A 56791-nucleotide genomic window follows, 5' to 3' on the forward strand; every position below is an offset into this window, starting at 1 on the left:
TGACTCACGGCCCGACTAGAAATCCCGCACCGATCATGCCACCAAGGTCGATTACCAGCCCTCATGAATCACCGGGGCTAGGACCGGGCCGCAGTGGCGAGCCGTCGGACGGCGTCGAGGACCAGGTCGGGCGCCTGCAGGTGGATCAGGTGGTCCGCGGCCGCGACCGTCCTGGTGATGGCCGGCCCGGTGATCGTGCTGCGGATGAGCGCGCCCCACAGCGCCTCGGCCAGCTCCGCCTGATCCGGGTTGAGCCCACCTCGGGTGGTCATCTGGTCGATCACGACGGCCGGGTCGTGGGCCAGCACGATGACGGGCACCGCCGGGAGCGGACCGAGCCCGTCGAGCTCCTGCTGGGGCTTCCCGGTCTCCAGCTCGTCGTACTCCGCGAGCGCCGTGCTGTACGACGCCGCGCGGCTCATGTGTCGCCAGATCGCGTCGCGCGCCGCGCGCGGGTGGTCCCGGCACAGCGCGAGCGGGGGCTGCCGGGCGAGCGCCGGCTTGAGCAGCGGCATCAGGTGCAGGCGGGCGGCCGAGTGCGCCCGGCCCAGCTGGACCGCGAGGTCGCAGCCGCTGCGCCGGAACACGTCGGGCGGCAGGTCGCTGCGCAGCGAGCGGTTGTCGGGATGGGCCGGGTCGAGCAGGACGAGCCCGCGTACGCGGTCGGCGGCGAGCCGGGCGAGCGCGTTGGCGTAGAGCCCGCCCTGCGAGTGGCCGACCAGCACGACGGGTCCGTCCGGGGCGGTCGCGTCGAGGGCCTCCAGTGCTTCCTGCGCGATCGTGGCGAGGGTCCTGGGGGAGGTGGTCGGCTCGCTCTCGCCGCAGCCCGGGCGGTCCCAGACGACGGTGCGGAATTGCTCTGCCAGCTGGTCCTGCAGCGGCCACCACTCGGCACCGGGCAGTCCCAGGCCGGGCACGACGAACACCGTGACCGGCCCACTGCCGGCTGTGCGGCACGTGGTCGTGGTGCCGTCCGCATGGGCGATGCGCAACATCCTGCCTCCGACCGATTGCGGCGCCCCCGGACGTGCGCCGATGCGGCTGACGGTAGGGCGACGGACTTTCACGGCTGTTTCAGCGGGCTCTCACGCGACGCATGAAGATAAGATCGCATATCAGAAATACATGTCCAACGCCGGCTTGATTCACATCGAGCTCAAATGAACAGTGAGTAGTAATGCCGGGTGATCAGCACATGACCCCGGTATCGACGGCTTCCGCTGGCATGCACGTGCGATCCAGGTTGCTCGGCGTGGACGCGGCCAGGTTCGTGGCGTTGATCGGCATGTTCGCGGTGCACATCATGCCGCTGGAGACGCGCGACGGGCAGCCGACGCTCACCGAGCTGGTGGCGGGAGGCCGCTCAGCGGCGCTGTTCGGCGTGCTGGCCGGTGTCGGCGTGGCGCTCTCGACCGGCGGCACGCGGCGCCCCGACGCCGGTCGGGCGCACCTCGCGGCAGCTGCCGGTCTTGCCGTGCGCGGCCTGCTGATCGGCCTGCTCGGGGTGCTCCTGGTTGCGATGGGCACCCCGGTGCTCGTGATCCTCCCGTTCTACGGGGTGCTGTTCGTGCTGGCAGGGGCGCTGGTACGGCTGACACCACGGGTGCTCGCGGCCGCTGCCGTTGTGGCCTGCCTGCTCACCCCGGTGATCAGTTTCCTGCTGCGGCCCGGACCGCTGCCGGACGGACCGCTCGAACCCACGATCTCGATGGTCACCGCGCCGGGCGAGCTCCTGTCGATCCTGTTCCTCACCGGCACCTATCCGGTCCTGACGTGGATCACGTTCCTGCTCGCCGGGATGGCGATCGGCCGGTGCGACCTGCGGCCGCGCTCGGCGGCGATCAGGCTGCTAGTGGGCGGCGTGGTGCTCGCGGTGGTGGGGAAGGTCAGCTCGCTCGTGCTGCTGGCGGCGGGCGGGGCCGCGGCGATCGGCGAGGACCGGCTCGGGCAGCTCCCGCTCGGTGTCACCCCGACCGACACGTGGTGGTGGCTGGCCGTCGACAGCTCGCACTCGGGCACCCCGTTCTTCCTGGCCGGCTCGATCGGGACGTCGATGGCGGTGCTGGGGGCGATGCTGCTGCTGGCGCGGTGGTCGGAGCGGCTCGCCCGGGTGCCGGCGGTGGTGGGGTCGATGCCGCTCACGATGTACACGCTTCAGCTGCTCGTGCTCGACGCGGCCGACCCCGCGCCCGGGTTCCGCTGGCTGCTCGTGTTCGTCGTCGGCGCGGTGGTGCTCGGCGTCGGGTTGCGGTTGACCGGGCAGCAAGGGCCGCTGGAGGCGGTGGTGAGCGGGGCGAGCAGGGCGGCCTGTCGCGCCGTCGCGGGGACGGCGAGACCGCGCCACCGAATCGGGTCCCACCTGAAAGGCCTGTAAGGATCGCCCCGGGCGCACCCTCTTCCCGGTAGCCGACCCGAGGGGGGTTTCGTGCCGGATGCCGATTCCGAGCGGTTCACGCGGTTGTACCGCGATCACTACGACAGGGTGCACGCCTACGCGCTGCGCCGGGCGCCCAGCGACGTCGCCCGGGAGGCCGTCGACGAGACGTTCCTGATCGCGTGGCGCAAGCTCCCCGACCTGCCGCCGAACGCGCTGCCGTGGCTGCTGGTCGTCGCCCGCAACGCGATCATCGGCCGCACCGAGAGCGGCCGGCGGGGCGACGTGCTGGTGCAGGAGCTGCAACGGATCAGGTCGATCGCCGTGAGCGCCGACGTCTCCGAGGCCGTCGTCGAACGTGCGGTTGTGCTGGAGGCACTCGCAACGCTCTCCGAATCCGACCGCGACGCCTTGATGCTCACGGTCTGGGACGGGCTGTCCGCGTCGGATGCCGGCCGCGTTGTCGGCTGCTCCACCACGGCCTTCGCCGTCCGCCTGCACCGTGCCCGCCGGCGGCTGCGCGACGCGCTCGCCCGGATCGACGCGGCCGACCCGACCGGTCCGCTGCCCGCAGTTGAGGAGGTTCGATGAGCACCAGGTCCGCCGTCGACCGGATGGCCGCGCAACAGTTCCCCGAGGATGACAGGGCGAGGTACGCCGTCCCGGTCGATGAGCGTGAGTACATGCTCACGACGCTGCTCGCCGAACCACGCCCCGACAGCCGTCCGGTACGCGCTCGGCGCACGCCAGTGCTGCTGGCCGTCGCCGCCACGGTCGTGGTCGCGCTCGGGGCCGTCGTCGGCGTGCGGGTGCTCCCGGTGGTCGCGACCCCGCCGGGATGCGGCACGACGCAGGCGCCTGACGCCGCGACGCTCCTGCGGGCGCTGGCCGACTGCGCGCAGGCCCAACCCGTCCCGGAGGGTGCTTACGACTACGTGCGCTACCGCGTCATGGGGGGCGGTTTCGTCAGAGGTGGTCCGTTGGAGGGCTTCGACACCAGGGAGTCGGAGAGGTGGATCGCCGCCGACGGATCGGGGAGTTGGCGGCTGAACGGTTCGGACGGCAGCGCGCAGCTGGTGCCCCTGGAGCCGACCGATCGCGGCTGGGGTGAGTGGCCGGCCGATCTCGGTGAGCTCGAGGCTCTCATCCGGGCGGACGAAGAAGCAGACATGAAGTACGTCCGAGGCGACTGGATGTCGGCCATCAGCCTGAATGCCAACCGGATAGCGACCCCGCAGGTGCAGGCGTCGCTGCTGCGCCTGCTCGCCACCGAAGACGGCCTCACGATCGAGGGCCCGGTGACAGATCGCGCCGGCCGGCCCGGTGTTGCCGTCAGTGGGATCTCGGAAGGCTGGAACCCCTATGTGAAGACACGGGACGTCCTCATCATCGACCCGGCCACCGGCATGACCCTGGGCAACGACACGTTCATCATCGAAGCCGAGCCCGGGGCACTGACCACGCCTCTCCCCGCGCTCTGGAGCTACGCGCTGGTGCTCGATACGGGGCGGGTGAACTCGATGACCGAGCGGCCGAACCGGTGACGCTCAGAGCCGCATGGGGTCCTTCGACAGCTCGTCGACCAGCAGCGCCACCAGCGCGGCGTGCTGGACGTCGGCGGACGACCCGACCTCCTCCTCGGAGCCGTCGAGCGCCTGCGCCGCGAGCCCGGCCTTGCTGTCGATCAGTTCCGCGATCCGGGCGTCGATGGTCTGCGCGGCGATGATGCGCCACGCGGTGACGGGCTCGGTCTGGCCGATGCGGTGGCTGCGGTCGATGGCCTGGGTCTGCTCGGCGGCGGTCCAGGAGAGCTCCGCGAGCACGATGTTGGAGGCGACCTGGAGGTTGATCCCGACGCCGGCGGCGGTCAGCGAGCAGACCGCGATGGAGACGCCCGGGTCGTTGACGAAGGCGTCGATGTTGCGCTGGCGCACCGTGGAGGTCTGCTCGCCGCGGATCGACGAGAACCGGACGCCTTGCGCGGTGAGGGTCTCCTCGGCGGCGTCCATCACGTCGATGTGCTTGGCGAAGAAGACGACCTTGCCGGCGCTGCGCGCGAGCTGTGCCGCGTAGTCGGCGGCGAGGGCGGCCTTCGCCTGGCCGATGCGGCGCATCATGCCGAAGACGTTCTCCCCGGCCGACGACGTGGTCGCGTCCTTCTGCTCCCACCTGGCGACCTGGTTGACGAGATCGTGGTCGATGCCCTCGACCACGTCGTGCGACCGACGCGCGGCGATCGCGCTCTCGTACCGCGACACCAACCGGCGGGCGAGCGCCCGCTCGGCAGCCCGGATGGACCGGCCGGCCGGCCCGTCGAGCTCGACGGGCAGGTCGGCGACGCGCCGCGCGGGGATGTCGGCAGCGACGTCGACCTTGCGGCGGCGCACGATGCCGAGGTCGACGACGCAGCTGCGGGCGGCGGCGTAGAAGCCGGGGTCGGCGGGTGTCATGCCGGTCTCGTCGAGCGCGTGCATCAGCTCTGCCAGCGGCTTCTTCTCGTCGATCCAGCCGAGGAACTGCCAGATGGCGAGGAAGTCCTCGATGTCGTTGATCAGCGGGGTGCCGGTGAGGGCCATCAGCAGCGGGCGGACGATGCGCGAGCGGATGCGTTCGGACAGCTCCAGCACGTGCTGCGAACGCTGGGAGCTCTTGTTCTTGATGAAATGCGCCTCGTCGAGCACCATGCCGCGGAAGCCGAAGTCGCCCAGCCACCCCAGGTGGCGGTCGAGCACCTCGTAGTTGACGATCACGATGTCGGCGAAGCCGTCGATCGACTCGCCGTTGCCGTGGATCACGGTGGCGGTGCGGCGAGGGGTCCACAGCTTGGCCTCGCGCGCCCAGTTCGTCTTGACGACGTTCGGCACGACGACGAGCAGTGGGTAGGCGTTCGCCGCTCCTGCCGCGAGCAGCGCCTGGGCCGTCTTGCCCAAGCCCGGCTCGTCGGCGAGCAGGAACGTCCGGTGGCCGGCCGCGGCGGCCGCGACCACCTGCGCCTGGTGCGGCATCAGCTCCAGGTTCAGCCCTTGCGGCAGGCGCTGGGCCGACGACCGGGCGGGCAGCTCCATGCAGGCCGACGCACCGGCGCCGGCGCGTTCGAACGAGCGCAGCAGCGGGCCGAGCAGCTCCCACGTGGCCAGCCGGGTCGTGCGGGGTGCGCTGGGCCGGGCGGCCGAGAAGTCGGGGGCGAGGAACGGGTTCGCCAGCTTCCGCGAGACGACCGACTGCGGCACGACCCGGTTCTTGGTCTCCGCCGCCGGCTCCTGCGGCGCTGGAGCCTCCTCGACGACCGGCTCCAGGCCGGCGTCGCGCATCATCTCGCGCTTGAGCGAGGTCGCCTCGGGGGAGACCACGGCGTCCTCTTCGAGGAGCGAGAGCAGCGCGGCGTCGCGGACGGCGGTCTTCGCCAGGATCGTCGCGACCCCGTCGATCCGCTTGAGGCGCTCGGCGCGCTGCGGCTCGCTCATGCTTTCGTTCGCCAGCACGCGGGCGCGTTCCTCGCGCAGCATCAGGGCGATCGCCTGGAACTTCGTGCGTGTCGTCGACGTGACCCGGCCGTTGCGGAGGGCACCCTCGACCTCCCGGACGGCATGCGCGAGCACCGCGACGATGTCGTCGCGGCTGCGGTCGCGGCCTTGTCGGTTCCGCGGAGCGTTCCGGCGAGCCCTGGTCTGGGGCTGGCCTCGTCGAGCCACGAACTCCTCCTCCATGGGTCGGGCCCGCTGCATGTCGAGCAGCGCCGCGGTCGTGGATGGTCGTCGCGGGAGTGGGCCGAGGTGGCTCGTTCCGAACACGTTTCGGACCCACGGATCTCTATGCTCTCGATGCCGTGGGCCGGACGGCTCGACACATTCTACGGCGCAACCGGCGGTCCGGGCAGCGCGCACAAGGGGTCGTGTCGAGCGTGATCATAGTACGTCGGCTGCCCGGGGTGCACCGCCGGTCCGGGTATGGCGTCAGTGCCTGACGGCTGCGCCCGGCCGCGCGCCGCGGGCGCTGAGGAACTTGATGGGGCCGATCAGCGTGCGGTAGATCGGCCGCACCAGCCGGCCGCGGACCAGGCCGTGGCGTTCCTCTTCCCAGACCCGACCCCTCGGGTGCGACCGCAGCAGCGGGGGTTCGGTCACCGCGGGCGCTTCGGTGAGGACCGTGATGCGGGCCAGGTGCTTCACGCTGAAGTGGCCGTACTGCCGCGGGCTGACCAGCCGGACCGGTGCCCCGTGGTCGCCGTCGAGCGGGCGGCCGTCGAGGTGCTGGGCGATGAGGACGTCGTCCTCCAGCGCGTCCTCGATCGTCATCACCGACTGCCAGCCGTCGAGCCCGCGGCAGCCGATGTGCGTGACGGTCGTCCCCGGCGCCAGCGCAGGCACCAAGACCTCGCGGTGGAACTCCGCGAACGGCACACCCTCCCAGCGCAGGCCGGTGGCCGACCAGCCGGCTACGCAGTGGAAGTCGGCCGCGATCTCGCGGCGCGGGAGCGTCGACAGCGCGCCGATCGGCAGGTCGGACGCCTCCGCCACCGCTCCGCGCAGCTCGATCACCGGGTCGGCCGGGACGGCGGGGGCGGGGCGGGACAGGTGTGCGCCGAAGCGGGGGAAGCCCGCGACCCGGCGCTGTCCTGGCGGGAGTCCCCCGTCGTTCATCATTCGTGGTGACATGGCATCGCTCCTCAGGGTTATACGCTGGCGTACAACCTGAGGGTAGGGCCGGTTATACGATGCCGTACAACGAGTTGGGACGTGAGGTGGGTCACCCGTGGGCGCGTTGCGGACACCGCAGGAGACCTGGGTCGAGGAAGGGCTGCGCGCGCTGGCGCGCGGTGGCGTCGACGCCGTGCGCGTCGAGGCACTGGCCAGGACGCTCGGCGTGACGAAAGGCGGCTTCTACGGGTACTTCACCGACCGCGGAGCGCTGCTGACGGCAATGCTGGACTCCTGGGAGCGGTCGAGCGTCGACGACGTGCTCGACCGGATCGAGCGTTCGGACGGCGACGTGCTCGACAAGGCCCGGCTGGCCGGTCAGCTCACGTTCTCCGACGACGGCCTGCTCGCCGTCGACCTCGCGGTCCGCGACTGGGCCCGCCGCGACCCGGCCGTCGCCGATCGGCTGCGGAGCGTGGACAACCGGCGCATGCAGCTGCTCCGCGACGCCATCGGCACGTTCTGCTCCGACCCCGACGAGGTCGAGGCCCGCAGCCTGCTCGCGTTCTGCGTCGCCATCGGGCGGCACCTGCTCGCCGCCGACCACCCCGGCCGCACCCGCGACCAGGTGACGGCGAGGGCGAGCGCGCTCCTGCTCGACCGCTCGTCGGGCGGGAAACGGGGGTGAGGCACGATCAGCTGCTGTGACCCACGACGTCAACGTTCTCGGCAACGACGAGCTGGCCGCCGCCCACAACCTGTTCTTCGGTTCGCTGCACTTCGCGCCGTCGGACGAGGCCGGCCTGGCCCGCGGCACCGCCGCTTACGAACCGGGCCGGGTGCTCGGCATCAACGACGGCGGCGTGCTCGCCGCCACGGCGATGTCGTTCGCGACATCCACGGTGGTGCCCGGCGGCGCGGTGGTTCCCACGGCCGGGGTGAGCCGGGTCGGGGTGCGCGCGGACAAGACGCGGCGGGGCTTCCTGTCGGCGATGATGCGCGCCCAGCTCGACGACGTCGCTGCTCGGGGCGAGGCGTTCGCGTCGCTGCGGGCGTCCGAGGCACGGATCTACGGGCGGTTCGGGTACGGCGTCGCGACCCGCGGCCGGGACCTGCGCGTGCGCAGCAGCGGCCGCGGCTGGCGACCGACGGCACCGGCGGGCGGCACAGTCCGGCTGCTCGAGCGCGATGACGTCATCGCGACGGTCGCGGAGCTGCACGAGCGGATCGCGCTGCAGCGGGCCGGCCAGATCACCCGGCGCGGCGAGTGGTGGGACAAGCGGTTCGCCCGCAGGATCGCCGACCACGGGCACCTCATCGCAGCCGTGCACACGGGCCCCGACGGCGACGACGGGTACGTGCTGGCGAGCGTCGCGGAAGGCCACGAGAACTTCACCGAGCGCACCGTCAACGTCGACGAGCTGAACGCGGCCGACGTCGCCGCGACCGCCGGGCTGTGGCGGTTCGTGCTCGGCCTCGACCTGATCGGCACGGCGACGGCGTCGCTGCGCCCGCTGGACGAGCCGCTGGAGCTGATGCTCGCGGACCCGCGCGACTGCGCCGTCACCGAGATCGGCGACGAGACCTGGCTGCGGATCGTCGACGTCCCCACCGCGCTCGCCGCGCGTTCCTACGGCCCCGGCACCGACCCGGTGCTGATCGCCGTGCACGACCCGATGCTGGAGAAGAACGCCGGCGTCTACCGGATCACCGGCGACTCCGCCGAACGCGTCGGCCCGCTGGGCGGGCCGATCACACCCGAGCTGGAGTGCGACGTCGCGGCGCTCGCGATGGCCTACCTGGGCGACCGGTTGCCGTCGCAGCTCGTGGCGACGGGCTGGTGGAGCGCGCCCGACCTGGCCGCGGTGGCCCGGGCCGACGCGCTCTTCGCCACCGGCGTCGTGCCGTGGTGCGGCACGTTCTTCTGAGCGCAACCGGGTGATTCCGACGTGGTCGTCAGGACACCCGGTGGCCGGCGCGGCGGAGCACGTCGACGGCTTCCGCGAGCCGGCCGGCGGGCACGAGCACGAGGTCGCCGTCGTAGCTCGCGACGGTCCAGACCGGGAGCTCGGCGGCGGCCAGCGGTGCGACGATGGCGCTGAGCATGCCCGTCGCCTCCGGGTCGTGCGCGTCGTCGCCGTTCCACAGCGCTGCCCAGCCGTCCTCGGCCGTGTCGTTGCGCCGCATGACCGCGCCGCCGTCCGGGCCGAGCACGAGCGCGAGCAGGTCGGCTCCGAGGTCGACCTCGCGGATGTCGGACACCCGTTCGAGGGCGAAGCGGCCCTCGAGCAGGCGGAGGTTCTGCGTTCGAGCTGCCGGGACCGAGCTGCCGCCGTGGTGAGACATCGACACGTCCTCCAATTGCGTCATGGTGTTCAGGCCTCACCCTCGCTACGAACGGGCCCCGCATCGTTCGACTCGCCGCCTCGATCACGCTGCCGTGGCCCGAGGAGGACGGCGGCGGCGAGGATCGCGGCCAGGTAGAACGCGCCGGCGCCGAGCATGCCGGTGGTGTAGCCGCTGGTGAGGGCCTCCCGGACGGCGGTTCCGGCCGGTTGTGCTGCCGTGACGGCGACGGCGACGCCGGCGAGCACCGCCAGGCCCACGGCCCCGCCGACCTGCTGGTTGGTGTTGACGAGCCCGGAGGCGATGCCGGAGTCCTGCGGGGCAACGCCCTGCACGCCGCTGATCGTCGCGGCGACGAACCCGATGCCCAGGCCGATGCCGCCGACCAGCTGCGCCGGGAGCAGCACGAGCCACGGGTTCTGGTCGGGCGTGAGGAGGGCGAACCAGCCCATCGCCACCGCGCCGACGGCCATGCCGGTCGAGAGGGTGGTCCGGGCCGAGACACTGGCCATGAGCCGCGGACCGACCACCCCGGACCCGATGCCGATGCCGATCGCGAACGGCAGGTAGGCCAGCCCCGTGAGCATCGGCGGGAAGCCTTCGACCGCCTGCATGTAGAGGGTGAGGAAGTAGAACGTTGCGAGCTGGCCGGCGCCCATCAGCAGCATGACGAGGTTGGCGCCGAGCCGGCCGCGGTCGGCCAGCACGCCGGGCGGGATCATCGGGTTGCGGCTGCGGCGCTGGACGGCGACGAACCCGACGGCCAGCACGATCCCCGCGGCGCCGAGGGCGAGAGTCAGCCCGTCGAGGCCGGCAGACCCGGCCCGGTTGGTCGCGTATACGAGCGCGGCGAGGGCGAGCGTCGCAGTGAGCGCGCCGATGAGGTCGATCCCGCCGCGGTGGCGGGTGCCCGGAACCACCGCGACGCTGCCGGCGAGCAGCAGGACGCAGAACGGGACGTTGACGAACATGATCGAGCGCCAGCCGAGGAACTCGGTCAGCGCGCCGCCGAGCAGCAGACCGGCCACCGCACCCAGGCCGCCCATCGCGCCGTAGACGCCCAGCGCCTTGTTGCGCTGCGGGCCGGCCGGGAACGTGTCGGCCAGCAGTGACAGCGCGGCCGGCGCGATGATCGCCGCACCCACGCCTTGCAGCACACGCGCGACGATCAGCATCGTGCCGTCCTGCGCGAGGCCGCCCAGCAGCGACGCGAGCAGGAACACCACCAGCCCGATCCGCAACAGCCGGCGGCGGCCGAACAGGTCACCGGCGCGGCCACCGGCGAGCAGCAGCCCGCCGAACGCCAGCGCGTAGGCGGTGAGAACCCAGTCCAGATCGGACTCGGCGATGCCGAGCCCCGCGCCGATGACGGGCAGACCGACGGTCACGATGGTGCCGTCCATGACCATCACCAGCTGCGCGGTGGCGATCACGAGCAGGGCCAGCCCGCCGGTGCTCTTCTCCGTGTACATCGAGCCTCCTCAGGCTGCGGCGGTGTGGACGGCGGCTGCGAGCCGGTCGTGGTCGGGATAGGACCAGGTGGGGGAGAAGCGGCGGCGGGTGTAGCCGAAGGCGATGCCGCTGAGCGGGTCGGCAAACGCCTCGGAGCCCGCGGAACCGTTGTGGCCGATGGAACGGGCGCTCAGGAAGGGGTAGCGCAGTCCCTTGGCCTGGAACCCCAGCGCGTACTGGCCGGCCTCGCCCGCGACGAGGTCGCGGCCGGTGGAGTGGAGCATGGCGAACTCGTCGAGGGTGTTGCGATCGAGCAGCGGCGCTCTGCCGTCGAGGCCGAAGATCGCGGCCTGGTAAAGCCCGGCCAGCCCGCGGGCGCTGCCCACGCCGCCGGCGGACGCCTGCCCGAGTGCGCGCACCCGACGGGTGTTCGCGAACGCCACCTGGTCGAGCGGCGGCGTCGAGTTGAGGCCGTACCCGATCCCGGCGATGCTCTGCGGCCCCGGGGCGGTCGCCCAGAACGCCGCAAGCTGCTCCGCGGACGCCTCCCCGGGCAGCGTCTCCCGGTACCGGTCGTCCAGCGCCTCCGGCAGCCCGAGGTACAGGTCGAGGTCGTACGGCGCGCGGATCCGCTCCTCGTACGTGGCCTGCAGCGAACGTCCGGTGGCCCTGCGGACCACCTCACCCACGATCGCGAACGACACGTAGCCGCCGTATCCGTACGCGGTGCCCGGTCTCCAGTACGGGCGTTGCCCGGCCAGCCGCTGCGCGATCACCCGGTCGTCGGCGAGCTCCTCTGCGGAGAGCCCTCCATCGACGCCGATCACGCCGCTGCGGTGGGTGAGCACGTCGCGCAGCGTGATCCGGCTCTTGCCGGCGGCGGCGAACTCCGGCCAGTGTTCGGCGACGGGCTGGTCCAGCTGCAGCGCGCCGTCCTGCACGAGCAGTGCGACCGTCAGCGTCGAGGCGCCCTTGGTCGAGGAGTAGATGCCGGTCAGGGTGTCACCGGCGACGCCGTCCCCGGTCCAGAGGTCGACGACCCGACGGCCGCGCACGTGGACGGCCAATTGCGCGCCGGCCGGCTCGGCCGCGGCGGCGAACTCCGCGCGCACCGCCTCGAACCCGTCGGCGACGGTCCCGTGGACCTCGATGGTGCTCATGGTTCGTACTGCTCCGATCATCGTGGAAGCGATTGGTCGGAGGCATGACGCGCGGGACCGGTGGAAGTGTGACCGCTGCCCGGCGTCACGTTTGCGGCCCGCCTTTCGTCATGGGCTCGACGTCGACACGAAGGACGACCCATGAACGACTTCCTCACCCGGCGATTCGAGGAGCACCGCGGGCACCTGCGAGCGGTGGCCTACCGGATGCTCGGCTCCCTGTCCGAGACCGACGACGCCATCCAGGAAGCCTGGCTGCGGCTCGCGCGCACCGAGGCCGACGGGGCGGCCGCCGACATCGACAACCTCGGTGGCTGGCTGACCACCGTCGTCGGCCGGGTCTGCCTCGACATGCTGCGCGCCCGCCGGCTGCGCCGCGAGGAGCCGCTGGAGACGCGGATGCCGGATCCGGTCGTCGCCGACCACACCACCGATCCCGAGCAGCAGGCGCTGGTCGCCGACGCGGTGGGGCTGGCGCTGCTGGTCGTGCTGGAGTCGTTGAGCCCGGCCGAACGACTGGCGTTCGTCCTGCACGACATGTTCGGCATGACGTTCGATCAGATCGCCCCGATCATGGACCGCACGCCCGTCGCGGCCAGGAAGCTCGGCAGCCGGGCCCGGCAGCGGGTCCAGGGCGCCGCGCCGGCCCCGGACCCCGACCCGGTCGCCCAGCGACGTGTCGTCGACGCGTTCCTGGCCGCTGCCCGCGGCGGCGACCTCGACGCCCTGATAGCGGTGCTCGACCCCGACGTGACCCTCCGGGTCGACGGCGGCCGAACCCTCCCGGGCGGCGTCCGCGTACTGCGCGGCATCGAGGCCGTGGCCGGGCAGCTGGCGACGTTCCAGGAGCGGGCCACCGCCACGTCGGCCCGCCCGGCTGTGGTGAACGGGGTGGCCGGGCTGGTCAACACCGTCGACGGGGAACGGGTGTCGATCATGAGCTTCGTCGTGGCCGGTGGCCTGATCGTGGAGATCGACATCCTCTCCGACCCCGACCGGCTGGGACGCTGAACCGTGGCGACGAGTCGGGGTTGGTGGGTGAGTCGACGCTTTCGGCACGGTGAGTCGACGCTTTCGGCACGGTGAGTCGACACCTCAAGCACGGCGAGTCCCACGTTTCGGCGGGCGAGTCCCGCGTTTCGGGGGGCGAGTCCCGCGTTTCGGCGGGTGAGTCGCGCGGTTGGGTGGGTGGTCGTGGGTTCTCGACGTGGTTCGTCGAGTGGGTTCGTGGCGGATGGGCTCGCGGCGGTGGTCCGGTTGGGCTTGGTGGTCGCGCGTTTTTAAGGGCGCCCTCGCCGGGCGGGCAAGTCTCCGGGATGGGTTGGGTCGTGCCATCCCGTCGACCTCCTTGGGGATACCACACGGCCGCCCGTGGGCGGAGCTTCGTCGGTTGTGTTGCGGTTTTGTTGAGGGCCGCCCACGGGCGGCCGTGTGGTGGGGTTTCTCCAGGTCGACGGGATGGCACTCTCAGCCCCACCTGTGGGTGGCGGGCACGCCTTTGGCGGGACCTCGCAGACCTTGTGGTGTCCGCGCAGAGGTTGTGCGGTCTGCGACGTCACACCTGGGTCTGCGCGGTCGGAAACGGCATTGCTTGGGGGTGTACATAAGTACACTCTTCGCACCTCAGCCCTTCATTCGCTGGCCGATGATCTTTACCTCGCCTAAAATGGAGTCATGTCCCCGGGTCTCGACGCCACACTCGACGGAATCGCCGAGTTACAAGTCGAGGCCGCCGCGGGAACGTTCCCCGATAGGTTTCTTGCGTCCCGGGATATGGAGCGGGCAGTTCGTGGGATCGAGCTTGCACGCGTTCAGTTCATCGCCGATTTCCTGCGGGAGGGTGGGTTCGGGTCGCTCGGGCACAAGTCGCCGATCAACGCGATTGCGGACTCCTGGAACATCGACCCGAGTGACGCCCGGCAGTACGTGAACGCGGCGAAGAACCTGTGCCCACAAGTGAGCTTGACCGGCACCGTGCTGGAGCCCCGGATGCCGGTCTGCGCTGCAGCGTTCGCGGCCGCGACGATCGGCCTCGGGCACGTCGATGTGATCCGGAAGGTGCTCGAGTCCGACGAGGCGTCCCGGCTGTCCGACGCGGACTGCGCCTACGTCGAGGACCGAGCCGTCACGTACGCCCTCCACAACCGACCGGGAGAAGTGCACAAGTTCGGGATGGAGCTGGTACGACGGATGGACCAGGACGGACCCGAACCCGAGGACGGGCCGGAGTCCGAGGTCAACGAACTGTCCATCACCCGTCACCCGGACCGGGCGGGCGGGGTGATCAAGGGGCGGTTCGACAACGCGGTCCTGTTCGCCACCATCGCCACTCTGATCGACGCGAAGTCGAAGCCGACGACCGCGGATGACCAGCGCGGCAGCAAGCAGCGCCAGGCCGAGGCGTTGGCAGACGTCTGCGGGTATGTGCTGGACCACGGCGACGTCCCCCAGTCCGGTGGGCACCGGCCGCACCTCAACGTGCACATCCCCCTCGCCGAGCTGGAAACCCGGGTCCGCACTGCGATCCTCGACTTCGGCGGCCACATCACCACCAAAGACCTCCGCCAGCTCGCCTGCAACGCCGCCGTCATCCCGATCGTCATGAACAGCGACAGTCAACCACTCGACATCGGCCGCCTCAGCCGGGTGATTCCTGACGGAATGCGACGAGCCGTCGCAGCCCGTGACCGAGGATGCGCACGATGTGGCCGACTGGCGAGTTGGTGCGACATCCACCACATCATCGAATGGCAGAACGGCGGACCAACCGAAATCAACAATCTCGTGATGCTGTGCAAAATGCATCACCGGGAGATCCATGCCACCGAATGGTTCGTGCGAATAGTTGATGGTTTACCGGAGTTCGTCCCGCCCAGATGGGTGGATCCCGATCAAGTCCCGCGACGAGGACCGCATCAATCGGTGCTGTATTTCGAGCGCGCGACAGGCTCCGCGGGCTGAGAGTCAGGCCGTCTCCCCGAGCGCCGCCGCGGCCCGGGTGAGCGCTGTCAGCAGGGCGGCCGTCGCGGGCGGGTCGGGCGGTTCGCCGTAGGTGGCGGCGTAGATCCGGCGGGGTGGGACCGGGAGCCGGGTGGTGGTGATCGCGGGGTTCCGGTGGGCACGAAGCGCAAGCTCTGGGATCGTCGTGACGCCCATGCCGGCGGCGACGATGCACTGCATGACGACCATGTCGTCGGTCGTGTAGGCGAGGTTCGGGGTGAAGCCGGCGTCGCGGCACATCTCGACGAGATGGCTGCGGCACCGCTCGCAGCCGCCGATCCACGGAGAATCCGCGTGCTCGGCGAGCGTGGTGCCGCCGCCGGTGGTGAGCAGGTAGAGCGGGTCGTCCAGCAGGTGGACGAGCCGGACGCCGGTGTCCTCGGGGTCGGTGTCGTCGTACCGGAAGATCACGGCGACGTCCGTGCGGCCGGCGCGCAGCAGGTCGAGCGCAACCTCGGGGTGGGTGTCGGTCAAGCCCAGCTCGATCCCCGGGTGCTGCTCGGCGAGCAGCTCGGCGGCCTGCGGGACCAGCGAGCTCATGACGGACCCGAACCCGGCCAGCCGCACCCGTCCGGCGCGCAGGCCGACGAGCGTCGAGAGCTCCGCCGCGGCCGAGTCGACCCGGCCGATGATCTCGGAGGCCCGGTCGGCGAGCAGGTGGCCGGCCTCGGTGAGCCGGATCCCGCGCCCGACCCGCTGCACCAACTTGGCGCCGGTCTCCGCCTCCAGGCGGGCGAGGTGGTGGCTGATCGCGGGCTGGGTGTAGGTCAGCTCCTTCGCGGCCGCGGTGACCGAGGTGTGCCGCCGGACGGCCTCGATGACGCGGAGCTGGACGAGAGTCACCATGCATCAATTCTAGTCATGGGTGAGCACGAATACTGACATTGGACCTATGGGTAGCCGCGGAGCCATCCTCGACGGGCAGCCACCAGAGGTGCTCGACCGGAGGGAACGACGATGACGACATTCGCGATCGCGGCACTGGTCCTGATCATGTTGCCGGGCCCCGATCAGGCGCTGATCACCGCCAACTCCTTGGCGGGCGGTCGCAGCGGCGGCGTGCTGACGATGATCGGCGGCGTGCTCGGGCTGGGCGTGCACGCCTTGGCCGCCGCGCTGGGACTCTCGGCGCTGCTGCTCGCCTCGGCGACGGCGTTCACCGCGTTGAAGATCGTCGGAACGGTCTACCTGCTGTGGCTCAGCATCCAGCTGCTGCGCTCGGCCATGCGGTCCCGCCGCTCCTCGGAAGTGGCCGACGTCGTCGCGGCGCCGCGTCGTGGCTCGACGTACCTGCGGCAGGGGTTCCTGTCCAACGCGCTGAACCCGAAGGTCGCGCTGTTCTTCGTGACGTTCCTGCCCCAGTTCCTCTCCGTGGACAGCGCGTCCTTCCAGGCGGAGTCGCTGACCCTCTCCGGCGTCTTCGCGCTGCTCTACCTGGCTTGGTTCGGCCTCTACATCACCGTCGTCGCGCGGCTCGGACGGTGGCTGCGGCGGCCGAGCGTCAAGGCACGCATCGAACAGGTCACCGGGCTGCTGCTGGCCACCGTCGCCGTCCGGCTCGCCACGGAGAGCCGCTGACCGGGGCTGCCCCGTCCCGTGCGCTACCCCCGGCTGAACTCCTGCGTCCCGATGACGGTGAGCAGCTCCAGCTTGTGCGCGGTGTCGCTGCGCGGGTCGGGGGTGAGCACGAGCAGCGCCTGCGACTGGTCCTCCGTGAACAGCACCTGGCAGTCCACCTCCAGCTCGCCCAGCTCGGGGTGCAGCAGGATCTTGTGGTCGGCGAACCGCTTTGCCACTTCGTGGCGCTCCCACAGCTCCGCGAACTCGGGGCTGCGCTCGCTCAGCGCCCTGACCAGCTCGCCCGCTCGGGAGCGACGGCCGAGGGAGGCGTAGGCGACGCGGAGGTTGGCGACCTGCGCCCTGCTCTGCCGGTCGTGGTCGTTCTCGGGGTAGCGCCGCCGCTCGGCGGGGTCGGTGAACCACCGGTAGATCTCGCTGCGCGCGAGGCCGGTGTGCCGGCGGTGGTCACCGAACAAAGCCCTGGCCAGGTCGTTCTGGACGAGGGTCTCGCCGAGGCCGGAGAGGATCAGGGCCGGGGTGTCGTCCAGCCGGTCGAGCACCCGCAGCAGCGCGGGCGCGATGTGCGCTTCCGTCGAGATCGCCTGGGGCGGGTTCCGTCCGGCCGCGACGAACAGGTAGTCGCGCTCGCTCGCGGTCAACCGCAGCGCCCTGGCCAGCGCGGCCAGCATCTGCTCGCTGGGCTGCGGCGCCCGTTGCTGCTCCAGGCGGGCGTAGTAGTCAGTTGACATCACCGCGAGCGCGGCGACCTCCTCGCGACGCAGCCCCACCGTCCGACGGCGCGGCCCCGGGTTGAGCCCGACGTCCTCCGGGCGCAGCGCCTCGCGGTGCGTGCGGAGGAATGCTGCGATCGCTGCTCGGTCCACCCGGTCAGTATCGGACCGGACCACCGCGGGAGACAGGGAGCGCTTGTCCCCCGATATGCGCTCTCTGCCGCGCCGCCGCCCGACTGCCCACGATCGATGTCATGCAGATCAGCGGAAACACCATCTTCATCCCCGGCTCCACCAGCGGCATCGGGCTGGCGCTCGGCCTCGCGCTGCACGAGCGCGGCAACACCGTGATCCTCGGCGGCCGGCGCAAGGAGCTCCTCGACGAGGTCGCCGCCGCCCACCCCGGCATCGACACCGTCCAGATCGACACCGCGGACCCGAGCAGCATCCAGACGGCCGTCGCACAGGTCCTCGACCGCCACCCCGACCTGAACGTCCTGATCGCGATGGCCGGGATCATGCGCGCCGAGGACTGGCACCAGCCGGCGACGTTCCTCGCCTCGACCGAGGACACCATCGTCACCAACGTGCTCGGCCCGATCAGGCTGTTCGGCGCGCTGATCGAGCACCTGCGCACCCGGCCCGACGCCGCGATCGTGACGGTCTCCTCCGGCCTCGCCTTCACCCCGCTGTCGGTGACCCCGAGCTACAACGCGTCGAAGGCCGCGATCCACATGCTCACCGAGACGCTGCGGCTGCAGCTCGCCGACACCACCGTGGCGCTGCACGAGCTCGTCCCGCCGTCGGTGCGGACGCCGCTGATGCCCGGGCACGAGACCAACGAGCACGCGATGCCGCTCGACGAGTTCATCACCGAGGTCATGAGCCTGATCGAGGCCGACCCCGACGCCCACGAGTTCCTGGTCGACCGGGTGAAGCTGCTGCGCTACTCCGAGGTCCGCGGCGACTACGACCAGACCGTCGCGCTGCTCAACCACACCGACCCGCACGCGCGCAACGCGTGAGCCGGGGTCAGTCGGACTCGTTGCGCAGCACGACGGTGCGCAGCGGGTCGGCGGAGCCCTTGATCCGCTCCAGCAGCACCGTCGCCGCGGTGGCGCCGATGAGCCGGGTCGGCATCGGGATCACGTCGACCCCGCTCGGTCCGAGCGGCATGTAGGGCAGGTCGCCGTAGGCGGCCATGCCGAACGACGGCGGCGCCAACCCGCGGGAGCGCAGCTCGGCCAGCGCGCCGACAGCCATCAGGTTGTTGGCGACGAACACGGCGTCGGGCGGCTCGGCGGCGTCGAGCAGCCTGGCCATCGCCGCACGCCCGCCGTCGACGCGGTAGTCGGCGTGTTCGAGGTAGGCGTCGGGGTCGGCGGTGGGGGAGAAGCGGCGGAACTCCTGGCGCCACCCGGCGCTGCGCAGCTCGGCGGTGTCGGCGTCGCGCGGCCCCGTGATGCACGCGACGCGGCTCGCACCGCGTTCGTAGAGGCGCGCGGTGGCGCTCCGTCCACCGGCCACGTTGTCGACGACGACGGCGTCGACCGGGTGGCTGTGCAGCGCGCGGTCGACGGTGACGATTGCGGTGCGGCGGTCCGCGAGCCGGCTCAGGTCGCAGCGGTCGCTGGTCGGCACGAGGATCACCCCGGCCATCCGCTCGGAGACCGCGACGTCGAGGTAGCTGCCCTCCCGGACCGGGTCGTCGTCGCTGTTGCAGAGCACGAGCGAGTAGCCGGCGGCCCGGGTGACGTCCTCGACGCCGCGGGCGAGCGAGGTGAAGAACGGGTTCTCGATGTCGACGACGATGAGCGCGATGACCGTGGAGGTCTGCAGGCGCAGCGCGCGGGCGGTGCGGTTGGGCGTGTAGCCCATCTCCTCGGCGGCGGCGAGCACCACCCGGACCTTGTCCTGGGACACGCCCGAACCCGCGAACACCCGGGAGACGGTGGCTGCCGAGACGCCCGCGCGGGCCGCTACGTCGTGGATCGTTGCCATGGCGCTTGTCACGATACGTGCTCGGTCGCGTCGTGAAACCGATTTCGCTAGCGGAAGCCCGCTGTTTTGATCGACTCGACGATCTGCCGCTGGAAGAACACGAAGATCGCCAGCATGGGCAGCGCGGCGACGGTGGAGGCCGCGAGCACGTAGTTCCAGTTGCCGGCGTACTGCTGCTGGAAGCCGGCGATCCCGACCTGGACGGTGCGCAGCGTCGGGCTGGACGTGATCGTGAGCGGCCAGAGGAAGGCGTTCCAGTTGGCCAGGAAGAAGAACACCGAGAGCGCCGAGAGGATCGGCCGCGAGAGCGGCAGCACGACGTTCCAGTACACCCGCCAGTAGCTGGCGCCGTCGAGCAGCGCGGCCTCCTCCAGCTCGCGGGGCAGCGCGATGTAGAACTGGCGCAGCAGGAAGATCCCGAACGCGTTGAAGATCGCCGGGATGATCAGTCCGCCGTAACTGTCGACGAGCCCGAGCGTGCGGACCACGACGAACGTCGGCACCATCACCACGGGCAGGCTCACCAGCATCGTCGAGAAGATGATCATAAAGAGCGCCTCGCGGCCGCGGAACCGCAGCCGGGCGAGCGCGTAGGCGGCCATCGAGTGGAACCACAGCGCTACGACCGTGATCACGGCCGAGACGACGAAGCTGTTGAGCAGGTACCGGGCGAACGGCACCTCGGTGAAGACGTAGAAGAAGTTGTCCGTCGTCGGCGCCGTGGGCAGCAGCTCGGGCGCGACCACGTCGGTCTCGGTCTTGAACGCGCCCAGGATCATGACGGCCAGCGGGGCGATCGTGAGCAGGGCGAGCACCAGCCCGACCGCCATCAGGCCGGCGGTGCGGCCGGTGAATCGGGTGCGCGCCCGGGTGTCAGTCGTCGACATTGCTGAACCGCCCACCCCTCGTGACGGCGAACATCAGGCCCGACCACAACAGCAGGAGCACCAGCAGCGTCGACCCGACCGCAGCCGCGTACCCGTACTCGCCGAACAGGAACGCCTGCTCGTAGATGAAGTAGACGATCAGCGTCGTCGAGCTGGCCGGGCCGCCCTTGGTGAGCGCGTAGACCAGGTCGAGCCCGCCCGTCGCGACCGCGATGGAGCTGGTCAGGAGCACGAAGAAGCTGGTGGGGGCGAGCAGCGGGATGGTGATCGTCCGGAACTGCTGCCACGGGCCCGCGCCGTCGACCCGCGCGGCGTCGTAGAACTCGCTGGGGATGTCCTGTAGGCCGGCCAGGAAGATGATCATGTAGTAGCCCATCTGGAACCAGATGGTGATCACGACGACGGCGGCGAGCGCGGTGTTCGGCGAGCCCAGTACCGAGATGCCACCGAGGCCGACCGCCTCGAGCGCCCGTGAGATCACCCCGACCTTGTCGATCAGCAGGAACTGCCACACGAGACCGACGACCACGAGGCTGATCACGTACGGCACGAAGAGCGCGCTGCGGACGAACCCGACACCGGGGAAGCGCTGCTTGACCAGCAGCGCGAGCGCCAGGCTCACGACGAACATCACCGGGACCACGACGACGACGTAGATCGCCGTGATCCGCAGGCTCAACCAGAACTGCGGGTCGCCGACCATGCGGAGGTAGTTGTCGACGCCGATGAAGCTCAGGTGCCCGAATCCGTCGAGGGAGAAGAAGCCCAGCACGATCGCGAGCACCATCGGGAGGGCCACGAACACCAGCAGGCCGAGGGAGTCGGGCAGCAGGAACAGGAACGCGGCTCGGCGTTCGCGCCGCCGCATCGGCGACTCGACCGCGCGGCCCGCGGTCCGGGCCAGCCGTGGGGTGCGTGTCACCGGCGGATCGGTGGTCGTCACAGCAGTGCCGCCCCCTCGTAGGTGCGCAGGAAGCTCTCGATGGTCGATTGGGCCGACTGGGCCTGCGCGAGCGGATCACCGCCGGCGAGCTGGACCGACTGGATCGTGTTTGAGAGCGCCTTGTAGAGCACCGGTGGGTAGCGCGGCTCGCCGCGGGTCGACGGGAGCTGGGCGCGGACCGCGGAGCGGGCGGGGTCGGTGAACGAGGGCAACTGCTCCATCGCGGCCGAGACCGACGCGCGGGCCGGCATGTTCGACTTCGCGCGGCCGTTCCAGTCGGCGCAGCGGTCGATGCACTCGCGGCTCATGCTGCCGACCGACTCGACGACGAACCGCGCGGCCGCCTCCGGGTTGCGTCCCCGGTTGTTGACCGCCCAGGCCCAGCCGCCGCCGACGGTGGTGGGCTGCCCGCCGGGCGGCGTCGGCAACGGGATGATGCCGTAGCGGTGCTCGGGGGCCTGCAGCGCGAACTCCTGGATCGACCACGGGCCGCGCTGCCACATCGCGGCCAGCCCCTGCTTGAAACCGGAGACGATCTCACCGGAAGCCGGCGGCGTGCGGGACGCGACGCCCCGCGTGATGCTCTCGGCGAACAGTTCGAGCGCCGCCAGCATCGAGGGGGACGTGAGGGTTGCGCGCTGGGTCCGCAGGTCGATCACGTCGCCGCCGCCCTGCCAGACCCACGGGTAGAAGGTGAAGTTCTGGTAGTAGCCGGGCGACGTCTCCAGCACGAGCCCGCTCCGCCTGGCGGTGGTGAGCCGCTCGGCGACGTCGAGCATCTGCTCCCACGTGCGCGGCAGGTCGCCCTCGGCCAGCCCGCTCTCCTCGAACGCCGCGATGTCGTAGTAGATGCTGAGCGGCTCGACCTCCATCGGCAGCGCGAAGATCCCGTCGCCGACGACGCGCGTGCCGATGGCCTCCGGGAGGAAGTCGGCGACGGCGTCGGGGGTCATGAACGGCTTGAGGTCGAGCATGACCCCGCCGTTGAAGTAGCGGAGGAACTCGCCGGGGGAGAGCAGGAAGATGTCCGGCCCGTTCTCCGCCGCGAACGACGTCGCGATCCGCGGGTTCATCGGGTTCACGTAGTCGGGCACGAAGATCGGCTCGACCTGCTCGGGGTGGTTGGCGTTCCAGCTGGCGATGGCCTTGTCGAACCACTCGGCCTGCACGATGAGCTGCGGGTCGGCGCCCTGGTCCTGTGGTGTGTAGAAGTTCATGAACTGCATCGGTCCCGCGGCGCCGGACCGGGCGCACCCCACGACGCCCAGTGCGGCGCCCGCCCCCACCGCCGCGAGCCCGGCGAGCAGCCCACGACGGCTGAATGCGGTCTGTGACGCCATCCTCATCGACCCCCGAAATCGATTTCAGATGCTCCTGTTGTAGACGTCACAGTCCGTGACGTCAAGGCGGGACGGTCTGTCCGAGCAGAGCGAGCAGGCGGTGCGTCCCTCCGGCGTCCATACAATCGCGGTGTGCCGTTCGTGGACCGCGATCGTGAGATCGCCGTGCTGCGTGCCTCGTTCGAGCAGGCCCGCAACGGGTCCCCGGCCACCGTGTTGATCACCGGGGACGCCGGGGTGGGCAAGACCCGGCTCGTCGTCGAGTTCGCCCGGTCCCTCGACGGTGCCGCTCGCGTGATGTCCGGCCGCTGCCTCGACACGCACGAGGCCGGCCCGCCGTTCGCGCCGTTCACCTCGATGCTGCGCGAGCTGATCCGCGAATTCGGCGCGGACGGGCTGGTCGAACGGCTGCCGCGGGGCAGATCCGGTGAGCTCGCCCGCCTGCTACCGGCGCTCGGGCCGGCGCCGGCGGACGACACGGAGCTGGCTCGCGCCAGGCTGTTCGAGCAGGTGCTCGGGTTGCTCCAGGTGCTCGCCGACGAGCAGCCGCTCGTAGTGATCATCGAGGACGTCCATTGGGCCGACCGGTCCACGCTGGCCCTGCTCACGTTCATCGTCGGGAACCAGCACGCTGTGCCGTCGCTGCTCGTCGTCGTGACCGGGCGCGACGACGCGCTCCTCACCGTCGGTGCACGCCCGCTCACCACCATCGGGCACACCTCTCCGGATCAGCGGATCGAGCTCGGTCCGCTGACCCGCCGGGGCGTCGCAGCGCAGGTGCGGGGCCTGCTCGGGCAGGAACCGGACGCCGGGCAGGTCGAGGCGATACACACCCGCAGCGGCGGGAACCCGCTCTTCGTCGAGGCACTGCTGCGGTCGAACGACCGGAGCGGCGAGGTGGTGCCGCGGTCCGTGCGCGAGCTGTTCCTGCCGCCGGTGACGCAGCTGCCGGTGCGGAGCCAGGAAGTGCTGAGGACCGCTGCGGTCGGCGGCAACCAGATCGGGCACGGGCTGTTGCTGGCGGTCAGCGGACTCGGCGAGAAGGGGCTCGCCGCCGCGCTGCGACCGGCGGTCGCAGCGCGCCTGATCCGCATCGACGGTGCCGGCTACGCCTTCCACCACGCGCTGATCCGGGAGGTCGTCTACGCCGAGGTGTTGCCGGGGGAGCGTGCTGTCCTGCATCGGCGATACGCCGAAGCCCTCGAACGCGACGCGGCCCTCGCCGCGCCTGGTCGGGCCGATACCCAGGTCGCGAAGCACTGGGCCGCGATCGCCGATCGACATCAGCGCAGGGCCCTGCGGGCGGCGTGGCGCGCGGCGAACGAAGCCGGCCGGTTGCTGGCGTACGCGGAACAGGGCGAGATGCTGACCGAGGTGCTCCGACACTGGGACGACGTGCCCGAGGCGGAGCACGACGTCGGCGTCGATCACCGCGCGGTGGTGGTGGCGACCATGGACGCGGCGTCGGCTGCGGGGGATGTTGCGCTTGCTTTGTCCATGGTCGAGGAGCTGATGGCCGCCGACGCCGACGCCGACGCCGATGATCCGGTCTGGCGGGGGCAGCTGCTCGCCCGGCGAGGCGATCTGCGCCACGCGCTCGGCCGCCCCGGCGCGATCGACGATCTCCGCGCCGCCACCGAGCTGATCCCGCCAACGCATCCGACGTACCTCCCCACGCTGGCGTCGCTGGCGCGCCGCATGCTGACGGCCGACGACGTCGAGGGTGACGCCGTCGGCCGGGCCGCGATCGCCGCAGCCCGGGAAGCCGGCGACGACGCGGCGCTGGCGATGGCGACCGCAGAGCTCGCGCACGCCGCTGCACGAGGCGGTGACGTCGACATCCACCTGGCTCATCTGCAGCGGGTGCGCAGCACGGCCGAGCGGCTGGGACACACCGACGTCGTCATGAGCGTCCTCCGGCCGGAGGCCGACCTGCTCGTCGCACACGGCCGCTACGACGACGCCGCTTCGGCGGCCCGCCACGGGCTCGCCCTGAGCACATCCGCCGGTCTCGCGCGCACCATCGGCCCGGTGCACGCCGCGAACCTCGCCGAGTCGTTGATCGCTGTCGGCCGCTGGGACGAGGCCGTCGAGACCGTCGAATACGCCCTGGGCCACCCGCCCGTCCCCGGGTTCGACGCCTACCTGCTGATCCTGCACGGGAGCGTCCAGCTGGCCCGTGGAGACGTCGCAGCGGCCGCGTCGTCGGTCGACTTCGCGCGTGCCGTGTTCACCGCCGGCTACTCGGACGCGCAGGACGTCCTGCCGCTGGCGCGCCTGACGATCGAGCTGCGGATCGCGCAAGGCCGCCCGGTGGAGGCAGCGGAAGCACTGACCGCCGCGCTCGCGCTCCCGCGGGCCACTGGTAGCCCGCGTTACCTCTGGCCGGTGCTGGTGGCGGCTGCGGGCATCCCGCAGCTGCATGCACAGCTCCGCCCCATCGCCGCGCGCCTGCCCACGGTCGGCCCGGTCCAGAACGCGCACCGGTGCACGTTCGACGCGCTGATCGCGCCGAGCCTGCCGGCGTGGGATCGGGCGGCGGACGCGTGGGCTGCGCTCGGCGAACCGCACCCGCACGCGCTGGCGCTCGTCGCGGCCGCCGAGCTCGCCGTCGAGACGCGGGAGCGCGACTCCGCCGTCACGCGCCTCCTCGTCGCCGCGACGCACGCCGAACGGCTCGGGGCGGCCCCGCTGCGCACCGAGATCGATCGGATCGCCACGGCGGCGCGGCTCTCGCTGACCCGCAGCGACGAGCACGGCCGCCGGCACGATCTGACCGACCGGGAGCTGGAGGTGCTGCGCCTTCTCGCCGAAGGGCACACCAACCGGCAGATCGGCGCCCAGCTGTACATCTCGCCCAAGACGGTGGCCACACACGTGTCGAACATCCTGGCCAAGCTGTCCGTCGTCAGCCGCCTCCAGGCGGCGAACGCCGCGCATCGCCTCCAGCTCCTGCAGCACTGACCCGCCAGACAGAGCCTCGGGCGAGTTCAGTACCCCTGCTCCGTCACCTGACCGATGCGTGCCCCGCACCGACCGTCGCAGGCTGGTCGAATGCGGATCGACGCCCAGCACCATCCTCCGACGCCACCTGTGCTCACCCGGCAGATGGTGCTGTTGCTGGTCGCTGCCTTCGGCGGGATGACGAGCTTCTACCTGCTGCTCTCCGTCGTCCCGCTGTACGCGGCAGAGCGCGGCGGTGACGTCGTCGCCGCCGGATTCGTGACCGGTGCGCTCATGCTCGCGACGGTGCTGGTGGAGCTGGCCGTTCCGCGGCTGCTCGCACGGATCGGCTATCGCGGCTGCATGGCGCTGGGCATGGTCCTGCTCGGCGCGCCCGCAGTCGCTCTGCTCGCCCCGCCTTCCACGATGCTGCTGCTCGCGGTGAGCCTCGGGCGTGGGGCCGGGTTGGGGATCGTGGTCGTGGTCGGGAGCGCACTGGCAGCCGAGCTGGCACCTCGAGAACGACGCAATCGTGGCCTCGCGATCTACGGGGCGGTCGTCGGCGTGCCGGCGATCGTCGGGGTGCCGGCCGGAATCCTGCTCGGCGAGCGCGTCGGCTTCCCGTCGGTGTTCGTCCTCGCCGCCCTCGTGACGCTGATCCCGCTCGCGGCGGTCGTCGCGATGCCCGGCCGGTCATCGGATGCATCGGGCCATCACGGATCCGTGATCGCGATGCTCCGCGTCAGCGGCCTCGCCCGGCCGACCGTCGTCTTCACCGCCGTGACCTTCGCAGCCGGCGTGTTCGCGACGTTCCTCCCTCTCGCGGTCGCGGTCGAGAACCGCGGACTGGCCGCCGCCGCGCTGCTCGTCCAAGCGGTGACGATGTCGTTGGCCCGGCTCGCGGCGGGTGCCGTCGGTGATCGGGTCGGCGCCGGCCGGCTCATCGCCCCGGCCGTTCTCGTAGCGGCCTTCGGGGCCGCACTCGCGGTCTGGACCGGGAACCCGCTCGCGGTCATCGCCGGCATGGCCTTGTTCGGCGCCGGTTTCGGCGCTGCTCAGAACGCCACGCTCGCCCGGATGATCGAACGGGTCGAGCCTGCGGACTACGGCCGGACCAGCGCGCTGTGGAACATCGCGTACGACGCCGGGTTCGGGATCGGGGCCGTCGGGTTCGGGTTGGTCGTCGGTTCGGCCGGCTACCCGGTCGGCTTCCTCGTGACGGCCGCGGTGCTGCTCGCCGCGCTCGTCCCCGCCGTTCACGACAGCAGGCAGGAGACATGATGGACATCGCGGCAGCACAGGTGGCGGCACGCGACGCGCTGGAGGAACTCGTCCGGCTGCCGTCGGTGAGTGCCGACCCGGCAGCCGACCTCCGACAGAGCGCCGCCGCAACAGCGGATCTGTTCCACGCGGCCGGCATGCCGGACGTCGAGATCATCGACAGCATCCCCGGTGGCCAACCGGCAGTGCTGGCCTCATACCCGGCCGCACCGGGTCGGCCGACGGTCCTGCTCTACGCCCACCACGACGTCCAACCCGCGGGTGACCTGCGGGAGTGGACCAGCCCGCCCTTCACCCCGGAGGAACGGCAAGGGCGCCTCTACGGCCGCGGCGTGGCGGACAACAAGGCCGGGATCGCGGCCCACCTCGCCGCGGTGCTGGCCCACCGCGGCGCGATGCCCGTCGGAGTCACCGTCCTCGTCGAGGGTGAGGAGGAGATCACCTCGCCCACGCTCGGTGCGCTGCTGGACAAGTACCACGACCGGCTCGCCGCCGACCTGATCGTGCTGGCCGACAGCGAGAACCTCGAACTCGGCACCCCGGCGTTCACCACGTCGTTGCGGGGAACCGCCGCGTGCATCGTCGAGCTCCGGATGCTGGAGACGGCCGTCCATTCCGGTGTCTTCGGCGGCGCCGCCCCCGACGCGCTCACCGCGCTCTGCCGCCTGCTCGCCACGCTCCACGACGACCGGGGCGACGTCGCAGTCGCCGGGCTGCTGGCGGCCGAAGCGCCCCGGTTCGACTATCCCGAGCAGACCTTCCGCGCAGAGGCCGGGTTGCTGGAAGGCGTCGAGCTGACCGGATCCGGCAACGTGGCCGGTCGGTTGTGGGCCCGCCCGGCGGCGACGGTGCTGGCCATCGACGCCACCCCGGTCAGCCGGGCCTCGAACGTGCTCGCTGCCGGCGCCAGGGCCAAGGTGGGGCTGCGCGTCGCCCCCGGCGACGATGCCGGCCGGGCCGCTGCGGCGCTCGCCGAGCACCTCGACCGGCATGCACCGTGGGGCGGCCGCGTGACCGTCGAGATCACCGACATCGCGCAGCCGCACCACGTCGACACATCGGGCTGGCAGTTCGACGTCGCGCGGCGCGCGTACGGCGAGGCGTACGGGCGTGGCGTCGTGCAGGTCGGGAGCGGAGGCTCCATTCCATTCGTCGCCGAGTTCACATCGGCGTTCCCGACGGCCGCGGTCCTCATCACCAGCGCGGGAGCGGACAACCACTCGCGGCCACACGGCATCGACGAGAGCATCGACATCGGCGAGTTCGAGCGGGCCTGCCTCGCCGAGGCGTTGTTGATCGAGAAGCTCGCCGAGCGGGGGCCGGGGTCACCCGTCCGAACCTGAGGCCGCCGGGCGCAGCTCGGGCGGTGCCAGCAGGCCGGCGGGTTCGGGGCCTGTACGCATGCCGGTGCCTGCGTAGTAGTGGTTGGCCGCGGCGCTGGCCACATCGATCTGCAAGGTGGACGGCCCGTTCGTGACGGCGTCGGCCGGGATGCGGAAGCGGTACGGCGCCCAGCCGCGCATGCCGATCTCCCGCCCGTCGACGTGCACGCGCACCGAGCCGGCGACGGCGGGCAGCGTCAGCAGGTGGTCGCGGCCCGCGTCGAGGTCGACGGTCGTGCGGTACGTGGCGCGGCCGGAGAACGTGGGCCGGCCCTGTGCCTCCCAACCGCTGTCGACCTGGACGGGTGTGCCGTCGAGCATCCAGCCGTCACGAAGTTCTCGGGGCGGGCCCCATCGGACGTCCGTCGGGGCACCTTCGACGGCCCCCGGCCGCAGCACGAACAACCGGAGCTCGTTCGGCTCCAGGACGACGTTCGGGGATCGGTGGGCGATCCGCTCGCCCGATTCCGCCAACCATTCCTCGCAGTGGAGGCCGTCGGGCACGGGCAGTTCGGCGCGCACCGGGTCGGGTCCGTCGTTGAACATTGCGATCCGTGTGTGGCCGTCGGCGTCGACGCCGTTGTGCATCCACAGGTCCGGCGGCTCGCCCGCCGGGAACGTCGGGCCGGGCTCGGCCCGCCGCGAGGCGAACCGCTCGGGCGGTTCGGTGAAGTGCTCCACCGGGGCGAGCTCCGCCCAGTCGGCGGCGGCCGTCTGCTCACCGGACTGGTAGATCCACGGTGTCCGCCCGCTGGTCACGAGCCGCACCCCACCGGCCTGCAGGGCCGCGACGACCTCGACCGTCCGGCGCGAGCGCAGCGTCTCGACGTTCGGCAGCACGATCGTGTCGAATCCGCGGGCAAGGAGGGCCTCGACGGAGTCCAGGTCGCGCTCGTCGACGATGTCGAACTCGCAGCGGCCGGCGGTGAGCGCGCTCGCCCATCCGCCGAGGTGCTCGGCGTGCGCTCCGACCTGCCCGTGCGTCCAGATGGTCCGCAGCGGGTAGAGCAGCGCGACCTCGGGCCGGGTGCGCACGCCGTCGAGGAACGTGCTGAGTCGAGCGCTTTCGAGCGCGAACGCGGCGTGGTGCTCGGCGAACCACGGCTCGTAGTTCACCCCCGGCGGGAAGTCGTAGCGGGGATTGGCGAGCAGCTCGTGGTCACGATCATGGCCGTCGGTCAGGTAGAAGCCGTGGAAGACCAGCTGCCGCATGCCTTGGAAGTGGTGGCGCACCGCGGTGGCCCGCAGCTCCTGCAGGGTGAGTCCCCAGTGGCCGGAGAACGGCGAGCCGCCGGGCGGCGGGGTCATGAAGTACTGCTCGACGATGGTGCCGGTGCGGCCGTGGTGGCGGGCGACGCCGTCGCCGAGCTTGGCGCTGAGCTGCGGCACGGCGTCCTGGGCGTCGACCGCGGTGAGGTCGCGGTAGCCGTCGACGCCGAAGTGGTCGAGCCCGAAGTTGAGCCGCAGGTCCCAGTTCGCGAAGGCGTCGCCGACGTTCCACGAGCCCACGTGGCTGAGCACCTCGTGCCCCGACTGCAGCAGGTTGTGGTCGTGGCTCCACCGCGAGACGGTGCCGAGGAACGCCTCCATCGCGTGGGTGCTGAACAGCTCGTAGAACCGCGCGCGGCGGGCGAGCTGCCCGGCGTCGGTCGCTCGGAGGACTGCCCCAAGCATCTCGACGTGGTCGGGGCATGCCCGGATCGCCTCGTCGAGGCTGCTGTGGAACGGCATCGAGCTGCGCAAATCGCCGCGACGCTGCGCCCAATCGTGTTGCGCCCAGTCGTAGAACACGGCGTGCGGCTGGTCGAAGAACATGTAGGCGACCGTGTAGCCCAGGTGCGGGGCGAGCTGCTCGGCGATCGGCTCGTACGCGGCCGCGACGAACCGTTCTACGGCGGCCCGGTCCAGCACGTTGATCAACCGGGACGTCGCGCAGCGGGCCGAGACGAGCACGGTGACCGTGGCGTCGGGGTCGCCGGTCGCGACGAAGGGTTCGACGGCGACGGTGCAGCCGTCGACGCCGGCCTCGACGAGCGTCGCCGACCCGGCCGCGTCGTGCGTCCCGTCGCCGGTCGAGACCAGCACGTACTCGACCCGCCAGTCTGCCCAGGCCGGCTGCGCGCCCTCGTAGTGCCAGGCCATCGCCGCAGGCCCGAGGTTCTCCGTGGCCGAGCGGATGCCGCTGACCGACGCCTGGAGGCGCCCGTCGACGATCGTGGCCGGGCTCCAGAACAGGTGCCGTTCGCGCAGCCCGTCGTGGCCCTGCACGGCACGTCCGGCGGCGTGGCCGGACTGCCAGCAGTAGTCGTCGTAGATCCCGACCACCATGTCGTGCTCGGCGGCGACGTCCACGGCGAACCGGTAGGCGTCGAGGAACTCCGCGCCGAGGTACTCGCCGATCGGGAACGACAGCCGGGTCTGGATCATGAAGGTGTGGAAGCCGCCGTCGTGCATCTGCGCGACCTGGGCGCGGATCTCGTCGCGGCCGGGCAGCCGGTGCCAGAACCAGTAGGCGGCCGGCCGGTGCCACGGGCCGGGGTCGGCGAAGTCGGGGGTCATTCCCGCGCGCCGGCGGCGACGGGTCCGTCGGCCACCGCGGCGGCCTTCGAGTAGTCGGGCTGCGGGTCGAGCTTGAGCACGAACGTCAGCAGCGCGTAGCAGCTCGCGCCCAGCAGCGTTGCGATGACGACGCCGATGTTGCTCTTGCCGAGCACGCCGTCGGCGGCCTCCGCGGAGAGCAGGAAGCTCGTGAGGTGGGCGAAGTTGGGGTCGGCGCTCGTCACGGTGCCGAGGCCGACGATCGTGCCCAGCGCCAGCGAGACCAGCGCCGTCCAGCGGCCGTCGCGGCCACCGAAGCCCCGCGGGTTGGCCATGTCTGTGTTCCAGCCGAGCCGGCGCTGCCGCACGAAGTCGACGAGCTGGATGCCGCCCATCGTCCCCATCATCACGGCGATCAGCGAGAGGAACGACTGGAACGTCGCGAGGAACGAGTCGGAGACGAACAGCAGGTAGAACGCCCCGGCGGCGATCAGAAGCGCGTTGATCGCGGTGGTGGCCGAACGGCGCAGCGGCACGCCGACCGCACCGAGCGCCAGGCCCGAGCTGTAGATGCCGGTGATCGCCGCGGAGACCAGCGAGATGACGATGACGATCGAGAACGGGACGAAGAACCACAGCGGCAGCAGCGCGGTGAGGGCGCCGATCGGGTCGTCGGCCGCCGCCGAACCGAGCGCCGGGTCGCTGCCGACGAGAAGCGCGCCGACGACGAGCAGCACGACCACCGGGATCGACAGGCCCGACGTCGTCCAGCCGATGACGGCGCGGGCGGGTGTGGTGCGGGGCAGGTACCGGGCGAAGTCGCCGCCGTAGTTGAGGAAGCCCAGCCCGACCAGCGTCATCGCCATGATGATCCCGCCGACGAACGTCAGCGGACCGGCGGCGGGCGCGTCGCCCAAGCGCGACCAGGTGATCGTCGGGACGACGAACCCGAGGAACACCAGCGTCATCAGGCCGGTGAGCCAGGAGATCCAAACCTCGATCCGCATGATGAACGCGTGGCCGAGCACGGAGGCCGTCATCGTCACCGCGAGTACGACGACGAACCAGACGATCACGGTGATCACGGCCGGCTTGCCGTCGACGCCTGCGAACGCCGCAGGCCAGAGCGTGGAGAACAGGTTCGCGCCGGTCGTCGAGGCCAGCGTGATGATCGTGACCTTCCAGCCCATGTTGGACAGGTAGGCGAAGAAGGCGGGCACGATGTTGCCGCGCGTGCCGAACGCGAAGCGGGTCTGGACGAGCGTCGGGAGGCCGGTGCGCGGCCCGCCGACGGCGAGCACCCCGACGAGCGCGCAGGAGATCAGGTAGCCGATGGTGCCGGCGACGATCGTCTGCCAGACGTTCAGCCCGAGCGAGAAGACGTAGATGCCGTAGCTGATGCCGAGGATCGAGATGTTCCAGGCGAACCAGACGGCGAACAGCCCGCGGGGGCGGCCGCGGCGCTCTGCGTCCGGCACGGGGTTGACGCCGTTCGACTCGACGGTGAGTGCGTTGCTCTCGCTCATGGCCTGCCTTCCGGACAGGGGGTGGCCGCCAGCAGCTCGCGGACGGCGGTGGGGGAGAGGTCGGGGTTGCGCGCGCCCCGAGTCGTGACAGCGAGCGTCGCCGCCGCGACGGCGTGGCGGACGGCTCCGGGTAGGTCGGCGACACCCTGCGCCAGCTGCGCGGCGAGCGCGCCGAGGAACGTGTCGCCTGCGCCGACGGTGTCGACGGCGTCGACCGGGACGGGCCGGACGGAGGTGACCGTCGTGCCCTGCCGCACCAGAGCACCGTGCGGGCCCAACGTCACGACGACGTCGCCGGGCGGGGCGCCGGCGAGCACCTGCGCGAGATCGGCCGGGTCCGCCGGGAGCTCGCGGCCGAGCAGATCGGACAGCTCGCCGTGGTTGACGACGAGCAGATCGATCCCGGCGCGGATCTCGTCGTCGAGCTCGCGGTACGGCGAGGGGTTGAGCACGACGAGCGCCCGCCCGCGGTAGGCGCGCACCGCGGCGGCGACGACCTCGGGCGGGATCTCGTGCTGGAGGATCACGACCTGCGGCGCGGGGGTGTGCGCGGCGTGGTCGGTGACGTGGGCGGCCGTGAGCAGCGCGTTCGCGCCGGGATGCACGACGATGGCGTTGTCCGAGGGGGTCACGAGCAGCACGGCCCGCCCGGTGGGGGCGTCCGGGTGTCGGACGACCGGCCCGAGATCGACACCGGCCGCGGCGAGGTCCTCCAGGGCGCGGTCGCCGTCGCGGCCGACGCACGCGAGGAGGCTCACGGCCGCGCCGAGCTGCTGCGCGGCGAGCGCCTGGTTCGCGCCCTTCCCGCCGCCGCCCTCCCGCGCTCCGGTGCTCGTGATCGTCTCGCCGTCGCGGGGCAGGCGCTCGACCGAGTAGCCGGTGTCGAGGTTGACCGAGCCGACGACCAGAACCCGCCCGGCTCCTTCGCCGGACTCCCGTTCGCCGGACTCCCGGAAATGCATTTCCGAATACTGGCACGGGCCCCTAAGCTGGTCAAGGAACGGTCGTGCCTTCTGGGTAGCATCGTCGTTCCGTGATCTTGGGGGGTGCCGTTTGGCCGGGCGGGTGAGTCTGAAGCACGTCGCCGCCGTCGCCGGGGTCTCGCCGTCGACGGCCAGCAGGGTGCTCGCCGGGGTCGACCGGAACGTCGACCCGGAGCTGGCGCGGCGGGTGCGGCTCGCGTGCGACGAGCTCGGCTACCGCGTGAACGCCGCCGCGCGGGCTCTGCGGCTGCAGTCGACCGGATCCGTCGCGCTGGTCGTCCCGGCGATCGCCAACGCGTACTTCTGCGAGCTCGTCGCCGCGTACTCGCACCGGCTCGATGCGGGCGGGCGCCGGCTGGTCACGATCGACACCAACGAGACGCTGGCCAGCGAGACCCGGCAGCTCGGCGCGATGGACCGGGTGCTCGTCGACGCCGTGCTCGTCGTGCCGGTCGACCACCGCGAGAGCGCCGCGGCGATCAACGACGTCATGCGCAACCACACCGTCGTGCAGGTCGACCGCGTCGCGGCCGGCGCCGGCGCCCCCTCCGTGCGGCTGGACAACGCGGCCGGGATGAAGCTGCTCGTCGAGCACCTGCGTGAGCACGGCCGCCGACGAATAGCGCTGATCGACGCGCAGGAGCGCTCATCGTCGAGCGTCGAGCGGGTCGAGGCCTTCCGCGCGCTCGCCGGCCCGCACGACTCGGTGATGCAGATGGCGTCGTTCTCGATGTCGAGCGGCACCGAAGCGGCATCCCGGCTGCTCGCCGACCGCGGCACGGCCGATGCCGTCATCTGCACCGCCGACGTCGTCGCGATCGGTGTGCTCACCGCACTGCAGCACGGCGGGCTGCGGGTGCCGGCAGAGGTCGCGATCGCCAGCTTCGACGGCACGTCGCTCACCGACGTCGCGACACCCGGGCTGACCTCGCTCCGGTCGCCGGTCGACGCGATCGTCACCGCGTCGCTGGAGATCATCGACGGGGGAACGGCGTGCGACGTGGTGGTGGACCCGGCGTTGGTCGTCCGTGGGTCGACGGTGGTCGGGAGCTGATTCGCGGTACCTCAGCCGAACCGCATGGAGGCTTGCACCGCCTCGAAGCCGTCCCGCCGGAGTTGGTGCTCGTACCCCTCGATCGCCGTGAGCAGGTCAGGTGCCGCCAGCGCCGCTGCGAGCCGGGCGGCGTCCTGCAGCGCGGTGTTCGCTCCGGACCCGCGGCTGGGCAGCATGGCGTGGATCGCATCGCCGAGGACCGTCACGTTGCTGGGCGGCCAGACGTCGACGGGTTCGGCCATCCCCATCTCCAGCGCGTAGCACTGGTCGGGCCAGGCGTCCGCGACAACGCGGCGCAGGGCCGGGTGCGCCTGCGCGGTCGCGGCCTTCGCGAACTCCCAGAGCGGGCCGTCGATCCGGGGTGGGACGAGCGCCCACATCAGGTAGTCCTGGCTGTCGCCGGGGTCGAAGCCGGGCAGCAGCCGCGCGGCAACCTGCGCCGGCGGTTCCTGGAAACGCATCGCGGCGACGATCATGCGTACGTCCCCGACCTGCGTCGCGGTGAAGCTGCCCTTGATCCGGTCGGGCAGGCCGGTTGCGAGGAGCCCGGGTGTCAGGGGTGTCTTGCCGCCCAGCCAGCGCACCCCGGTGTCGACGACGGCGGCGTGCGGGAGGTACTGCCGGCGGACGGCGGAGCCGATGCCGTCGGCGCCGACCAGCACGTCGCCGTGCGCCGTGGTGCCGTCGGCGAAGTGCGCGCGCACCCCGCTGTCCTGCTCGAAGCTGCCCTGGTCGAACCGCACCAGCTCCTTCCCGAACCGGACGTCGAGCCCGTGCGCGAGGAGCCGCCGGACCAGCCGCCGGCTCGCCGACCGGCCGGGGCGGACGTCGTCCGGCAGGCCCTCCCGCCCGGCGAACGGCTGCGACGAGACCACCTCCAGCCGGTCGTCGAGGACGGTGAGGTTCGTGCTCGGCTGCCCCAGCGTCGCCTCGAACAGGGCGAACTGGGCGCCCGGCAGGCAGGCGCGCAAGGCTGCGATGCCACGCTCGTCGATGTGGAACCGGGCGCCCTGGCCGCGGACCTCGGCGCTGGTGTCCCGCTCGTACACCTCGACGTCGACGCCACGCCGGGTGAGGCCGTGCGCGAGCGCCAGCCCACCCAGGCCCGCGCCGATCACGACGACGCGCATCAGCCGTCCGTCCGGTCGAGGTGCTCCGGTGTCGCCTCGCCGCGCACCACGGCCGCGAGCCGGCGGGCGAGGTCGTGGGCGTCGGTGACGATGCGGCCGCGGTCCAGTCCCGGCGCAGGTGGGTCGGTGCGGGCGGCGTCGCCGACGAGCAGCACCCTGCCCGCACGCGACCGCTGAGCGGCCATCGAGATCACCGGCAGCTCGAAGCTCCCCAGCACGGTGACGTCGACGTCGCCGACTGCCGCCCGGACCGGATCCGGCGAGCGGCCGTCGTGCAGCAGGAGCCAGGTGTCGGGGTCGTCCTCCGGCAACAGCATCCCGCCGACGGCGTTGATCCTCGCGGCCGCAAAGTCGTGCCGCAGCCGGGCCCGGAAGAGCACGCCTGCCTGGCGAGCGAGCTCGCCGGGACCGGTGGTCGGGATGGCCGCGCTGCGCCGCACGAAGCTGTCGGTCCCATCGGCTCCGACGATGTAGGAGGCGTCCACCGACGTGCCGTCGGAGAGCCGCCCGTCGAGGTCGAGGACCTCGAGCCCGCGCCGGATCTCGGCGCCGGACGCCTGCTCGACCAGCGACGTCAGCCGGGCGTGGCTGAAGCACATCGCTCCCGGTTCGGCCGGGGGCTGCGGCCGGCGGTCGAGCTCGGGCCCGTCGAGCGTCGCGACCTCGATGGTGTCGCCCATCTTGCTCGGATCGACGCCCTCCGCACGCACGATGTCGCCCAGCCCGAGCACATCGAGCGCCCCGATCGCGGCCGGGCTCAGCAGCTGGCTGCGCGACGTCGGCCGGACCGCGGGAGCCCGCGAGACCAGCGTGCACGTCAGGCCGTGCGCCGCCACGAACGCCGCTGCCGCCTGACCGGCGAGCCCGCCGCCGACCACGAGTACATCCACCCTGCACCTCTTTCTTCAGCGTCTGCTGAACAACGACGCTAGCACAAACCTCAGCGCCCGCTGAAGAACATGGTTGTTAGCCTGACCGGCCATGGAGCAAGCCAAGCGGGCGGGACGGTGGCGATCGGGGCAGGAGAGCCGCCAACGGATCCTCGACGCCGCGCGCGGGTCGTTCGCGCTCAACGGTTACGACCGCACGTCGGTCCGCGCGGTCGCCGCAGAAGCGAACGTCGACCAGGCGATGGTGTTCTACTTCTTCGGCAGCAAGCAAGGCCTGTTCACCGAGGCGATGCAGCTGCCGGGCACGATGATCGACAATCTGGACGCGCTGTTCCGACGTCCGCCCGACGACTTCGGCTCCGACCTGGTCAGGGCGTTCCTGAACGGCATCACCGAAGGGCCGCTGTTCACGCTGACCCGGTCGGCCGCCACCCACGACCCGTCGGCCGACCTGCTGCGGCAGTTCCTCGACCGCGAGATCGGCGACCGGCTCGCCGCCCGCCTCGACCGGCCGGACGCGCGCCTGCGGGTCACGCTGGTCAGCGCGCAGCTGCTCGGGCTGGCCGTGGCCCGCTACGTCGTCGAGATCGAGCCGGTCGCCTCCGCGTCGGTCGACGACCTGGTTGCGCTCTACGGCCCGGCGGTGCAGAGCCTGCTGGACCTACCCGCCTAGGACGCGGTCGAGCGCCGCTCGTCCCGCCGGACCCCACGCCGGCTTGCCGCCGGGCAGGCCGCGGTCGCCGTTCTGGCCCATCAGCATGAGGAAGAGGCTCTTCAGTGCGGCCAGCCCGCGGGCACGCCGGACCGTCGCCTCGTCGGCGGCGCCGTATGCGGCGAAGAAGCGCGCGGCCGCGCCTGCCGGTAACAGCACCCAGGCGGCTGCCAGGTCCACCGCCGGGTCGCCGGCGGACAGGTCGCCGAAGTCGACGACGCCCGCCAGCGTCCCGTCCGCGACGACGACGTTCGCGGGATGCAGGTCGCCATGCACCCACACCGGTGGGCCCTGCCATGCCGGGGCCATGACGGCGTCGGCCCAGACGGCCCGGATGTCGGCGGCGTCGGAGCCGATCGCGTCGGCGTCGACGGCGTAGAAGAACTGGTCGAAGCCGGCCGTGCTGTCCGCGGGATGCGCGGCGCGGCCCGTATCGACCGGTGCGTCGGCGGGCGCTGCGATGTGCAGGGCCCGGAGGAACGCCGCCAGGGTGTCGGCCGCGTGCTCGCTGCGGGTGATCGACGCGCGGTCCAGCGGCAGGCCCGACACCCACGTCATGACCGTCCACAGCTTCGGGAACCGCTCGGAGGACGAACCACTACGCACCGGGACGGGGATCGGCAGCGGCAGGCGCGGGGCCAGCAGCGGCAGCCATCGGCGCTCTTTGAGGTGGGGATCGGGATCGGTGTCCATGCGCTGGATCCGGACGGCCAGTTCGTCCCCGAGGCGCCACATCTGGTTGCCCCAGCCGCCCTCCACCTCGCGCAGCGGCAGCTCGGCCAGGTCCGGATGTTGCTCCCGCAGCAGGTCCCGGACGAGACCGGCCTCGATCTTGCTCACCGGGCAACCGTACTGCGGTCGCGGCAAGCGTCGACAACGACGTTCTGGCTGTTTGTTAGCGCTCACAACGGCCAAAACGTCGTTGTCGACGGTCAACGCCGGCTCAGGTGAGCTCGGCCAGTGCCTCCGCGATCGGGGGGAGGACGTCCGGGTCGGCGTCGAGCGGGAGGTTGATCACGATCAGGTCGAGGCCTGCGGCGGCGTAGGCGCGCACCTCGCCTGCGGCCAGCTCGATCGCGCGCTCCAGCGGTTCGTCGGGGTTGATCCGGACGTTGGTCGAGCAGGTGATCTCGGCGGGGTCGCGGTCGATCTCGGCGCAGCGGGCGACGAGGGTCTCCTTGAGCGGCTGCCACTCCTCGACGCCGGAGACGATCACGTTCCACTGCTGCGCCCATCGTGCGACCGCGCGCAGCGTCCGGTTCGGGCCCTTGCCGCCGATCGTGATCGGCGGGTGCGGCCGCTGGATCGCCTTCGGCTCGCAGTGGGCTGCGGTGAGCTTGACGTAGCGCCCGTCGAGGTTGGTCACCGGCTGGGTGAGCAGTCCGACGATGGCCTCGACGCCCTCGTCGAAGCGGTCGAACCGCTCTTTGAGCGGCGGCAGGTCGATGCCGTAGGCGTCGCATTCCTGCTGGTTCCAGCCGGCCCCGAGGCCCAGTTCGAGGCGGCCGCCGGAGATCTGGTCGACGGTGGCGGCCATGTTCGCCGTCACCGCGGGATGCCGGTAGATCATCCCGAGGACCTGGCAGCCGATCCGGATCCGGCGGGTCGCCTGCGCCAGCGCGGCCAGCGTCGTCCAGCCCTCCAGGTTCGACCCCGCGGTGTCGCCGCTGAGGGGGTAGAAGTGGTCCCAGTTCCACGCCGACTCGAAGATCTCGAACTCGTCGGCGGCGACCCACACGTCGCGCATCCGCTCCCACGTCGTGTGCTCGGGCCTCGTCTTGATCGCAAAGCGCATGACGTTCCTCTCCCTGCACGGTCCCGGCCGGATGAATGATCTCCGGGCGGCCGCAGGGAGATCAAGCTCGCCCGTGCAGGGTCACCGCGACAGGCCCCTTGCCGACCCTCCTGCCTGCGACGACCCGCAGTTCCTGCGCACCGGTCACCTCGAGGGTGGCGGGCCGGCCGGCGACCGTCGCGGCGTAGCGACCGGGCGGCGGCAGCGCGGTCCCTGCCGCGACCTCGATGAGCTCACCGCTGCGGTGCCCGTCGATCCGGTGCGGCCGGCCCAGTGCGCGGGCGACGGCGTCGAGGTCGCCGTCGCGCAGGCACCGGCGGGTGTAGGTCGACGAGCACGGCGCGTCCACGACCTGCAGCAACGGCACCCCGTGCGCCGCGAAGCCCAGCTCGGTGCCGAGCCGGTGCAGTGCGGCGACGTCGCCGGCGGCCTTGGCGCCGAACGTGAAGTTCGCGCCCACCACAACCGCGGCGGCACCGAGCGCGCCGACCAGCACTTGCCGGACGAAGGTCTCCGGGCTCAACGCGGCCAGCTCCCTCGTGAAGCGCAGCACACACACCGCGTCCACCCCGGCGGCGCCGGCCAGCTCCGCGCGGTGCTCCACCGTGGTCAGGGCGGCGGTGTCGCGCGGGATGCCCAGCACCCGCGCCGGATGCGGGTCGAAGGTCACCAGCACCAGCGGCAGGCGGCGCTCGTCGGCGACGGTCCGCGCGTGCTCGATCAGCCGCCGGTGCCCGCGGTGCAGGCCGTCGAAGACCCCGATCGTCACAACGCTCGCCCCGAGATCGGCGGGCACGGCGTCGAGCCCGTACCAGACCGGCACCTGCCCCGGAGTCGATCGCAGCGTCGCTCGCAGAGTCGATCGCAGAGTCGCTCGCAGCGCCGCGGTCACGGCTGGGCCCCGAGCGCCGACGGGTGGGTGGCCAGCGGCGTCACCTTGATCGTCATGAACGGGTAGAGCGGCAGCGACGACAGGAGCTCGTGCAGCTCGTCGCCGGAGCCGAGGTCGAAGATGCTGATGTTGGAGTACTCGCCGACCACCCGCCACAGGTGCGCCCACACCCCGCGGCCCTGCAGCTCCAGCGCGCGGGCCTTCTCCTCGGCGACGAGCGCGGCACGCCGGTCGGGATCGATGTCGTGCGGGATGGCGACGTCCATCCGGACGTGGAAGAGCATGGTCAGTCCCTTCTGAACTCGCGGATCCGGGCGGGGTCGAGCTCGACGCCCAGGCCGGGGCCGTCCGGCAGGTGCAGGCCGTCGGTGTCGTAGACGAGCGGGGCGACGAGCATCTCCGCGGCCATCAGCAGTGGGCCGAACAGCTCGCTGCCCCAGTCGGCGGCGGGGGAGGAGCAGGCGAAGTGCAGCGAGGCGGCCGTCCCTATCGGGCTCTCGATCGACGTCGCGGCGTAGCAGGGGACCCCGGCCGCGGCCGCGACCTCGGCGATGCCCCGGCTCGCCCGCAGGCCGCCCGACTTCGTCGTCTTGACGGCGAAGATCGCTGCCGCGCCCGCTGTGACGAGCCGGAGCGCGTCGGCCGGGGTGTGCAGGCTCTCGTCGGCCATGACGGGGATGGGCAGCGCCGCGCTGATGGCGGCGAGCGAGGAGATGTCGTGGCCGGGCACGGGCTGCTCGACCATCTCGACGCCGGCTTCGGCGAGCCTGGGGAGGTGGGTGAGCGAGGTGAGCCGGTCCCACCGGGCGTTGAGGTCGACCCGGATCCCGGCGACGCCGGCCAGCTTCTCGGCGACCGCCTCGATCCGGGCGATGTCGTCGGTCGGCTCGTGCGCGCCCATCTTGAGCTTGAAGGAGCGGTGCAGCCCGGTGTCGAGCTTGCCGAGCGCCTCCTCGACGACGACCGGGGCGGGTTCGGTGCCCAGCGCCCACGTCACGGCGACGCTGGTGCGCGCCGCGCCGCCGAGCAGCGTGTGCAGCGGGACCTCCAAGTGGCGTGCCCACGCATCGTGCAGGGCGACCTCGACGGCCGTCTTCGCGAACAGGTTCGCCGCGACCACGTCGGAGATGTCGCGCAGGATGCGCGGGATCTCGTCCACCCCGCGGCCGAGCAGCACCGGCACGATGTAGCGCTCGACGATCACCTGCATGGTCTCGACCGACTCGCCGGCCCACCACGGGCCGCCGGGCACCACGCCTTCGCCGACGCCCGTGATCCCGCCCGCGGTGCGGACGAACACGTAGAGCACGGGTTGGGCGTCCATCCTGGCCCGGGCGAACCGGTGCGGGCGACGCAGCGGGATGTCGACGATCACGGTCTCGACCCGGTCGATCCGCATCTCGCTCATCGAGGGACTCTCCGTTCAGTCGTTCATTCGTGCACGCTCTGCGTACATCATGCACGCGTGCCGTGCATCGGAGAATGACGCGCGACACGCGATCCGTCAACCCGCGGTCCGTCACGGGTGGGGCATGATGCCGCGATGGGCGAGGAAGGCGACGAGACCGGGTTCGGGCGGGGCGACCGGATCCAGAGCATCGAGCGCGGGTTCGCGGTGCTGCTGGCCTTCGACGCCGAGCGCCGCAACCCCAGCCTGATCGAGGTCGCGACGGCGACCGGGCTGTCGCGGCCGGCGGTACGACGGATCCTGTTGACCTTGCAGCACCTCGGCTACGTCGAGCCGACCGGCGGCAGCCACTGGCGGCTGACTCCGCGCGTGCTGACCATCGGCCAGCACTTCTCCACCTCGAGCGCGGTCATCACGGTCGCCGAACCGCACATGATCCGGCTCGTCGAGCAGACGGGCGAGTCGGCGTCGTTGTCCGCGCTGGACGGCAACGAGGTCGTCTACCTGTCGCGCGTGCCGGCCAACCGGGTGCTGAGCGTGATGGCGACGGCGGGGACGCGCGTGCCGGCGCACCCGACGTCGATGGGTCGGGTGCTGCTGGCCGCGGCGCCGCCGGCGTTCGTGGAGCGCTACCTGGTCGACCCCGGCCTGACGGCGCTGACGCCGCACACCATCACCGACCCCGACCGGTTCCGGGAAGCGCTGGAGAAGGTCCGTCGCCAGGGGTGGGCGCTGGTGGCGGAGGAGCGCGAACGCGGCCTGATCGCCGCGTCCGCCCCGATCCGCGACCGCAAGGGTGAGGTCGTCGCAGCGCTCTCGACGTCGAGCTCGACGGGCCGGATGAGCCCCGAGCACGTCGCGGAGTACGTCATCCCCGTGCTGACGAAGGTGGCGAGGGACATCAGCGCCGACCTGTGACGTGGCTGACGGGTCGGTGGGTGCCAGGAAAGTGGCTTTCCTGGCACCACAGGACAGGAAAGTGGCTTTCCTGGCACACCTCGCCGCGATCCCGTCGCGGTGTGGTCGCCGGCGCTACACCTCCGCCCGCGGGTCGACGAGCGGCCCGGGGTGGCGGAGGTGCTTGCGTGCCTCCAGCTCCGCGGGCTCGACGAACGTCAGCATCTCCTCGCCCGCCTTGCAGGCCATGACCACCACGAACCGTGCCCAGGTGTCGCCGGGGTTCGCGGCCTGGTAGTGGATCCGGTCGCCGCCCGGCTCCCAGATCGCGTCGCCGGGGCGCATGAGGACCGGCGCGTCGCCCTCCAGCTCGAAGATCATCTCGCCTTCCAGCATGTACCCGTACACCGGGCCGGAGTGGCGGTGGGCCGGGGTTCCCGGGTCGTTCGGCGGGATCGAGACGACCACCGTCATCAGGTGTCCCTCGGCCGGGAGCTCCGTCATCGGGTGCTGGTCGATGACCGCGACCTTCGTGCCGTTCAGCTCGATCTCTTGGGTGCTCATTGCGTGAACCTGCCTTCGTGTTCGGGTGTCAGGAGCCGGATGCGACGGCGTCGGTGGGCCAGGTCGTGCGGTGATCGGCGAGCGTCAGGATCGCCGCCGCGTCGTCGACCGGCGGATAGATCCACTCCGTGTTGATCGACTGCTTGAGCTGCTTCGCCGCGGCCCCGGTCTGCGCGACCGCCCGGTCCCAGCCCAGCGTGAGGACGGCGCCGTACGACCCGAGGTCGAGGCAGGTCACGTAGGGGTTCGGGGCGAACGGGACCAGCGGGAGTCCCAGCAGGTCGGCCGCCACGTTGGTGCCGGCGAGCTTGCCCTGCGGCACGGCGTGCTGGCAGCTCTGCATCACGACGTGGCCGCCCTCGGCGACCGCGGCGGCGGTGTCGCCCGCCGCGTAGACGCCGTCGACCCCGGTCACCCGCATGTGCTGGTCGACGGCGAGCCGGCCCAGCTCGTCGTGCGAGCCGGAGATCTGGCGGGTGAGCGCGCTCGCGCGCATGCCGGCCGTCCAGACCACGGTCCGCGACGGGATCACGGTGCCGTCGGAGAGCACCGCCCGCTCCTGGTCGACGGACCGCAGCTCGACGTTGAGGCGGACCTCGACCCCGGCGTGCTCCAGCGCCGCGAGGATCTCCGGACGCGGCCCCGGGCCGAGCTCGGGCCCGACGCTGCCGGCGCGCTCGACGAGCACCACCCGTACGTCGTCCTGCAGGTCCCCGCCCGCGGCCTTGCGGAGTCGATCGGGCAGCTCGGTGGCCAGCTCGATGCCGGTGAAGCCGCCGCCGACCACCACCGCGGTGAACCGCTCGGCGCCCGCGGGGAGATCGGCGAGCCGGCCGAGGTGCGATTCGAGCGCGGCGGCCGCGGGCATCGTGTCGACGTCGAAGAGGTGCTGCGCCCCCTCGATCGGTGGGGTCAGCACCCGACTGCCGGCGGCGAGGACGAGCCGGTCGTAGGGCAGGTGCAGCTCGGCGCCGTCGCGGGCGATGGCGCTGACCCGGCGGGCGTCGGTGTCGATGGCGGTCACGGTTGCCGCGACCCGGCGGACGCCGATCGGCCCGAGCACCCGGTCGAGCGCGACCCGCATCGCTTCCGGACCAGCTTCGTACAGGCGCGGCCGGATCACCAGGTCGTCACCGGCGTCGACGAGCGTCACCCGGAGGGCGCTGTCGGCCGCTCCTGCTTCCCGTTGCGTCCGCACGGCGCTCGCCGCGGTCCACACGCCGGCGAAACCGCCGCCGATAATCAGGACATCAGACATCCAGATTCTCCATCCTCGACGGCGCCGGGTGGCGCCTCATCGGGTCAGTGGAAGGTCAGTCGACCGGTCGGCCGTAGGCGCGCCTGGTCACCCTCCGGACGGCCGGGGCGTGGCTCTCGACCTCGTCGCGCAGGTCGGCGATGGTCTGGCCGGCCAGCTCGCGCCGCCAGGCCAGCTCGGCCCGGCGCATCGACGCACTGATCGCGCACGGCGCGTCGAAGACGTGGCTGGGTAGGTCGGCGCCCGTTCCGCGTTGCCGGATCTCGGTGCAGCGGAACGCCTCCTGCGCGCCTTCGATGGCCGTCACCACGTCCATCAACGTGATCGTCGAGGCCGGCCTGGCCAGCCGGAACCCGCCGCGTGCGCCGGGTAGCGATTCGAGGATCTCGGCCCGTACCAGCGCCTGCAGCTGCTTGTTCAGATAGGCGGGTGGGAGGTCGTGCCCGGTCGCGAGCTGGTTGACCCTGACCGGTTCGTCGTCGTCGATCCAGGCGAGCGTGAGCAGGACGTGGAGCGTCCATTCCACGCCTTGGTTCATGCGCACGGCGATACGCTACAACCTGGATATTGGATGTCAAGGATTCACTGCAGGGGGTTGACGGGGTCCCGACGACTGGGGCACTCTCAGTGTCGTGAACGCACAGCGTTCAATCTGCACGCAGAGCGTGCACGACTGCACAAGGAGGTGCGGGAATGGCCCCCCAGTCGCGGGAACTGCGTGTGGCCTTCGGTCGCTTCGCGACCGGTGTCACCGTCGTGACCTGCAGGAACCAGCACGAGATGGCGCACGGGGCGACGGTGAACGCGTTCACCGCCGTCTCGCTGGAGCCGGCGCTGTGCCAGGTCACGCTGACCCGCAAGTCGAAGGCCTGCTCCTACCTGGAGGGCGCGCCGTTCGCGGTCAACGTCCTCGGCGTCGGCCAGGTCGACACCGCATGGCACTTCGCCGGACGGCCGACCGAACCCGGGCCGGAGTGGGCGGAGCGCGGGTCGACGCCGTATCTGGTCGGCTCCGCCGCCGCCTACTTCTGCCGCCCGTGGCGAACCTACGACGGCGGCGACCACCTGATCGTCGTCGGGGAGGTCGAGCACGTCGACGTCACCGACGACGAGCCGCTCCTCTTCTACTGCGGCGCGTTCCGCGAGATCGGCGCCGTCGAGACCGGCACGCACTGGGGTGGCTCCCTGGACTGCCCCGACGCCGGCTGGTTCGACGCACGCAGCTCATTCACGCCGTTGCGGCCGCACGCCGCCTGACCCGCACTCGCCAGACCGCGCAGAAAGCAGAGCAGATGACCATCCAAGCGAACCGCGAAGAGCAGGTCGCGCCCACTGCGACCGCCCCGATGACCGGGGCCGAGTACATGTCCTCGATCCAGGACGGCCGCGAGGTCTGGGTGTACGGCGAGCGCGTCGCGGACGTGACCACGCACCCGGCCTTCCGCAACTCCGTCCGGATGACCGCACGGCTGTACGACGCGCTGCACGACCCGGCCGTCGGCATGACCGTGCCGACCGACACCGGGAGCGGCGGGATCACGCACCCGTTCTTCCGCAGCCCGCACACGGTCGACGACATGCTCGCCGACCGCAACGCGATCCAGACCTGGGCGCGGATGACGTACGGCTGGATGGGTCGCTCACCCGACTACAAGGCCAGCTTCCTCGGGACGCTCGGGGCAAACAGCGAGTTCTACGCGCCGTTCCAGGAGAACGCGCGCCGCTGGTACCGGGAGTCGCAGGAGAAGGTCCTGTACTGGAACCACGCGATCATCAACCCGCCGGTCGACCGCAACCTGCCACCGGACGAGGTCGGCGACGTGTTCATGAAGGTCGAGAAGGAGACCGATGCCGGGCTGATCGTCTCCGGCGCGAAGGTCGTGGCCACCGGCTCGGCGATCACCAACTACAACTTCATCGCGCACTACGGGCTCCCGATCAAGAAGAAGGAGTTCGCGCTGATCTGCACGGTGCCGATGGACTCGCCGGGCATCAAGCTGATCTGCCGCACGTCCTACTCGCAGCAGGCTGCGGTGATGGGCAGCCCGTTCGACTACCCGCTCTCGTCGCGGATGGACGAGAACGACACGATCTTCGTCTTCGACAAGGTGCTCGTGCCGTGGGAGAACGTGTTCCTCTACGGCGACATCGAGAAGATCAACGGCTTCTTCCCGGTCTCCGGCTTCATCCCGCGCTTCACCTTCCACGGGTGCATCAGGCTCGCCACGAAGATCGATTTCATCGCCGGGCTGCTGCTCAAAGCGCTGGAGATCACCGGCAGCAAGGACTTCCGCGGCGTGCAGACCCGCGTCGGCGAGGTCATGGGCTGGCGCAACACGTTCTACGCGCTCGCCGACGCCATGGCCCGCAACCCCGACGAGTGGACCAACGGGGCGCTGCTGCCCAAGCTCGACTACGGCTTGACCTACCGGATGCTGATGATCCAGGCCTACCCGCGGATCAAGGAGATCATCGAGTCGGACGTCGCGTCGGGGCTGATCTACCTCAACTCGCACTCGATCGACTTCAAGACCCCGGAGGTGCGCCCGTACCTGGACAAGTACGTCCGGGGCTCGAACGGCTACGAGGCCGTCGACCGCGTCAAGGTCATGAAGGCGTTGTGGGACGCGGTCGGCTCCGAGTTCGGCGGGCGGCACGAGCTCTACGAGCGCAACTACTCCGGCAACCACGAGAACGTGAAGGCGGAGCTGCTCTTCGCCGCGGAGGCGCAGGGCACCACGGCCGCGATGAAGGGCCTCGCCGAGCAGTGCCTCGCCGAGTACGACCTCGACGGCTGGACGGTGCCCGACCTGATCGGCAACGACGACGTCTCGTTCCTGAAGAACCGCTGACGCGCACCCACGAGGAGGACAGATGACCACCACCACACCAGATGTGAGCCCCACCGCCGCCGGCGCCGGCGCAAACGCCTCGGACGCCGCCAGAGCCAGCGCGGTGCGGCACGGCCAGGCCGTGGCGTCGGCGGAGCGGCTGAGCACGGTCGCCCGCGCGATGCTCGACGCCGTGCACGGCGTCATCCGCGACCACCGGCTCACCTACCCGGAGTTCCAGGCGGCCAAGCGCTGGATCATGGCCGTCGGGGAGAGCGGCGAGTGGCCGCTGTTCCTCGACGTCTTCGTCGAGCACGTCGTCGAGCAGGTCGCCGCCGACTCGCAGCAAGGGACGGTGGGCTCGATCGAGGGGCCCTACTACCTCCCGGCCCAGCGGCGCTTCCCGTCGGTCGCGACGCTGCCGATGCGCGACGACGAGCCGGGCGACCCGCTGGTGTTCAGCGGGCAGGTCCGCGACCTCACCGGCACGCCGGTGCCGCACGCCGAGCTCGACATCTGGCACAACGCGGCCGACGGCTTCTACTCCGGCTTCGCGCCGCACCTGCCGGACGGGCTGTTCAGGGGCACGATCACCACCGACGAGCAGGGCCGCTTCGAGATCACGACGATCAAGCCGGCGCCCTACCAGCTGCCGATGGACGGCCCCACCGGCCACTTCGTCGAGGCCGCCGGATGGCACCTGTGGCGCCCGGCGCACCTGCACCTCATGGTCCGGGCCGACGGCCACCGCCGGATCACGACACAGCTCTACTTCGACGGCGGCGACTACATCGACGACGACGTCGCCCGCGCCGTCAAGGACGAGCTCGTCCTCGCCCCGGAGCCGGGCCCCGACGGCCGGCTGCGTGTCGAGTACGACTTCGTGCTGGAAGGCGGCTGACCGCAGGGGCGCCGGGTCACGCGTGCGGAACGCACGCATCCCGTCAGGGCCGCGGGGTGAAGAGCTCGCGCACGTGCGAGAGGAGGACCACGGCGGCGGCGGTGGGGGTGCGGGCCGGGTTCGTGACCGCGTAGACGTGGTGCAGGGCGGGGCGGGGGCGGTCGATCATGACGAGGTCGGCGCGCGCGAGCTCGTGGGTCGTAGCGGCGACCGGCAGCACCGTCCATCCGAGCCCGGCGGCCACGCAGTGCTTGACGGCCTCGATGCTCCCGAACCGGGTCCGCCGCTCGGCCGGTTGTCCGGCGGCCTCCAGCGCGCGCACGGTGTCGTCGGCGTAACGGCAGCCCTCTTCGAGCAGGACGGCGTCGTGTGCCGCGAGGTCGGCCCAGGCCCTCGTCGGCGGCAGGTGGCCAGGGGCCGCGAACACCCGCACCTCCTCGGCGCCGATCGGCTCGATCACGACATCGCATGCACGCAGCTCCGGTTCGAGCAGCAGCGCGATGTCGCACGCCCCACCGCGGACGTCGGTGAGCGCGGCGGGCGTGGCGGCCGGGACGAGCGCGACCCGGACCGCGGGCTCGGCCGCGCGCACCGCGGCCACCGCTGCCGGGAGCCGGTAGGCGCAGAGCGACTCCGGTGCGATCAGTCGCACGGTCCCGGTGGGCCGCTCGAGGGCCGGCACCTCGGTGAGCATCCGCGCCTGCACGTCGAGGAGCTGGTCGGCGAGCGGGAGGAGCCGGCGGCCCGCGTCGGTCGGCTCGGCGCCGCCGGGCAGCCGGTCCAGCAGCCGGACGCCCAGCCTGCGTTCGAGCGACTGGACGTGCCCGGTGACGGTCGACTGGACGTAGCCGAGCTCGCGGGCGGCAGCGGTGAAGCCGCCGCGGCGCACGACGGCGACGAACGTCCGGAGCTGGTCGGTGTCCACGGCATTCCATTTCACGATGAGGGCGATGACGAATCATCGTTGGACGTGATGGCACAGCGCGCACAGTATGGGACACATGACGACAGTTCTGCACTACGCGGCGTTCACCGAAGACAGCAAGGGCGGCAACATGGCCGGCGTGGTGCTCGACGCGACGGGGCTCCCGGAGGCGACGATGCTGGGCCTCGCGGCCGACGTCGGCTACTCGGAGACGGCGTTCGTGCGGCCCGGCGACGGGCTGGGACACGACGGGCTGGGACACGACGGGCCGCGGCACTACGGGCTGCGGTACTTCAGCCCACAGGCCGAGGTCGCGTTCTGCGGCCACGCGACCATCGCGACGGCGGTCGCGCTCGCTGACCGCGACGGACCGGGGGAGATCGTCTTCGACACCGCCGCGGGTTCGGTTCCGGTGCGGGTGACCACCGACGGCAGCGGACTCACGGCGACGCTCACCAGCCCGCCGACGCACACCCGCGCGGCCGGGCCCGCTGTGCTCACCGCCGCGCTGGCGGCGCTCCGCCTCGACCCGGCGGATCTCGACGCCCGCTTCCCCGTCCACGTCGCGAACGCCGGCAACGACCACCTCGTGCTCGCGCTGCGCGAGCGGACGCGGCTCGCGGCGCTCGACTACGACTACCCGGCGCTCGCCGCGCTGATGGCCGAGCACGGGTGGACCACCGTGCAGGTCGTCTGGGCCGACCCGACCGCACCCTTCGGCACCCGCTTCGAGTCCCGCAACCCGTTCCCGCCCGGTGGGGTCGTCGAGGACCCGGCCACCGGAGCGTCGGCGGCCGCGCTCGGCGGCTACCTGCGCACTCTCGGGCTCGTCGCGCTGCCGGCCAGGATCGAGATCCGCCAGGGTGCCGACATGGGCCGGCCGAGCCGGCTGGTCGTCGACGTGCCCGCGACGGGGGACCGGGTGGAGGTGACCGGCGCCGCGGCCCGCACCCACTGACCCGGGCGGTGACCAGCTCCGGGGGAGGGCAGGAAAGCCACTTTCCTGCCCCGTGAGGGCCGGAAAGTGGCTTTCCTGCACTCGCGTGTTGCGCTAGGGCGCCGGTTTCCACGTCCTGGCGATGGCGACGGCTTCCCGTCGCGTCGCGGCACCGAGCCGGGTCAGGATCGCGGAGACGTGGTGGTCGACGGTTCGCACCGACAGCACGAGCCGCGCGGCGATCTCGACGTTCGTGTCCCCGGCCTCCAACCGTTCGAGCACGTCGAGCTGGCGGTCGGTCAACCCGCCGGGGTTGCGGCGGACGGTTTCGCGCCGTTGCCGTGGCGGCCGGGTGACCCCGAGCGCGCGCAGGCGGCGGCGGACCAGCTCGGCGTTGGCGCTCGCGCCGAGGTCGTCGAGCATCGCCAGCCCACGGAGCGTCGGGGCGACTTCGTTCGAGTCGGCCAGCTCCAACGCCTGCTCGTACGGGTCGCCCTCACGCTCCCAGATCGCCGCGGCGCCGGCCCAGTCGCCGCGCAGTCCGGCCGCGTACCCCTCGTGGCAGCCGTCGAACGGCTCGGCCGGCAGGCCCGCCCTGGCGAGGTAGCGCAACAGCTGGCCGCGCAGGTACGACCAGATGGCCGGCTGCAGCCGCGGCAGCAGCACCCGCGCCACTTCCGCGGCGGCGTCCGTGTTCCCGGTCAGCCACGCCCATTCGACGAGCGCGCGCCCGGCCCGCGTGATGCCGAGCGGTTGGCGCAGCTCCTGTGCCACCCGCCAGGCCCGCGACACGGCCTCGCCGGCCGCCGGGTTGCCGCGCCGGGTGTAGAGCATGCCGAGCGTGGCGTGCACGGCCGACTCGAACACGCTGCTCCCGGCCTCGCGTTCGAGCAGTGTTTCGAGCACGCTCTCCACGCCGTCCCACTCGCCGTGGCGGAGCATGATCAGGCAGCGTTGCAGCTCCAGGAACACCGAGTGGTGCCACAGCCCGTACCGGGTGACGTGCGCCAGGCCGGCGTCGCAGTTCTCGGCCAGCCCCGCCCAGTCGCCCATGGCGTAGCGGACCTCGCCGATGTTGATGTACGCGCGGGCCGCGGCCTCGTGGGAGCCCGTCGCGACGGCGAGGGCCAGCCCGGCGCACATCTCGTCGTGGCCGCCGACCGGGTCGCCCGAGCCTGCGCGGGCCATGCCGAGGTAGGTCATGCACAGCGACTCGAGGTCGGGACGGTCGATGCCGGCCGCCAGCTCACCCGCGTGCCGCAGCTCCGGCACCGCGGCCTCCATCTCGCCGGTGATGGCCAGGATCGCGCCGCGTTCGGTGGCCGCCCACGCGAGCGACGGGCGCGCGTCGGTCGAGGTCAGCAGGTCGACCGCGCGCTCGCTCAACCGCTGTGCATCGCCGAGCCGGCCGGTCATCAGCAGGTAGCGCGACAGCCGCGCGGTCGTCTCGCCCATCGCGACCACGTCGTCGAGCCGCTCGTTGTGGGCGACGACCTCGCGGCCGACCTCGACCGCCTCGGCGAACCGGTAGGCGATGTACAGCTCCCACGCGTAGTCGTCGAGCAGCCGGGACTGTTCACGGGCGGGCAGCCGATCGAGGTGCGGCACCGCCACGGTGAAGTGCGCGAGTGCCTGCCGGTGCGAGCCCGCCCGCGCCGCCGCGCGGCCCGCGGCCGGCGCGCATTGCACGACGGTCGCGGCGTCGTCGGCGGCGACCGAGTGGTGCACCAGGCGTTCCAGGTCGGGGTGCTCGCTCGCCGAGAGGGCCGCCACCACGGCCCGGTGCATCGTGCGGGCCCGCAGCCTGGGCATGCCCGCTTCGATGGCCCGGCGGGCCAGCTCGTGCCGGAACGCGATGCCGTCGATGCGCACCTCGATGATCCCGCGCTCCTCCGCCTCGACCAGGCGGACGAGCCCCTCCCCGAGCAACGTCTCGGCCAGCGACAAATCGACTGTGCCCGGCACGACCGACAACCGCTCGAGCGCGGCGACGCACTCCGGGCTGAGCCGCCGCACGCGCGACACGACGGCCTCGGCGACGCTGGCAGGCAGCTCGTCGGGTGGCGCCGCCAGCGTCTCCGTCAAGTAGAAGGGGTTGCCGCCGGTGAGGGCGTGCAGCGCGGATCCGTCGCGGCCCGCCGACGTGGCGAGCTCGGAAACCGCTCCGCTCGACAGCGGCGCCAGCGGGAGCCGCGTGGTCGGCGTCCCGGCCAGCGAGCCCAGCAGCTGCCGCACCGGGTGATCGGCCCCCACCGCGTCGTCCCGCAAGGTCAGCAGCAGCACCGCGGGCAACGTGTCGATCCGGCGGGCGAGATAGCGCAGCACGTCGAGCGTCGCGTCGTCCGCCCAGTGCACGTCCTCGACCACCAGCAGTGTGGCGCGCCGCGACAGCTCGGTGACGACCGCGGCAAAGACCCCGTCGGACCGCTCCGCCAGCGCGCGCTCCAACGGGCCGTCGGTACCGCGAACCGCGTCCCACAGCGGCCCGAGCGCGCGCGGGGCCAGCAGGTCGTCGCAGCCGCCCGCGAGCACCCGCAACCCCGGTTCGAGCCCGGCACGCAGGGCCCGGACCAGGCTCGACTTGCCGATCCCGGCCTCGCCGGTCACCAGCACCACCCGCCCGGCGCCCGACCGGGCGGCGTCGACGGCCGACCGCACCACCTCGAGGTTCTCGTCGCGCTCCAAGAGGCCTGTGGCCATGCCGCACATCGTGGCATTCGCCCATCCTCGACCGGAAGGCGACGCTCACGGGCCCAGCCGCCGACTCAGCCGGTGAGCACCGGCAGCGCGTGGAGACCGTGCAGGAGCACCGCGCGCTTCCACGTGAGCGCTGAGGGTGGCACGGCGAGCCGCAGGTCGGGGAAGCGGGCGAGCAGCGTGCCGAGCGCGATCCGGCCCTCGAGCCTGGCCAGCGGCGCGCCGAGGCAGAAGTGCAGGCCTTGCCCGAAGGCGAGGTGCGGCCGGGACTCCCGGGTGAGGTCGAGCTCGGTGCCGCCGGGCTGGGCGAGGTTCGCCGGCTGCAGCGCCGGCACGACGATGTCGCCCGGTGCGAGCTCGCAGCCGCCGAGCATCATCGGCTCTGCGACGCAGCGTGGGGTGGCGACCTGCAGCGGACCGTCGAAGCGCAGCAGCTCCTCGATCGCGGCCGGCAGCAGCTCGGGGCGGGACCGAAGCGCCGCAAGCTGCTCAGGATGGGTCAGCAGCGCGAGCGTCCCGTTGCCGATGAGGTTGACGGTGGTCTCGTGGCCGGCGATGAGGAGCAGGAAGACCATGGACGTCAGCTCGTCCTCGGAGAGCCGGTCGCTGCCGTCGCGGGTGTGGACGAGCGCGGAGAGCAGGTCGTCGGTCGGTGCGCGGCGCTTGCCGGCGACCAACCCGCGGACGTAGTCGATCATGTTGACGGACGCCGCGACGACCTCGTCGGGCCGGCCGGTGGTTCCGGCCATGATCGTGGTCGTCCAGGCGTGGAACGCGGCCCGGCCGTCGACCGGTATCCCGAGCATCTCGCTGATCACCGCGATCGGCAGCGGGATCGCGAACCGCTGCATGAGGTCGATGGGGCCGGGTCCGGCGAAGCCGTCGAGCAGCTCGTCGGTTATCTGCTGGATGCGCGGGCCGAGCGCCTCGATGCGACGCCGGGTGAACGACGCCGAGACCAGCTTGCGCAGCCGGGTGTGGTCGGGCGGGTCCAGGTTGAGCAGGTGGGTGTTCTTCGCGGTGTTGTACCCCGGCGGCATCAGCTCGCCGTACGGGCCGGCCTGCGGGCCGCCCGCCTTGACCAGCCGCGGATCGGCCAAGACCTGGCGGGCCTCCTCGTACCCGGTCACCAGCCACGCGGTGCTGCCGTCCGGCATCCGGATGCGGCTGACCGGCCCCGACGCGGCGTGGACGCCGTAGGCGGCCCGCCGGGCGCCGGCGTCGGTGGCGGTGAACGGATCGGCGTGCGTCGTGCTCGTCATGGTTGTCCCTTCCCTCTGCCCCGATTGGAGCCGGAAGGAACCTCATGAGACATCGGCCGTGGCTACCTAATTCGGCCGCGCCGACTACCTAGGAAGGCGGGAAAGAAGGGCTACGCACTTCTCCCCATTACCAACGTATAGCGCACCGGGGGGCTTGCCACAAGCCCCGGGCTGTGCCGCACACTCACCGGCGCAACGCCAGTACCTGCGGAAACGCACTCGACTGAATGGGCGGCACATGTTCGACGTGATCGTTGCCGGCGGTGGACCGACCGGCCTGATGGTGGCCGGTGAACTGCGCCTGCACGGCGTGCGCGTGCTCGTGCTGGAGAAGGACGCCGAGCCGACGGAGATCGTCCGCGCGCTCGGCCTGCACGCACGCAGTGTCGAGGTGCTGGAGCAGCGCGGCCTGCTGGAGCGGTTCCTCGCGCTCGGGCAGACCTACCCGCTGGGCGGCTACTTCGCCGGCATCGCCAAGCCGGCGCCCGAGCGGCTGGACACGACGCACCCTTACGTGCTCGCCATCCACCAGCCGGTCACCGCACGCCTGCTGGGTGAGTGGGCCGACGAGGTCGGCGCCGAGGTCCGGCGCGGGTGCGAGCTGGTGGGGCTGGGTCAGGACGACGACGGCGTGACCGTCGAGCTGGCCGACGGCACGCAGCTTCGCTCCCGGTTCCTCGTCGGCTGCGACGGCGGCCGCAGCGTGGTGCGCAAGCTGCTCGGCGTCGGCTTCCCCGGGGAGCCGGCCAGATCGGAGACGCTGCTGGGGGAGATGCAGATCGGCGTCCCGGCGGAGGAGCTGATGGCCGCGGTGGCCGAGATCCGCAAGACCGAGCTGTTCTTCGGTGCGATGCCGGTCGCGACCGGCGGGTTCCGCATCGGTGTGCCGGCCGACGGGGTGGCCGAGGACCGTACGGTGCCGCCGAGCCTCGACGAGTTCAAGCAGCAGCTGCGCGCCTTCGCCGGCACCGATTTCGGGGTGCACTCAGCGCGCTGGCTCTCCCGTTTCGGCGACGGCACCCGGCTGGTCGAGCGCTACCGGACCGGGCGGGTGCTGCTGGCCGGGGACGCCGCGCACATCCACCCGCCGCTCGGCGGGCAGGGCCTCAACCTGGGTCTGCAGGACGCGTTCAACCTGGGGTGGAAGCTGGCCGCCGCGGTCGCGGGGTGGGCGCCGGACGGGCTGCTGGACAGCTACCACACCGAACGCCACCCGGTGGCGGCTGACGTGCTGGAGAACACCCGCGCGCAAGGTGTGCTGATGTCCACCGAGCCGGGAGCGCGGTCGGTGCGCTCGCTGGTGTCGGAGCTGATGGACTTCGAGGTGGTGCGCAGGTACCTGATCGAGAAGATCATCGGGCTCGGCGTCCGCTACGACTTCGGCGAGGGACATGAGCTGCTCGGACGGCGGATGCGCGACGTGGCGCTGAAGAACGGTCGCCTCTACGAACTGATGCACGCGGGACGCGGGCTACTGCTCGACCAGACCGGGCGGCTCTCCGTGACGGGATGGGCGGACCGGGTGGATCACGTCGTCGACGTCGGTGAGGAGCTCGACGTGCCCGCGGTGCTGCTGCGGCCGGACGGGCACGTGGCCTGGGCCGGTGCCGACCAGGAGGGGCTGCTCGACGTCATGCCCAGATGGTTCGGTGCGGCCGCCTGAAATACTGGGCCGAATGCCGCAACCTCGCGGCCGAATGGTGGTAAAGGCAGCACTCTGCCTTTGGCATTCCGCGGGCCATATGTTAACGGGGCAGGAGGCCGGCGCGATAACACCGTGTACCTGCTGACCTGAGGGGGCTCGGGTCACGGGTGGCTTTGGCTGCACAGGGGGACGAGGAGCGCCATGGATACCCGTTTGACCACATTTGGGTACGCCGCTGCGACCCTCGCCGTGGTAGCGATGATCGTCTCGGGCCTGCTCGTGGTGTTCTCGCTCAAGCCGGCGGGGGCGAGCATCGATACGGCGGCACCGAGGGTCTATTTGGAGCAGGCGGACAGCGTCGGCGAGAGCCCGTTCGTCCCGAAACAGGCCGACGTCGACGATCCGCAGCAGGACGCAGCAACGGACCCCGCTGCCGACGTGCCCGCTGCGGACGTGCCCGCCGCCGACGTGCCGGCTGCCGACGTGCCGGCCGTCGACCCGGGCACCGGCAAGCTGGGCAGCTGTGATCCCGCGCTGCTGTCGGAGTACCTGTCGACCCACCCGGTGGAGGCCGAGGCCTGGGTCACCGCGTTGAACGAGGACCCGGAGCTGGAGTGGAGCGGTGGCAACCAGGTCGCCGTCGACCAGATCCCGGCCTACATCGCCGAGCTGAACCCGGTCACGCTGACCGACGACCTCCGGATCACGAACTACCAGTTCCGTGCCGGTGAGGTGCACTCCGTGCAGGCCGTCCTGCAGAGCGGTACGGCTGTCCTCGTCGACGCCAAGGGCATCACCCGCGTGCGCTGCGCGTGCGGCAACCCGCTGACGCCCAAGCGGCAGATCGCGGCGCCGCCGGAGTACGTCGGGGATCCGTGGCAGGAGTTCAAGGGCGTCGAGGTCGACGAGCCCGAGAGCGACACCGAGTCGGACGCCGACTCGGACCACCAGGACCAGGACAACCACAACGGCGACAAGAACCGGGACTGGGGTCGCGAAGGCGATCGCGACCACAACGGTGACCAGAACGGCGACCAGAACAAGGACCAGAACAAGGACCACAACGGCGACCAGAACGGCGACCAGAACAAGGACCGGGACAAGGACAAGAACAAGGGCCAGGACGGGGACCACAACCAGGACCCGAACAAGGACCCGAACAAGAAGCCGGACGAGAACCAGCAGCCGGGCCCGGGCCAGAAGCCGGAGCTGCCGGTGCCGGACGGGAAGCCGATTCCCGAGGTCCCGCCCGTGCAGGAGCACAAGCCCGGTGCGGAGGGCAAGCCCGAGCCCGACGTGATCCCGGTGCCCGTCCCGGTGCCCGAGGTGATCCCGGCGCCGGACAAGAAGCCCGAGGTCGTCCCGGTACCCGAGGTGGTCCCCGCCCCGGACAAGAAGCCCGAGGTGATCCCGGCGCCGGTTCCGGAGAAGCAGCCCGGGGCGGAGGGCAAGCCCGAGCCCGAGGTGAAGCCGGTCCCTGAGGTGAAGCCGGAGCCGGAGAAGAAGCCGGTCCCGGAGGTGAAGCCGGAGCCGGAGAAGAAGCCGGTCCCGGAGGTGAAGCCGGAGCCGGAGAAGAAGCCGGTCCCCGAGGTGAAGCCGGTTCCTGAAGTGAAGAAGCAGGAGCCGGTGGTCAAGCCCGCGCCCGAGGGCACCGTGGTGAACCCGTGCGAGAAGGGCTTCGTCCTCCAGAAGGGCAAGTGCGTGCCGGCACCGACGGTCGCCGCACTCGCTGTGATCTGAGTGGATCTGAGAGAGGCGATCTGAGCCGCGAACCCGTCAGGCCCGCAACTCGGGCCTGACGGGTTCGGCCGTTCTCAGCGGATCTGGTAGCCGTCGGGGAAATCGGTCGATCGCGAGAGCTCGTCCCACTCGGCGAAGTCCTTGTCGACCGCCGCGCGGCCGCCGGCCA

Annotated in this window: 51 protein-coding genes (1 of these 51 cut by a window edge); 22 read left to right on the top strand and 29 right to left on the bottom strand. The window is 71.7% G+C overall.

The annotated features are described in order from the left end of the window. Positions 1-77: 77 nt before the first annotated feature. Positions 78-917 carry an alpha/beta hydrolase gene (locus LL648_RS35865; RefSeq protein WP_232667287.1) on the bottom strand — a complete coding sequence of 280 codons (840 nt, stop codon included), beginning with the start codon at positions 915-917 and terminating at the stop codon, positions 78-80. 10 nt (positions 918-927) lie between these two features. Between LL648_RS35865 and LL648_RS35870 the strand changes: the two genes are divergently transcribed. The 4 genes from LL648_RS35870 (at position 928) to LL648_RS35885 (ending at position 3918) form a co-directional block, all read left to right on the top strand. Then, positions 928-1164, top strand: a complete 237-nt coding sequence (locus LL648_RS35870) for a hypothetical protein (RefSeq protein WP_232667288.1) — start codon at positions 928-930, stop codon at positions 1162-1164. Positions 1165-1252: 88 nt separating this feature from the next. Continuing rightward, positions 1253-2374 (top strand): heparan-alpha-glucosaminide N-acetyltransferase domain-containing protein, encoded by a 1122-nt coding sequence (locus tag LL648_RS35875; RefSeq protein ID WP_232667289.1) that lies wholly within the window; start codon positions 1253-1255, stop codon positions 2372-2374. Positions 2375-2425: 51 nt separating this feature from the next. Further along, positions 2426-2965 (top strand): RNA polymerase sigma factor, encoded by a 540-nt coding sequence (locus tag LL648_RS35880; RefSeq protein WP_232667290.1) that lies wholly within the window; start codon positions 2426-2428, stop codon positions 2963-2965. Positions 2966-3057: 92 nt separating this feature from the next. Next, positions 3058-3918 (top strand): CU044_5270 family protein, encoded by an 861-nt coding sequence (locus LL648_RS35885; RefSeq protein WP_232667291.1) that lies wholly within the window; start codon positions 3058-3060, stop codon positions 3916-3918. Positions 3919-3921: 3 nt separating this feature from the next. On the opposite strand, the gene LL648_RS35890 is transcribed toward LL648_RS35885, so the two are convergent. Together LL648_RS35890 and LL648_RS35895 are read right to left on the bottom strand one after the other, a co-directional pair. Then, entirely contained in the window at positions 3922-6165 is a 2244-nt protein-coding gene (locus LL648_RS35890) for a DEAD/DEAH box helicase (RefSeq protein ID WP_232667292.1), read from the bottom strand. A gap of 162 nt (positions 6166-6327) precedes the next feature. Further along, complete coding sequence (locus LL648_RS35895) at positions 6328-7029, bottom strand: molybdopterin-dependent oxidoreductase (protein ID WP_232667293.1); 702 nt, start codon at positions 7027-7029, stop codon at positions 6328-6330. Between the two features lie 97 nt (positions 7030-7126). Here LL648_RS35895 and LL648_RS35900 point away from each other — a divergent pair, with 97 nt between their 5' ends. Beyond that, the gene (locus LL648_RS35900; protein ID WP_232667294.1) at positions 7127-7699 is read left to right on the top strand and encodes a TetR/AcrR family transcriptional regulator; all 573 of its coding nucleotides are present in this window, start codon (positions 7127-7129) and stop codon (positions 7697-7699) included. 16 nt (positions 7700-7715) lie between these two features. Further along, positions 7716-8939, top strand: a complete 1224-nt coding sequence (locus LL648_RS35905) for a GNAT family N-acetyltransferase (protein WP_232667295.1) — start codon at positions 7716-7718, stop codon at positions 8937-8939. A 28-nt stretch (positions 8940-8967) separates the two neighbouring features. Here the strand turns inward: LL648_RS35905 and LL648_RS35910 are convergent, their stop codons facing one another. The 3 genes from LL648_RS35910 to LL648_RS35920 are packed head-to-tail and all read right to left on the bottom strand — an operon-like array spanning position 8968 to position 11969. Next, the gene (locus tag LL648_RS35910) at positions 8968-9381 is read right to left on the bottom strand and encodes an ACT domain-containing protein (RefSeq protein WP_232667296.1); all 414 of its coding nucleotides are present in this window, start codon (positions 9379-9381) and stop codon (positions 8968-8970) included. 5 nt (positions 9382-9386) lie between these two features. Continuing rightward, positions 9387-10829 (bottom strand): MFS transporter, encoded by a 1443-nt coding sequence (locus LL648_RS35915; protein ID WP_232667297.1) that lies wholly within the window; start codon positions 10827-10829, stop codon positions 9387-9389. A 9-nt stretch (positions 10830-10838) separates the two neighbouring features. Next, positions 10839-11969 (bottom strand): serine hydrolase domain-containing protein, encoded by a 1131-nt coding sequence (locus LL648_RS35920; protein WP_232667298.1) that lies wholly within the window; start codon positions 11967-11969, stop codon positions 10839-10841. A gap of 141 nt (positions 11970-12110) precedes the next feature. Between LL648_RS35920 and LL648_RS35925 the strand changes: the two genes are divergently transcribed. Next, entirely contained in the window at positions 12111-12980 is an 870-nt protein-coding gene (locus LL648_RS35925) for a sigma-70 family RNA polymerase sigma factor (protein ID WP_232667299.1), read from the top strand. A 663-nt stretch (positions 12981-13643) separates the two neighbouring features. Further along, on the top strand, positions 13644-14930 hold the full coding sequence (locus tag LL648_RS35930) for an HNH endonuclease signature motif containing protein (RefSeq protein ID WP_232667300.1): 1287 nt from the start codon (positions 13644-13646) through the stop codon (positions 14928-14930). Between the two features lie 3 nt (positions 14931-14933). Here LL648_RS35930 and LL648_RS35935 read toward each other — a convergent pair whose 3' ends face one another. Further along, positions 14934-15815: a LysR substrate-binding domain-containing protein gene (locus LL648_RS35935; RefSeq protein ID WP_232667301.1), complete on the bottom strand. Its 882-nt coding sequence runs from the start codon at positions 15813-15815 to the stop codon at positions 14934-14936. 111 nt (positions 15816-15926) lie between these two features. Here LL648_RS35935 and LL648_RS35940 point away from each other — a divergent pair, with 111 nt between their 5' ends. Continuing rightward, positions 15927-16547 (top strand): LysE family translocator, encoded by a 621-nt coding sequence (locus LL648_RS35940; protein WP_232667302.1) that lies wholly within the window; start codon positions 15927-15929, stop codon positions 16545-16547. Positions 16548-16570: 23 nt separating this feature from the next. On the opposite strand, the gene LL648_RS35945 is transcribed toward LL648_RS35940, so the two are convergent. Beyond that, on the bottom strand, positions 16571-17413 hold the full coding sequence (locus tag LL648_RS35945) for an MmyB family transcriptional regulator (RefSeq protein WP_232667303.1): 843 nt from the start codon (positions 17411-17413) through the stop codon (positions 16571-16573). 101 nt (positions 17414-17514) lie between these two features. Between LL648_RS35945 and LL648_RS35950 the strand changes: the two genes are divergently transcribed. Continuing rightward, positions 17515-18285 carry an SDR family oxidoreductase gene (locus LL648_RS35950; protein ID WP_232667304.1) on the top strand — a complete coding sequence of 257 codons (771 nt, stop codon included), beginning with the start codon at positions 17515-17517 and terminating at the stop codon, positions 18283-18285. A gap of 7 nt (positions 18286-18292) precedes the next feature. Here LL648_RS35950 and LL648_RS35955 read toward each other — a convergent pair whose 3' ends face one another. Genes LL648_RS35955 through LL648_RS35970 form a run of 4 tightly spaced genes read right to left on the bottom strand, consistent with a single transcriptional unit; the run spans position 18293 to position 22431 of the window. Then, the gene (locus LL648_RS35955) at positions 18293-19261 is read right to left on the bottom strand and encodes a LacI family DNA-binding transcriptional regulator (protein ID WP_232667305.1); all 969 of its coding nucleotides are present in this window, start codon (positions 19259-19261) and stop codon (positions 18293-18295) included. Between the two features lie 47 nt (positions 19262-19308). Next, complete coding sequence (locus LL648_RS35960) at positions 19309-20148, bottom strand: carbohydrate ABC transporter permease (RefSeq protein WP_232667306.1); 840 nt, start codon at positions 20146-20148, stop codon at positions 19309-19311. Further along, positions 20135-21070, bottom strand: a complete 936-nt coding sequence (locus LL648_RS35965) for a carbohydrate ABC transporter permease (RefSeq protein ID WP_232667307.1) — start codon at positions 21068-21070, stop codon at positions 20135-20137. The genes LL648_RS35960 and LL648_RS35965 overlap by 14 nt, the downstream gene beginning before the upstream one ends. A 17-nt stretch (positions 21071-21087) precedes the next feature. Then, positions 21088-22431, bottom strand: coding sequence for an ABC transporter substrate-binding protein (locus tag LL648_RS35970; protein ID WP_232667308.1), 1344 nt, complete (start codon positions 22429-22431; stop codon positions 21088-21090). Positions 22432-22563: 132 nt separating this feature from the next. Between LL648_RS35970 and LL648_RS45545 the strand changes: the two genes are divergently transcribed. The 3 genes from LL648_RS45545 (at position 22564) to LL648_RS35990 (ending at position 27998) form a co-directional block, all read left to right on the top strand. Further along, positions 22564-25395: an ATP-binding protein gene (locus tag LL648_RS45545; RefSeq protein WP_308190440.1), complete on the top strand. Its 2832-nt coding sequence runs from the start codon at positions 22564-22566 to the stop codon at positions 25393-25395. A gap of 90 nt (positions 25396-25485) precedes the next feature. Continuing rightward, positions 25486-26655, top strand: coding sequence for an MFS transporter (locus LL648_RS35985; RefSeq protein WP_232667309.1), 1170 nt, complete (start codon positions 25486-25488; stop codon positions 26653-26655). Next, positions 26652-27998, top strand: coding sequence for a M20/M25/M40 family metallo-hydrolase (locus LL648_RS35990; protein ID WP_232667310.1), 1347 nt, complete (start codon positions 26652-26654; stop codon positions 27996-27998). The genes LL648_RS35985 and LL648_RS35990 overlap by 4 nt, the downstream gene beginning before the upstream one ends. Here the strand turns inward: LL648_RS35990 and LL648_RS35995 are convergent. From LL648_RS35995 to LL648_RS36005, 3 genes are read right to left on the bottom strand one after another with little or no spacing between them, the layout of a single operon-like run. Further along, complete coding sequence (locus tag LL648_RS35995) at positions 27981-30596, bottom strand: hypothetical protein (protein ID WP_232667311.1); 2616 nt, start codon at positions 30594-30596, stop codon at positions 27981-27983. The two genes, LL648_RS35990 and LL648_RS35995, sit on opposite strands and share 18 nt — an antisense overlap. Then, positions 30593-32101 (bottom strand): purine-cytosine permease family protein, encoded by a 1509-nt coding sequence (locus LL648_RS36000; RefSeq protein ID WP_232667312.1) that lies wholly within the window; start codon positions 32099-32101, stop codon positions 30593-30595. Before LL648_RS36000 ends, LL648_RS35995 begins: the two co-directional genes overlap by 4 nt. Next, positions 32098-33063 (bottom strand): ribokinase, encoded by a 966-nt coding sequence (locus LL648_RS36005; RefSeq protein WP_232667313.1) that lies wholly within the window; start codon positions 33061-33063, stop codon positions 32098-32100. The genes LL648_RS36000 and LL648_RS36005 overlap by 4 nt, the downstream gene beginning before the upstream one ends. 103 nt (positions 33064-33166) lie before the next feature. Here LL648_RS36005 and LL648_RS36010 point away from each other — a divergent pair, with 103 nt between their 5' ends. Continuing rightward, positions 33167-34138 (top strand): LacI family DNA-binding transcriptional regulator, encoded by a 972-nt coding sequence (locus tag LL648_RS36010; protein ID WP_232667314.1) that lies wholly within the window; start codon positions 33167-33169, stop codon positions 34136-34138. A gap of 11 nt (positions 34139-34149) precedes the next feature. Here LL648_RS36010 and LL648_RS36015 read toward each other — a convergent pair whose 3' ends face one another. Both LL648_RS36015 and LL648_RS36020 read right to left on the bottom strand, forming a co-directional pair. Beyond that, positions 34150-35268 carry an FAD-dependent oxidoreductase gene (locus LL648_RS36015; RefSeq protein ID WP_232667315.1) on the bottom strand — a complete coding sequence of 373 codons (1119 nt, stop codon included), beginning with the start codon at positions 35266-35268 and terminating at the stop codon, positions 34150-34152. Further along, entirely contained in the window at positions 35268-36158 is an 891-nt protein-coding gene (locus LL648_RS36020) for an FAD-dependent monooxygenase (RefSeq protein ID WP_232667316.1), read from the bottom strand. Before LL648_RS36020 ends, LL648_RS36015 begins: the two co-directional genes overlap by 1 nt. A gap of 91 nt (positions 36159-36249) precedes the next feature. Here LL648_RS36020 and LL648_RS36025 point away from each other — a divergent pair, with 91 nt between their 5' ends. After that, a complete protein-coding gene (locus tag LL648_RS36025) occupies positions 36250-36831 on the top strand; it encodes a TetR/AcrR family transcriptional regulator (RefSeq protein WP_232667317.1) in 582 nt (193 codons plus the stop codon). Here the strand turns inward: LL648_RS36025 and LL648_RS36030 are convergent. The 5 genes from LL648_RS36030 to LL648_RS36050 all read right to left on the bottom strand — a co-directional run bounded on the left by LL648_RS36030 (position 36820) and on the right by LL648_RS36050 (position 40965). After that, positions 36820-37710 (bottom strand): phosphotransferase, encoded by an 891-nt coding sequence (locus LL648_RS36030; RefSeq protein ID WP_232667318.1) that lies wholly within the window; start codon positions 37708-37710, stop codon positions 36820-36822. The two genes, LL648_RS36025 and LL648_RS36030, sit on opposite strands and share 12 nt — an antisense overlap. A 103-nt stretch (positions 37711-37813) precedes the next feature. Next, complete coding sequence (locus LL648_RS36035) at positions 37814-38665, bottom strand: TIGR03560 family F420-dependent LLM class oxidoreductase (RefSeq protein WP_232667319.1); 852 nt, start codon at positions 38663-38665, stop codon at positions 37814-37816. A 61-nt stretch (positions 38666-38726) separates the two neighbouring features. Next, the gene (locus tag LL648_RS36040) at positions 38727-39488 is read right to left on the bottom strand and encodes an adenylyltransferase/cytidyltransferase family protein (protein ID WP_232667320.1); all 762 of its coding nucleotides are present in this window, start codon (positions 39486-39488) and stop codon (positions 38727-38729) included. Positions 39489-39553: 65 nt separating this feature from the next. Continuing rightward, positions 39554-39841 (bottom strand): muconolactone Delta-isomerase, encoded by a 288-nt coding sequence (gene catC / locus LL648_RS36045; RefSeq protein WP_232667321.1) that lies wholly within the window; start codon positions 39839-39841, stop codon positions 39554-39556. A 2-nt stretch (positions 39842-39843) separates the two neighbouring features. Next, on the bottom strand, positions 39844-40965 hold the full coding sequence (locus tag LL648_RS36050) for a muconate/chloromuconate family cycloisomerase (protein WP_232667322.1): 1122 nt from the start codon (positions 40963-40965) through the stop codon (positions 39844-39846). 135 nt (positions 40966-41100) lie between these two features. On the opposite strand from LL648_RS36050, the gene LL648_RS36055 reads away from it, so the two are divergent. Further along, positions 41101-41883: an IclR family transcriptional regulator domain-containing protein gene (locus LL648_RS36055; protein ID WP_232667323.1), complete on the top strand. Its 783-nt coding sequence runs from the start codon at positions 41101-41103 to the stop codon at positions 41881-41883. A 114-nt stretch (positions 41884-41997) separates the two neighbouring features. Here the strand turns inward: LL648_RS36055 and LL648_RS36060 are convergent, their stop codons facing one another. The 3 genes from LL648_RS36060 to LL648_RS36070 are packed head-to-tail and all read right to left on the bottom strand — an operon-like array spanning position 41998 to position 44222. After that, a complete protein-coding gene (locus LL648_RS36060; RefSeq protein WP_232667324.1) occupies positions 41998-42426 on the bottom strand; it encodes a cupin domain-containing protein in 429 nt (142 codons plus the stop codon). Between the two features lie 28 nt (positions 42427-42454). Continuing rightward, positions 42455-43684 carry an NAD(P)/FAD-dependent oxidoreductase gene (locus tag LL648_RS36065; RefSeq protein ID WP_232667325.1) on the bottom strand — a complete coding sequence of 410 codons (1230 nt, stop codon included), beginning with the start codon at positions 43682-43684 and terminating at the stop codon, positions 42455-42457. A 55-nt stretch (positions 43685-43739) separates the two neighbouring features. After that, positions 43740-44222, bottom strand: a complete 483-nt coding sequence (locus LL648_RS36070; protein ID WP_255687254.1) for an RrF2 family transcriptional regulator — start codon at positions 44220-44222, stop codon at positions 43740-43742. A 155-nt stretch (positions 44223-44377) separates the two neighbouring features. On the opposite strand from LL648_RS36070, the gene LL648_RS36075 reads away from it, so the two are divergent. From LL648_RS36075 to LL648_RS36085, 3 genes are read left to right on the top strand one after another with little or no spacing between them, the layout of a single operon-like run. After that, positions 44378-44941, top strand: coding sequence for a flavin reductase family protein (locus LL648_RS36075; protein WP_232667327.1), 564 nt, complete (start codon positions 44378-44380; stop codon positions 44939-44941). Positions 44942-44976: 35 nt separating this feature from the next. Next, entirely contained in the window at positions 44977-46536 is a 1560-nt protein-coding gene (locus LL648_RS36080; protein WP_232667328.1) for a 4-hydroxyphenylacetate 3-hydroxylase family protein, read from the top strand. Positions 46537-46558: 22 nt separating this feature from the next. Next, on the top strand, positions 46559-47416 hold the full coding sequence (locus tag LL648_RS36085; protein WP_232667329.1) for a dioxygenase family protein: 858 nt from the start codon (positions 46559-46561) through the stop codon (positions 47414-47416). A gap of 43 nt (positions 47417-47459) precedes the next feature. Here LL648_RS36085 and LL648_RS36090 read toward each other — a convergent pair whose 3' ends face one another. Beyond that, on the bottom strand, positions 47460-48341 hold the full coding sequence (locus LL648_RS36090) for a LysR family transcriptional regulator (RefSeq protein WP_232667330.1): 882 nt from the start codon (positions 48339-48341) through the stop codon (positions 47460-47462). Between the two features lie 76 nt (positions 48342-48417). On the opposite strand from LL648_RS36090, the gene LL648_RS36095 reads away from it, so the two are divergent. Continuing rightward, the gene (locus LL648_RS36095) at positions 48418-49299 is read left to right on the top strand and encodes a PhzF family phenazine biosynthesis protein (RefSeq protein ID WP_232667331.1); all 882 of its coding nucleotides are present in this window, start codon (positions 48418-48420) and stop codon (positions 49297-49299) included. Between the two features lie 93 nt (positions 49300-49392). On the opposite strand, the gene LL648_RS36100 is transcribed toward LL648_RS36095, so the two are convergent. After that, positions 49393-51978 carry an ATP-binding protein gene (locus LL648_RS36100; protein WP_232667332.1) on the bottom strand — a complete coding sequence of 862 codons (2586 nt, stop codon included), beginning with the start codon at positions 51976-51978 and terminating at the stop codon, positions 49393-49395. Positions 51979-52043: 65 nt separating this feature from the next. Next, the gene (locus LL648_RS36105) at positions 52044-53237 is read right to left on the bottom strand and encodes a cytochrome P450 family protein (protein WP_232667333.1); all 1194 of its coding nucleotides are present in this window, start codon (positions 53235-53237) and stop codon (positions 52044-52046) included. A gap of 238 nt (positions 53238-53475) precedes the next feature. Here LL648_RS36105 and rox point away from each other — a divergent pair, with 238 nt between their 5' ends. Beyond that, positions 53476-54900, top strand: a complete 1425-nt coding sequence (rox, locus tag LL648_RS36110) for a rifampin monooxygenase (RefSeq protein WP_232667334.1) — start codon at positions 53476-53478, stop codon at positions 54898-54900. A 183-nt stretch (positions 54901-55083) separates the two neighbouring features. Then, positions 55084-56622: a DUF6777 domain-containing protein gene (locus LL648_RS36115; RefSeq protein WP_232667335.1), complete on the top strand. Its 1539-nt coding sequence runs from the start codon at positions 55084-55086 to the stop codon at positions 56620-56622. 74 nt (positions 56623-56696) lie between these two features. On the opposite strand, the gene LL648_RS36120 is transcribed toward LL648_RS36115, so the two are convergent. Next, positions 56697-56791, bottom strand: partial view of an oxidoreductase gene (locus LL648_RS36120; protein WP_232667336.1) — the final stretch only. It continues 754 nt past the right edge of the window; only the last 95 of its 849 coding nucleotides appear in the window; the start codon falls outside the window, past its right edge; it ends in the stop codon at positions 56697-56699.

Source organism: Pseudonocardia sp. TRM90224 (genome assembly GCF_021245725.1).
Classification (GTDB): domain Bacteria; phylum Actinomycetota; class Actinomycetes; order Mycobacteriales; family Pseudonocardiaceae; genus Pseudonocardia.

Excerpts from the sequence above, each read along its gene's own strand:
- LL648_RS35885 (WP_232667291.1), top strand. The coding sequence starts at position 3,058 with ATGCTCACGACGCTGCTCGCCGAACCACGCCCCGACAGCCGTCCGGTA.
- LL648_RS35895 (WP_232667293.1), bottom strand. The coding sequence starts at position 7,029 with ATGTCACCACGAATGATGAACGACGGGGGACTCCCGCCAGGACAGCGC.
- LL648_RS35910 (WP_232667296.1), bottom strand. The coding sequence starts at position 9,381 with ATGACGCAATTGGAGGACGTGTCGATGTCTCACCACGGCGGCAGCTCG.
- LL648_RS35915 (WP_232667297.1), bottom strand. The coding sequence starts at position 10,829 with ATGTACACGGAGAAGAGCACCGGCGGGCTGGCCCTGCTCGTGATCGCC.
- LL648_RS35920 (WP_232667298.1), bottom strand. The coding sequence starts at position 11,969 with ATGAGCACCATCGAGGTCCACGGGACCGTCGCCGACGGGTTCGAGGCG.
- LL648_RS35925 (WP_232667299.1), top strand. The coding sequence starts at position 12,111 with ATGAACGACTTCCTCACCCGGCGATTCGAGGAGCACCGCGGGCACCTG.
- LL648_RS35930 (WP_232667300.1), top strand. The coding sequence starts at position 13,644 with ATGTCCCCGGGTCTCGACGCCACACTCGACGGAATCGCCGAGTTACAA.
- LL648_RS35935 (WP_232667301.1), bottom strand. The coding sequence starts at position 15,815 with ATGGTGACTCTCGTCCAGCTCCGCGTCATCGAGGCCGTCCGGCGGCAC.
- LL648_RS35940 (WP_232667302.1), top strand. The coding sequence starts at position 15,927 with ATGACGACATTCGCGATCGCGGCACTGGTCCTGATCATGTTGCCGGGC.
- LL648_RS35950 (WP_232667304.1), top strand. The coding sequence starts at position 17,515 with ATGCAGATCAGCGGAAACACCATCTTCATCCCCGGCTCCACCAGCGGC.
- LL648_RS35955 (WP_232667305.1), bottom strand. The coding sequence starts at position 19,261 with ATGGCAACGATCCACGACGTAGCGGCCCGCGCGGGCGTCTCGGCAGCC.
- LL648_RS35960 (WP_232667306.1), bottom strand. The coding sequence starts at position 20,148 with ATGTCGACGACTGACACCCGGGCGCGCACCCGATTCACCGGCCGCACC.
- LL648_RS35970 (WP_232667308.1), bottom strand. The coding sequence starts at position 22,431 with ATGGCGTCACAGACCGCATTCAGCCGTCGTGGGCTGCTCGCCGGGCTC.
- LL648_RS35985 (WP_232667309.1), top strand. The coding sequence starts at position 25,486 with ATGCGGATCGACGCCCAGCACCATCCTCCGACGCCACCTGTGCTCACC.
- LL648_RS35990 (WP_232667310.1), top strand. The coding sequence starts at position 26,652 with ATGATGGACATCGCGGCAGCACAGGTGGCGGCACGCGACGCGCTGGAG.
- LL648_RS35995 (WP_232667311.1), bottom strand. The coding sequence starts at position 30,596 with ATGACCCCCGACTTCGCCGACCCCGGCCCGTGGCACCGGCCGGCCGCC.
- LL648_RS36000 (WP_232667312.1), bottom strand. The coding sequence starts at position 32,101 with ATGAGCGAGAGCAACGCACTCACCGTCGAGTCGAACGGCGTCAACCCC.
- LL648_RS36005 (WP_232667313.1), bottom strand. The coding sequence starts at position 33,063 with ATGCATTTCCGGGAGTCCGGCGAACGGGAGTCCGGCGAAGGAGCCGGG.
- LL648_RS36015 (WP_232667315.1), bottom strand. The coding sequence starts at position 35,268 with ATGCGCGTCGTCGTGATCGGCGCGGGCCTGGGTGGGCTGGCGCTCGCG.
- LL648_RS36025 (WP_232667317.1), top strand. The coding sequence starts at position 36,250 with ATGGAGCAAGCCAAGCGGGCGGGACGGTGGCGATCGGGGCAGGAGAGC.
- LL648_RS36035 (WP_232667319.1), bottom strand. The coding sequence starts at position 38,665 with ATGCGCTTTGCGATCAAGACGAGGCCCGAGCACACGACGTGGGAGCGG.
- catC (WP_232667321.1), bottom strand. The coding sequence starts at position 39,841 with ATGCTCTTCCACGTCCGGATGGACGTCGCCATCCCGCACGACATCGAT.
- LL648_RS36050 (WP_232667322.1), bottom strand. The coding sequence starts at position 40,965 with ATGAGCGAGATGCGGATCGACCGGGTCGAGACCGTGATCGTCGACATC.
- LL648_RS36055 (WP_232667323.1), top strand. The coding sequence starts at position 41,101 with ATGGGCGAGGAAGGCGACGAGACCGGGTTCGGGCGGGGCGACCGGATC.
- LL648_RS36060 (WP_232667324.1), bottom strand. The coding sequence starts at position 42,426 with ATGAGCACCCAAGAGATCGAGCTGAACGGCACGAAGGTCGCGGTCATC.
- LL648_RS36065 (WP_232667325.1), bottom strand. The coding sequence starts at position 43,684 with ATGTCTGATGTCCTGATTATCGGCGGCGGTTTCGCCGGCGTGTGGACC.
- LL648_RS36070 (WP_255687254.1), bottom strand. The coding sequence starts at position 44,222 with ATGAACCAAGGCGTGGAATGGACGCTCCACGTCCTGCTCACGCTCGCC.
- LL648_RS36075 (WP_232667327.1), top strand. The coding sequence starts at position 44,378 with ATGGCCCCCCAGTCGCGGGAACTGCGTGTGGCCTTCGGTCGCTTCGCG.
- LL648_RS36080 (WP_232667328.1), top strand. The coding sequence starts at position 44,977 with ATGACCATCCAAGCGAACCGCGAAGAGCAGGTCGCGCCCACTGCGACC.
- LL648_RS36085 (WP_232667329.1), top strand. The coding sequence starts at position 46,559 with ATGACCACCACCACACCAGATGTGAGCCCCACCGCCGCCGGCGCCGGC.
- LL648_RS36095 (WP_232667331.1), top strand. The coding sequence starts at position 48,418 with ATGACGACAGTTCTGCACTACGCGGCGTTCACCGAAGACAGCAAGGGC.
- LL648_RS36100 (WP_232667332.1), bottom strand. The coding sequence starts at position 51,978 with ATGGCCACAGGCCTCTTGGAGCGCGACGAGAACCTCGAGGTGGTGCGG.
- LL648_RS36105 (WP_232667333.1), bottom strand. The coding sequence starts at position 53,237 with ATGACGAGCACGACGCACGCCGATCCGTTCACCGCCACCGACGCCGGC.
- rox (WP_232667334.1), top strand. The coding sequence starts at position 53,476 with ATGTTCGACGTGATCGTTGCCGGCGGTGGACCGACCGGCCTGATGGTG.
- LL648_RS36115 (WP_232667335.1), top strand. The coding sequence starts at position 55,084 with ATGGATACCCGTTTGACCACATTTGGGTACGCCGCTGCGACCCTCGCC.